The sequence below is a fragment of the Paenibacillus vietnamensis genome (assembly GCF_020169515.1).
Lineage (GTDB): Bacteria > Bacillota > Bacilli > Paenibacillales > Paenibacillaceae > Pristimantibacillus > Pristimantibacillus vietnamensis.
Genome location: NZ_JAHMHW010000006.1, coordinates 230239 through 287909 on the forward strand (window position 1 = coordinate 230239; position 57671 = coordinate 287909).

At 50.9% G+C, this 57671-nt stretch carries 60 protein-coding genes and 1 tRNA gene (2 of these 61 only partly in view); 15 read left to right on the plus strand and 46 right to left on the minus strand.

The annotated features are described in order from the left end of the window. Positions 1-276 carry the 5' end (the start) of a S1C family serine protease gene (locus KP806_RS14960; RefSeq protein WP_224724502.1) on the minus strand. 1107 nt of this gene lie to the left of the window's left edge, so 276 of the gene's 1383 nt are visible here — the first part of the coding sequence; its start codon is at positions 274-276; its stop codon lies beyond the left edge, outside the window. 170 nt (positions 277-446) lie between these two features. Here KP806_RS14960 and KP806_RS14965 point away from each other — a divergent pair, with 170 nt between their 5' ends. Then, positions 447-668, plus strand: coding sequence for a hypothetical protein (locus tag KP806_RS14965; protein ID WP_224724503.1), 222 nt, complete (start codon positions 447-449; stop codon positions 666-668). On the opposite strand, the gene KP806_RS14970 is transcribed toward KP806_RS14965, so the two are convergent. The 14 genes from KP806_RS14970 to KP806_RS15035 form a co-directional block, all read right to left on the minus strand. Further along, positions 637-1443, minus strand: coding sequence for an MBL fold metallo-hydrolase (locus tag KP806_RS14970; RefSeq protein WP_224724504.1), 807 nt, complete (start codon positions 1441-1443; stop codon positions 637-639). The genes KP806_RS14965 and KP806_RS14970 overlap by 32 nt on opposite strands. Before the next feature lie 32 nt (positions 1444-1475). Continuing rightward, on the minus strand, positions 1476-2222 hold the full coding sequence (yycI, locus tag KP806_RS14975) for a two-component system regulatory protein YycI (protein ID WP_224724505.1): 747 nt from the start codon (positions 2220-2222) through the stop codon (positions 1476-1478). 47 nt (positions 2223-2269) lie between these two features. Continuing rightward, the gene (locus KP806_RS14980; RefSeq protein WP_224724506.1) at positions 2270-3634 is read right to left on the minus strand and encodes a YycH family regulatory protein; all 1365 of its coding nucleotides are present in this window, start codon (positions 3632-3634) and stop codon (positions 2270-2272) included. Beyond that, the gene (gene walK / locus KP806_RS14985) at positions 3631-5475 is read right to left on the minus strand and encodes a cell wall metabolism sensor histidine kinase WalK (protein ID WP_224724507.1); all 1845 of its coding nucleotides are present in this window, start codon (positions 5473-5475) and stop codon (positions 3631-3633) included. The genes KP806_RS14980 and walK overlap by 4 nt, the downstream gene beginning before the upstream one ends. After that, positions 5472-6254 carry a winged helix-turn-helix domain-containing protein gene (locus KP806_RS14990; protein WP_224724508.1) on the minus strand — a complete coding sequence of 261 codons (783 nt, stop codon included), beginning with the start codon at positions 6252-6254 and terminating at the stop codon, positions 5472-5474. Before KP806_RS14990 ends, walK begins: the two co-directional genes overlap by 4 nt. Positions 6255-6473: 219 nt before the next feature. Further along, positions 6474-8045: a M23 family metallopeptidase gene (locus tag KP806_RS14995; RefSeq protein ID WP_224724509.1), complete on the minus strand. Its 1572-nt coding sequence runs from the start codon at positions 8043-8045 to the stop codon at positions 6474-6476. A 141-nt stretch (positions 8046-8186) separates the two neighbouring features. Then, positions 8187-8939, minus strand: a complete 753-nt coding sequence (locus tag KP806_RS15000; RefSeq protein WP_224724510.1) for a hypothetical protein — start codon at positions 8937-8939, stop codon at positions 8187-8189. A 201-nt stretch (positions 8940-9140) separates the two neighbouring features. Continuing rightward, the gene (locus tag KP806_RS15005; RefSeq protein ID WP_224724511.1) at positions 9141-10427 is read right to left on the minus strand and encodes an adenylosuccinate synthase; all 1287 of its coding nucleotides are present in this window, start codon (positions 10425-10427) and stop codon (positions 9141-9143) included. A 186-nt stretch (positions 10428-10613) separates the two neighbouring features. Continuing rightward, complete coding sequence (dnaB, locus tag KP806_RS15010) at positions 10614-11972, minus strand: replicative DNA helicase (protein WP_224724512.1); 1359 nt, start codon at positions 11970-11972, stop codon at positions 10614-10616. Between the two features lie 26 nt (positions 11973-11998). Then, a complete protein-coding gene (rplI, locus tag KP806_RS15015) occupies positions 11999-12442 on the minus strand; it encodes a 50S ribosomal protein L9 (protein WP_224724513.1) in 444 nt (147 codons plus the stop codon). Beyond that, a complete protein-coding gene (locus tag KP806_RS15020) occupies positions 12439-14400 on the minus strand; it encodes a DHH family phosphoesterase (protein WP_224724514.1) in 1962 nt (653 codons plus the stop codon). Before KP806_RS15020 ends, rplI begins: the two co-directional genes overlap by 4 nt. A gap of 18 nt (positions 14401-14418) precedes the next feature. Then, entirely contained in the window at positions 14419-15324 is a 906-nt protein-coding gene (locus KP806_RS15025; RefSeq protein WP_263575713.1) for a YybS family protein, read from the minus strand. Between the two features lie 142 nt (positions 15325-15466). Then, positions 15467-15883, minus strand: a complete 417-nt coding sequence (locus KP806_RS15030; RefSeq protein WP_224724516.1) for a CBS domain-containing protein — start codon at positions 15881-15883, stop codon at positions 15467-15469. A 79-nt stretch (positions 15884-15962) separates the two neighbouring features. After that, on the minus strand, positions 15963-17015 hold the full coding sequence (locus tag KP806_RS15035; RefSeq protein WP_224724517.1) for an LCP family protein: 1053 nt from the start codon (positions 17013-17015) through the stop codon (positions 15963-15965). Between the two features lie 191 nt (positions 17016-17206). Between KP806_RS15035 and KP806_RS15040 the strand changes: the two genes are divergently transcribed. From KP806_RS15040 to KP806_RS15050, 3 genes are all read left to right on the plus strand, one after another. Then, positions 17207-17566: a DUF4870 domain-containing protein gene (locus KP806_RS15040; RefSeq protein WP_224724518.1), complete on the plus strand. Its 360-nt coding sequence runs from the start codon at positions 17207-17209 to the stop codon at positions 17564-17566. Positions 17567-17817: 251 nt separating this feature from the next. Continuing rightward, complete coding sequence (locus KP806_RS15045) at positions 17818-19137, plus strand: hemolysin family protein (protein WP_224724519.1); 1320 nt, start codon at positions 17818-17820, stop codon at positions 19135-19137. Positions 19138-19453: 316 nt separating this feature from the next. Beyond that, positions 19454-19927, plus strand: coding sequence for a CBO0543 family protein (locus tag KP806_RS15050; RefSeq protein WP_224724520.1), 474 nt, complete (start codon positions 19454-19456; stop codon positions 19925-19927). Positions 19928-19941: 14 nt separating this feature from the next. Here KP806_RS15050 and KP806_RS15055 read toward each other — a convergent pair whose 3' ends face one another. The 7 genes from KP806_RS15055 to KP806_RS15085 all read right to left on the minus strand — a co-directional run bounded on the left by KP806_RS15055 (position 19942) and on the right by KP806_RS15085 (position 27238). Beyond that, positions 19942-21096 carry an AI-2E family transporter gene (locus KP806_RS15055; RefSeq protein ID WP_224724521.1) on the minus strand — a complete coding sequence of 385 codons (1155 nt, stop codon included), beginning with the start codon at positions 21094-21096 and terminating at the stop codon, positions 19942-19944. Between the two features lie 316 nt (positions 21097-21412). After that, entirely contained in the window at positions 21413-21775 is a 363-nt protein-coding gene (gene mnhG / locus KP806_RS15060) for a monovalent cation/H(+) antiporter subunit G (RefSeq protein WP_224724570.1), read from the minus strand. After that, positions 21756-22046 carry a Na(+)/H(+) antiporter subunit F1 gene (locus KP806_RS15065; protein WP_397376404.1) on the minus strand — a complete coding sequence of 97 codons (291 nt, stop codon included), beginning with the start codon at positions 22044-22046 and terminating at the stop codon, positions 21756-21758. Before KP806_RS15065 ends, mnhG begins: the two co-directional genes overlap by 20 nt. Continuing rightward, complete coding sequence (locus tag KP806_RS15070) at positions 22046-22525, minus strand: Na+/H+ antiporter subunit E (RefSeq protein ID WP_224724523.1); 480 nt, start codon at positions 22523-22525, stop codon at positions 22046-22048. The genes KP806_RS15065 and KP806_RS15070 overlap by 1 nt, the downstream gene beginning before the upstream one ends. Positions 22526-22530: 5 nt before the next feature. Continuing rightward, entirely contained in the window at positions 22531-24027 is a 1497-nt protein-coding gene (locus KP806_RS15075) for a Na+/H+ antiporter subunit D (protein ID WP_224724524.1), read from the minus strand. After that, the gene (locus KP806_RS15080) at positions 24020-24358 is read right to left on the minus strand and encodes a Na(+)/H(+) antiporter subunit C (RefSeq protein WP_224724525.1); all 339 of its coding nucleotides are present in this window, start codon (positions 24356-24358) and stop codon (positions 24020-24022) included. The genes KP806_RS15075 and KP806_RS15080 overlap by 8 nt, the downstream gene beginning before the upstream one ends. After that, positions 24359-27238 carry a Na+/H+ antiporter subunit A gene (locus KP806_RS15085; protein ID WP_224724526.1) on the minus strand — a complete coding sequence of 960 codons (2880 nt, stop codon included), beginning with the start codon at positions 27236-27238 and terminating at the stop codon, positions 24359-24361. Between the two features lie 300 nt (positions 27239-27538). Here KP806_RS15085 and KP806_RS15090 point away from each other — a divergent pair, with 300 nt between their 5' ends. Continuing rightward, the gene (locus KP806_RS15090) at positions 27539-27793 is read left to right on the plus strand and encodes a hypothetical protein (RefSeq protein WP_224724527.1); all 255 of its coding nucleotides are present in this window, start codon (positions 27539-27541) and stop codon (positions 27791-27793) included. An 11-nt stretch (positions 27794-27804) separates the two neighbouring features. Here KP806_RS15090 and KP806_RS15095 read toward each other — a convergent pair whose 3' ends face one another. Both KP806_RS15095 and KP806_RS15100 read right to left on the minus strand, forming a co-directional pair. After that, on the minus strand, positions 27805-28599 hold the full coding sequence (locus KP806_RS15095; protein WP_224724528.1) for an ABC transporter permease subunit: 795 nt from the start codon (positions 28597-28599) through the stop codon (positions 27805-27807). After that, on the minus strand, positions 28596-29483 hold the full coding sequence (locus tag KP806_RS15100) for an ABC transporter ATP-binding protein (RefSeq protein ID WP_224724529.1): 888 nt from the start codon (positions 29481-29483) through the stop codon (positions 28596-28598). Before KP806_RS15100 ends, KP806_RS15095 begins: the two co-directional genes overlap by 4 nt. Positions 29484-29632: 149 nt before the next feature. Between KP806_RS15100 and KP806_RS15105 the strand changes: the two genes are divergently transcribed. Continuing rightward, complete coding sequence (locus KP806_RS15105; protein WP_224724530.1) at positions 29633-30229, plus strand: TetR/AcrR family transcriptional regulator; 597 nt, start codon at positions 29633-29635, stop codon at positions 30227-30229. 62 nt (positions 30230-30291) lie between these two features. Here KP806_RS15105 and KP806_RS15110 read toward each other — a convergent pair whose 3' ends face one another. The 4 genes from KP806_RS15110 to rpsF form a co-directional block, all read right to left on the minus strand. Beyond that, positions 30292-31533, minus strand: coding sequence for a cation:proton antiporter (locus KP806_RS15110; RefSeq protein WP_224724531.1), 1242 nt, complete (start codon positions 31531-31533; stop codon positions 30292-30294). A gap of 322 nt (positions 31534-31855) precedes the next feature. After that, positions 31856-32140, minus strand: a complete 285-nt coding sequence (rpsR, locus tag KP806_RS15115; RefSeq protein ID WP_224724532.1) for a 30S ribosomal protein S18 — start codon at positions 32138-32140, stop codon at positions 31856-31858. Positions 32141-32170: 30 nt separating this feature from the next. Then, a complete protein-coding gene (gene ssb / locus KP806_RS15120; RefSeq protein WP_224724533.1) occupies positions 32171-32695 on the minus strand; it encodes a single-stranded DNA-binding protein in 525 nt (174 codons plus the stop codon). A 35-nt stretch (positions 32696-32730) separates the two neighbouring features. Then, entirely contained in the window at positions 32731-33015 is a 285-nt protein-coding gene (rpsF, locus tag KP806_RS15125) for a 30S ribosomal protein S6 (protein WP_224724534.1), read from the minus strand. A gap of 231 nt (positions 33016-33246) precedes the next feature. On the opposite strand from rpsF, the gene KP806_RS15130 reads away from it, so the two are divergent. Further along, positions 33247-33432, plus strand: coding sequence for a YjzC family protein (locus KP806_RS15130; RefSeq protein ID WP_224724535.1), 186 nt, complete (start codon positions 33247-33249; stop codon positions 33430-33432). An 87-nt stretch (positions 33433-33519) separates the two neighbouring features. Here the strand turns inward: KP806_RS15130 and KP806_RS15135 are convergent, their stop codons facing one another. From KP806_RS15135 to KP806_RS15155, 5 genes are all read right to left on the minus strand, one after another. Then, positions 33520-33984 carry a helix-hairpin-helix domain-containing protein gene (locus KP806_RS15135; protein ID WP_224724536.1) on the minus strand — a complete coding sequence of 155 codons (465 nt, stop codon included), beginning with the start codon at positions 33982-33984 and terminating at the stop codon, positions 33520-33522. A gap of 81 nt (positions 33985-34065) precedes the next feature. Beyond that, positions 34066-34156: transfer RNA gene (locus KP806_RS15140), tRNA-Ser, on the minus strand. A 71-nt stretch (positions 34157-34227) separates the two neighbouring features. Next, positions 34228-34446, minus strand: a complete 219-nt coding sequence (locus KP806_RS15145; protein ID WP_224724537.1) for a DUF951 domain-containing protein — start codon at positions 34444-34446, stop codon at positions 34228-34230. Between the two features lies 1 nt (position 34447). Continuing rightward, a complete protein-coding gene (locus KP806_RS15150) occupies positions 34448-35326 on the minus strand; it encodes a mechanosensitive ion channel family protein (RefSeq protein WP_224724538.1) in 879 nt (292 codons plus the stop codon). Between the two features lie 41 nt (positions 35327-35367). Beyond that, complete coding sequence (locus KP806_RS15155) at positions 35368-35607, minus strand: DUF3343 domain-containing protein (protein ID WP_224724539.1); 240 nt, start codon at positions 35605-35607, stop codon at positions 35368-35370. A 132-nt stretch (positions 35608-35739) separates the two neighbouring features. On the opposite strand from KP806_RS15155, the gene yyaC reads away from it, so the two are divergent. Next, the gene (gene yyaC, locus KP806_RS15160) at positions 35740-36345 is read left to right on the plus strand and encodes a spore protease YyaC (RefSeq protein ID WP_224724540.1); all 606 of its coding nucleotides are present in this window, start codon (positions 35740-35742) and stop codon (positions 36343-36345) included. 26 nt (positions 36346-36371) lie between these two features. Here yyaC and KP806_RS15165 read toward each other — a convergent pair whose 3' ends face one another. The 12 genes from KP806_RS15165 to rpmH form a co-directional block, all read right to left on the minus strand. Continuing rightward, positions 36372-36854: a DUF4446 family protein gene (locus tag KP806_RS15165; protein ID WP_224724541.1), complete on the minus strand. Its 483-nt coding sequence runs from the start codon at positions 36852-36854 to the stop codon at positions 36372-36374. A 32-nt stretch (positions 36855-36886) separates the two neighbouring features. Beyond that, positions 36887-38056: an aminotransferase class V-fold PLP-dependent enzyme gene (locus KP806_RS15170; protein ID WP_224724571.1), complete on the minus strand. Its 1170-nt coding sequence runs from the start codon at positions 38054-38056 to the stop codon at positions 36887-36889. 117 nt (positions 38057-38173) lie between these two features. Continuing rightward, entirely contained in the window at positions 38174-39028 is an 855-nt protein-coding gene (locus KP806_RS15175; protein ID WP_224724542.1) for a ParB/RepB/Spo0J family partition protein, read from the minus strand. Continuing rightward, positions 39009-39782, minus strand: coding sequence for a ParA family protein (locus tag KP806_RS15180; protein ID WP_224724543.1), 774 nt, complete (start codon positions 39780-39782; stop codon positions 39009-39011). Before KP806_RS15180 ends, KP806_RS15175 begins: the two co-directional genes overlap by 20 nt. 390 nt (positions 39783-40172) lie before the next feature. Then, on the minus strand, positions 40173-40991 hold the full coding sequence (gene noc, locus KP806_RS15185) for a nucleoid occlusion protein (protein WP_224724544.1): 819 nt from the start codon (positions 40989-40991) through the stop codon (positions 40173-40175). Between the two features lie 622 nt (positions 40992-41613). Then, positions 41614-42336 carry a 16S rRNA (guanine(527)-N(7))-methyltransferase RsmG gene (rsmG, locus tag KP806_RS15190; RefSeq protein ID WP_224724545.1) on the minus strand — a complete coding sequence of 241 codons (723 nt, stop codon included), beginning with the start codon at positions 42334-42336 and terminating at the stop codon, positions 41614-41616. Position 42337: 1 nt separating this feature from the next. Then, positions 42338-44227, minus strand: coding sequence for a tRNA uridine-5-carboxymethylaminomethyl(34) synthesis enzyme MnmG (gene mnmG, locus KP806_RS15195; RefSeq protein WP_224724546.1), 1890 nt, complete (start codon positions 44225-44227; stop codon positions 42338-42340). Between the two features lie 21 nt (positions 44228-44248). Continuing rightward, positions 44249-45628 (minus strand): tRNA uridine-5-carboxymethylaminomethyl(34) synthesis GTPase MnmE, encoded by a 1380-nt coding sequence (gene mnmE, locus KP806_RS15200; protein WP_224724547.1) that lies wholly within the window; start codon positions 45626-45628, stop codon positions 44249-44251. Positions 45629-45711: 83 nt separating this feature from the next. Next, entirely contained in the window at positions 45712-46350 is a 639-nt protein-coding gene (gene jag, locus KP806_RS15205; protein WP_224724548.1) for an RNA-binding cell elongation regulator Jag/EloR, read from the minus strand. After that, positions 46347-47126, minus strand: a complete 780-nt coding sequence (locus tag KP806_RS15210) for a YidC/Oxa1 family membrane protein insertase (RefSeq protein ID WP_224724549.1) — start codon at positions 47124-47126, stop codon at positions 46347-46349. The genes jag and KP806_RS15210 overlap by 4 nt, the downstream gene beginning before the upstream one ends. A gap of 247 nt (positions 47127-47373) precedes the next feature. Then, the gene (rnpA, locus tag KP806_RS15215) at positions 47374-47772 is read right to left on the minus strand and encodes a ribonuclease P protein component (RefSeq protein ID WP_224724550.1); all 399 of its coding nucleotides are present in this window, start codon (positions 47770-47772) and stop codon (positions 47374-47376) included. A gap of 101 nt (positions 47773-47873) precedes the next feature. Then, complete coding sequence (gene rpmH, locus KP806_RS15220) at positions 47874-48008, minus strand: 50S ribosomal protein L34 (RefSeq protein WP_087572533.1); 135 nt, start codon at positions 48006-48008, stop codon at positions 47874-47876. Between the two features lie 551 nt (positions 48009-48559). Here rpmH and dnaA point away from each other — a divergent pair. The 6 genes from dnaA (at position 48560) to gyrB (ending at position 54855) form a co-directional block, all read left to right on the plus strand. Next, positions 48560-49912 (plus strand): chromosomal replication initiator protein DnaA, encoded by a 1353-nt coding sequence (gene dnaA, locus KP806_RS15225; protein WP_224724551.1) that lies wholly within the window; start codon positions 48560-48562, stop codon positions 49910-49912. A gap of 172 nt (positions 49913-50084) precedes the next feature. Next, positions 50085-51227 carry a DNA polymerase III subunit beta gene (dnaN, locus tag KP806_RS15230; protein WP_224724552.1) on the plus strand — a complete coding sequence of 381 codons (1143 nt, stop codon included), beginning with the start codon at positions 50085-50087 and terminating at the stop codon, positions 51225-51227. Between the two features lie 39 nt (positions 51228-51266). Beyond that, the gene (yaaA, locus tag KP806_RS15235) at positions 51267-51482 is read left to right on the plus strand and encodes a S4 domain-containing protein YaaA (protein ID WP_224724553.1); all 216 of its coding nucleotides are present in this window, start codon (positions 51267-51269) and stop codon (positions 51480-51482) included. 27 nt (positions 51483-51509) lie between these two features. Next, entirely contained in the window at positions 51510-52619 is a 1110-nt protein-coding gene (gene recF, locus KP806_RS15240) for a DNA replication/repair protein RecF (RefSeq protein WP_224724554.1), read from the plus strand. A 26-nt stretch (positions 52620-52645) separates the two neighbouring features. Further along, positions 52646-52897, plus strand: a complete 252-nt coding sequence (remB, locus tag KP806_RS15245; RefSeq protein WP_012772007.1) for an extracellular matrix regulator RemB — start codon at positions 52646-52648, stop codon at positions 52895-52897. Between the two features lie 47 nt (positions 52898-52944). Then, positions 52945-54855: a DNA topoisomerase (ATP-hydrolyzing) subunit B gene (gene gyrB / locus KP806_RS15250; RefSeq protein ID WP_224724555.1), complete on the plus strand. Its 1911-nt coding sequence runs from the start codon at positions 52945-52947 to the stop codon at positions 54853-54855. A gap of 33 nt (positions 54856-54888) precedes the next feature. Here gyrB and KP806_RS15255 read toward each other — a convergent pair whose 3' ends face one another. Continuing rightward, positions 54889-55671 (minus strand): YheC/YheD family protein, encoded by a 783-nt coding sequence (locus tag KP806_RS15255; RefSeq protein ID WP_224724556.1) that lies wholly within the window; start codon positions 55669-55671, stop codon positions 54889-54891. A 286-nt stretch (positions 55672-55957) separates the two neighbouring features. Between KP806_RS15255 and gyrA the strand changes: the two genes are divergently transcribed. Beyond that, positions 55958-57671 carry the 5' portion of a DNA gyrase subunit A gene (gene gyrA, locus KP806_RS15260; protein WP_224724557.1) on the plus strand. The gene runs 770 nt beyond the window's last position, so the window shows 1714 of its 2484 coding nt (coding positions 1-1714); its start codon is at positions 55958-55960; the stop codon falls past the right edge of the window.

The window sequence follows — 57671 nt, forward strand, 5'->3', positions numbered from 1 at the left end:
CTGAATCGGACGCTCGAGCGGATCCACGGTCTGAATGACCCCAGAAGCCGGCGCCGAACCGTTCCACCCTGCTGCGCCGCTGCCGCCGCCAATAAACGCACTGAACAGAAGCGTAGCGGCAATCGCACTCGTGAACGAGGATACAATCGCGATGCGGACGGTCGTCCACTTGAGCCCCTTGCTTCTATATGGAAATGTAAAATCTTCTCTTCGACTTTCTCTCGCTGCACGCCGTGAAACCTTTGTCGAGTAAAAATCATCGTCGAATAGGCCCATAACCATCGCTCCTCTCGATGCCCGCGACATCAAGACTATTTTTTTCAATCTAGGAATGTTTTCGGATGAAATGACTAAAATAATAATAGATTCGGACGACACGGCAGCCCTGTTTTTAAATAAATACCCAAGAGCCGCTTGTTCGTACCACCAAAGGAGAGATGTCGATTATGAAAGCCAAAACGCCGGCCGCCTGGGAGCATGTACAGCTCGCCGCCAAGCTTGCCGATTTGAAGGATGATCATTACCGGACCGTTCTCACTTTAAGCGCCATGCTAGAGTTGCTGATAGAAAAAGGCATCCTGTCGAGAGAAGAGCTAAGCGCCAAAGCCGACGCGCTCGATGCGCAGCTGGAAACGCTTATTTCCGCTTCACTTCATCCCATGGCGTAGGCCTGTCGTGATAGGTTGCGCGAAGCGGATGCTCGTCTTTTTTAAAGAAAATTCCGTTATCCTCTAATATGTTATTCACGGTCAGCATCGCTAAATCCATGACATTATGATCCAGGCTGAGATGAGCCAGATAGACGCGCTTCGTGCGGTCCGTCATGAGCTCAAGCAGTGCTTCACCCGCCGCGACATTCGACAAATGGCCGACATCGCTCAAAATTCTGCGCTTCGTATTCCACGGGTACCTGCCCATGCGCAGCATTTCCGTATCGTGGTTGGATTCCAGCACCAGTACGTCCGAGTCTATAATTTGCCGCTTCACCTTCTCGCTTACATAACCAAGATCGGTCGCGAGACTCAGCTTCTCGCCATCCTCGCAAAAGCAGTAGCCTACAGGCTCGGCCGCGTCATGCGAGATCGGATAAGACTGTACGACCATCGATCCGAACGAAATCTCTTCGCCCGTCTCCATATACACCCGCTTCTCCGGGGCGATCGTGCCCACATGACGCTCCATTGCGCCCCAAGTCGACTCATTCGCATAAATCGGAAGCTCGTACTTCCGGGCAAATGCGCCCAGCCCTTTAATATGATCGGAGTGCTCATGCGTGACGAACAGCGCATCCAGCTGATGACCGGATATCCCCCGCTCACGCATAAGCTCGTCCAGCTTCTTCGCGCTCATTCCGGCATCGACGATGACCGTCTTCTCGTTCCCCTGTACGATCGTCGCATTCCCCGTCGAGCCGCTCCCCAACACCGTAAACCGCAGTCCCATAGCTTTGAATCCTGTCCCTTCTCCCGCTCCCGTTAACCGTTCGCCTCATCCTCATTCATTTCATCCGTTGCAACTTCCCCGCTGATCGCATGCACGTAGTAAGGAGGCCCGCTTTCCAAAAGCACGCGCCATGACGGCGCCGACACCTGCTTCTCCGAGTCGAAAATTTGCCCGTGATAGCCCAGCTGTATATCGGTAATAACCGCCCCGTCCGGTAAATACGATTCGATCAGGCTCGCCACCACCTTGGATGCGGGCAGCACCTGCTTCGCTTCGCCGGTTCCCAGCAGCTCTACGCGATCCTGCTGAAAAGCCGTGATCTTCTGATTGCTGATATACAGCTTCAGCTTGGCGTCGAACATCGGATGACCCTCGACCATCCGGTGCAGCACGAACACATCTACGCTGCTGCTCAAGGAATCGTAAACGTACTGGTCAATGTCGGGTATATCCTTGCCCAGAGCCTTCACCAGCTCCGAATTCGTAAAAATAATCTTGCTGTCTACCGGCGTATCCAGCTGCACCGGATCCTTATTGCTGCGGCTCTCCGAATGCAATAAATACTGTAAGTCCCCGAGCTTAGGAGCCTCAAGCGGCAGTTTGGCTTCCAGCGAAATCCGCTTCTGCTGCATGAGCTGCACCTTATCCTGCGGCAGCTCTGCCGTATTCACGTTCACGTTCAGCTGCTCCCGGATATCCATCCACAGCTGATACCCGAGCAAAATATTAAGCAGCAAAAACGACATGATCAGCACACTTTTCGCCCGTCCCCAATCCAACCGCTGTCACCTCCCGTTAGAGTTATCGTCAGCCTGTCCGGCTGAGGTTATCCCGTTGATTCCGCTCCGTTCATCGCGCCGGATGCGCTTCGGTCGTCCTGCTCCGGCGGCTCATAGCCGCTCGGATAGGCGTCCATCAGCACCTCCTCCGTTCCGTCCAGCAGGCGCACCGCCCATACCGGGCTGAACTTCAGCCGCTTGTCATCGAGCGGCGATGCCTGCAGAGCCGGGAACAGCGCCGTTACCTCGCCGCGCCTATCATATTTCAGCAGCGACTGCTCAAGCTCCTCGCCTCCGGGCAAATAACGGACACCGCGCGATTCCGCCTTTGGTCCGAGTGTAATCGTGGATCTGGCGTACTCGGTCACTAAACTCTGCTGAACCCTCAGCCTCATAAATCCGTAATGGAACGGCGGCGTATCGATAACCGGATACTGATCCACATATTGCTTGAACCTCAGATCCGTATCTGCGCCCTCAGGCGCCGGACTGACAAACCGGTGAACGCCGTCCCAGCCGCCGTGATCGTTAATAAAATCAACAGAAGCATAGACGTTATCGCTTAGCAGGTTCTCCACGCTTTGCGGCGCGGCGGGATTCGTATACGTAATCCACATGCCGTTCTGCTCGACCTGCAGTCCCCGCTTGCCGTCGGTGAAAATCTGCGACCCGCTCCGGTCCTCAAGCGACCTCGTCGTGCTCGGGTCAAAAAACATTCGCACCATCAAATCAGGCGAATACGCCTCGTAAGGAAACACCATGTCGGTCGTCTGTACCGGAGTTCGCGGCAAATAGAGGCCGTCCGGCGTCATCTCGTATTCCGTCTGGAATTGCCCGAAGCCGACATAATCCTGCACGTCGCGCACCGTCAGATCCGCCCGCACCGATTCATACACCATCTGGCCGTCGGCGCTGAAGAAGAACGTGCGCACCTCTTCCGTGCCCGTCGTCTTGAAAATCCAGATGCGGTCGATCGTTTCGTTCAAAAATAAAAGGTCGCCTTCCAGCTTCAGAAGCTTCTGCAGCAGCTCCACCGGAATGCCGTTCTCGAACCGCAGCTCGATGCCGATGTCTTCCTTGCGCACGTCCTCCCAATTCAGAACGTCGGCCGAGCTGCGCTGAAATCCTTTGAACTCGCGCCCTTGAATGCGCTGATTCAGAATCATTTCGTAAAACTGCGTCCCCGGATAGATGACCGTGTGCTTGTTATTTCCCAGATGAACAATCAGTTCCTCCGGAAAAATAACGCTCTCCACACTAGTTGGCGGTCCCATCGGCTCGACATTTACATAATCCTGTTCGCTTCTGACCATCGCGCCGAACCCGGGCATGCTGTAGGCCAGCAGATAGCTTTGCAGCAGGCTTAACGCGACCAGGATGATGAGTGCGGTCGTCTTTGCCTTCTCCATCATGCCGACACTCCCCCTTCCTGCAGCAGCGGGAGAGTAAACGTTACCGTCGTGCCCTCATTAAGCTCGGAGCTCAGCGATATCGTCCCGCCGTGAGCCTTCACGATTTCCCGGGCAATCGACAGGCCAAGCCCCGTCCCGCCCATATTCCTCGAGCGGGCCTTGTCTACCCGGTAGAACCGGTCGAATATCCGGTTCAAATCCTTCTTCGGAATGCCGATGCCCGTATCCTTGACGCTGATCGCCATCAGCTCGGAATCAACCGGTTTCTTTGCCGTCAGCTCGATCGTACCGCCGTCAAGCGTATACTTGATCGCGTTGGAGAACAAATTGTCCAATACCTGATCGATCTGGTCCCGGTCCAGCCACGCGGACTCCAGCCCGCGGTCCACGCGGACGGTCGCCTTGATCGACTTCTGCCTCAGCTGGAACGAGAAGCGGTCGGCCACTTCGTCCAGCATCTCATGAACGTTCGTCTGCCGCCGCCTGAGCGGCGCCTGGTTCGAATCGAGCCGCGAGAGATGCAGCAAATCCGTCACGAGCCGGATCATCCGCTCGGTCTCGTTGCGGATGACGCCCACGAACCGCTCGGACAGATCCCGTTCCTCAAGTGCGCCGTCATCGAGCGCTTCGGCATAGCTCTTGATCGTCGTAAGCGGCGTGCGCAGCTCATGGGACACGTTCGCCACGAACTGGCGCCGCGACTGCTCCAGCTTCTCCTGCTCCGTGACGTCCTGCAGCACTGCGATCGTGCCGGTTATGCCTTTGTCCCGGCGGTGAATCGGCGTGAAGGTCGCCCGCATATAGCCAGTGCCGCTGTCGCCGTGCTCTTCTTCGCCACGACGAATGTGCAGCGTCTGACCGCGCCCCTTCCGCAGCTCCTCCAGCTGCTGCTCCGACAGCTCGAACAACTCGGACAGCTCGCAGCCCTCGCAGGTTCTGACGTCCAGCAGCTCCAGCGCACGCCGGTTCCAGACGATAATTTTGCCGTTCTCGTCCGCAGCGACGACGCCGTCGCTCATATTCGACAAAATCGACGCCAGCTTCTCGTTCTCTTCTTCATTTACCGACAACGCTTCCTTCAGCCGCTTGGTCATGTCGTTAAACGCCATGCTCAGCCTGCCGATCTCATCCTCGCCGAGTACGGGCACCTGAAGGTCAAACTTCCCTTCCGCTACCGCCTCTGCCTGCCGCGTCAGCCCTTGAATCGGGCTCGTAATCGTATGCGCCAGCAAAATGCCGAGCACGCCGGTCAAGCCAAGCGCAATCAGCGTCCCGGAGAAAAAGATCTGATTCACCCGGTTCACGGTATTGTAAAGCTCGCTCATCGACGCCACGACATAGACCGCCCCGATTACTTTGTTGCTTTTGTCCGTGACGGGCTGGGCGATTACCTTCTTGCGGACATTATCCTCGTCGATAATTTCCTCTTCGTTGTCCGGTATATTCTGAAGCGCCCTGCTGACCGCCAGCGACTTATTCTTCTTGTTGCCGATGTACGACTGGTGGCCCTGAAGCGAAGTAGCGATAACCCGGCCCGTAGAGTCGAGCACCTGCACCTCCGCTCCGCTTATGCTGAACAAATTGCGGACAACCAGGCTCAAATCCTCCGTCGTACTTTCGGCCGGGTCCCCCTCTTGATCCGGCTTTATGAGACTCTGTGCCGCCATCTGAGAGAGGAGGTCGGCCTGCCCCTTCAGGTTGACCGTGAAGCTGTCAATCAGCGAGTTCTTGACCGTGCTGATGAAATATACCCCGATCAGCTGCATCGCCACGAGAATCAACAGCAAATAGATAATGACAAGCTTTACCTGAATCGTTCGGAAAAAGCTTTTTCCCTTCATCCCGGACCAAAGCTCCCCGTCTTCGAATTACGCATCATATACCCGAGGCCGCGGCGCGTCATAATGTATTCAGGTCGGCTTGGATCGTCCTCGATTTTCTCTCGCAGCCGGCGGATCGTCACGTCGACCGTCCGCACGTCTCCGAAATATTCAAACCCCCATACCGCTTGCAGCAAATGCTCCCTGGTCATTACCTTCCCGCTGTTGCGGGCCATATAATAAACCAGCTCGTACTCCCGGTGGGTCAGGTCCAGAGGCTCGCCGTCCTTATAGACGACATACATGTCCGTGTCGATGAACAAATTGAAAAGCCGAAGCCCTTGCGGCTCCTGCTCTGCAGCTTCATCCGCCGATCCGGCGCCCGCCTGAGCGCCCGCCGGGCTGCCGCTCAGCGAAGCTACTGCAGCATCCGGCTTCTGCTGCCGGCGCAAATGGGCTTTCACGCGCGCCAGAAGCTCGCGCGTGCTGAACGGCTTCGTCACGTAATCATCCGCTCCGAGCTCCAGGCCAAGCACCTTGTCGATCTCGGTGTCCTTGGCCGTCAGCATAATGATCGGCATCTGCAAGCTCGCTCTCACTTCGCGGCACACATCCATGCCGTCCTTCACCGGCAGCATCAAGTCAAGCAAAATCAGATCTGGCTTCTCCTCAAAAGCAAGCCGGACCGCTTCGCCGCCGTCAAAGGCGCATATGACCTGATGCCCTTCCTTCTCCAAATTAAACTTAAGTATATCGGCTATCGGCTGCTCGTCGTCGACCACTAATATTTTTCCGTGCATCGCTACACCGCCTGTCGCTTGTCCATTTTTTACAATAAAAGTATGGAACGATTTTAAGCATGTACTTTCTATTTTAACATATCTAAAGGGGTAGTTCACAATGAAACTTCCCTCATGTTAGCAATGTTTTTCCATGGCTTTGTCTTATCGTGCATAAAAAAAAGAAACACCTCCGCGGTCAGCGAAAATGTTTCTTGTTCACTTTATATGGTTATAAATTTATAAGTACTTTAACGGATTTTGGAGCACGCCGTTCTTATGCACTTCGAAATGCAAATGTACGCCGGTGGAATTGCCTGTGCTGCCCATAATGCCGATTTTGTCGCCTTTTTCTACGATATCGCCCTTGCTGACTCCAAAAGAGCTCAAGTGGCCGTATACGGTTTTGTATCCATTCTTGTGATTAATAATAATCGCGTTGCCGAGGCCCGTCTTCGTTCCGACAAACTCGACAACCCCCGTGTCCGCCGCAAGAATGCTACGGTTGCCTACAAAATCTACGCCGTTATGATTCCGGCCCCAACGCGGTCCGAACTTGCTGGTCAGTCTAGCATTCGCTACCGGCATAGCGAATCTGCCCGAGCCTTCGCCAAGTACAACCTTCGTACCCCGTTCTACGATCTTCGGAGTCGGCTTCTTGATCACTTCCTGCTTAAGCAGCTCCTCCGTTACCACATATCCGTTCTTCTTGACGATGCGGTACGTCATGCGGGTGGTGCCTTCCGTGCCTTCGGAAATCGTCTTCGATTCGCCGACGCGCATATTCGCGTTTTTCTTTACTTCGACCGGCGGCTCGACCGTTTCGATCTCTACGAGATTCTCAACCGTTTTCACCGTAAGCTCCGGCTGACGCACCGTCAAATCCAGAACATCGCCGATCGTAATTTTATCGTCTTTAATCCATTTGTTATTCTCGTAAATCACCTGGGGCGAAATATCGAACTTCTCGGCGATACAGCCTATGCAGTCGCCTTCCTGAACCGTATATTTCGTCGGCTTCATGCTGCCTTGAGTAAGCATTTTGTAAATATCTTCGGCCTTCATGATGTCCGCCGGTTCGGCGTCGATCGTTTCGGTCTTGACCGTCTCTACGAAGTTGACCTCCGTTACCGTCAGCCCCGGCTCCTTGGACGTGTCCTCCGGCTTGTCCTGCTCAGCCGCTGCAGCGCTTGCATTAAAAGAAAGCGCCTGAACCTCGTTCTTCTTCTTGCTGGACGCCGCCAGCTCCGGCGCGAATTTGCTCTGCACCCGCAGCAAAACGTCGTTCGCCGTCTGCTCGTCCTTCACGATACCGATTACTTTGTCGCCTACCTTCACTTCAACGCCGACCGCATGGGAGGTAAACATCCCCTCAAGCTTGTCCAGTGTCGCTTCCGTATCAGGCTCGGCCTTGAAGCCGCTGTCCGCTTCATATGTAAGCTTGCCGGTATCAAGAATCATGTTAATATCCGGATTCGCCTTCTGAGCCTCTTCCGTCTCTAGCAGCACGAGCTGCTCGACATCATTCGGGTCGCTGACGCTTCCTACCGCAGTGCCGTTCATATATACATTATAAAATTGTACGGTATTCGCTTGCACGTATTCGATGCCGCCAAATCCGGCAACCGCTAGTAATACGAGAGCCCCTCCGGCGAGCTGAATCTGCTTTTTGCGCCAAAACGGCATTGCCTTATCGCTTACGGACGGTTCCATCTTCTTGCCATTCAAGTTTTGCGACCGGTCTCTGCGAAAATATTGAATCGATTGATTCCATATCTTCCGGAGCCGACCTTTTTCCCTGAAGTCGGTCATGATAATCTCCTTTTCGCGCTTTTGCAACTTATTTTTCAAACATCCGACATAAAAAAAAGACGAATGTTCCAGTCAGGATCACTCGCCTTACTTTAACATACCCCTAACAAATGGGGCAACCTTAACGCCAGCTTCTTACAATTAATATTTTTTCAGAATGGCCATCATTTGTTCGTATTCTTCCTTGTCGAGATGCTGTGCCATAATTTGCTGGATGGACGTCAACTCCTGCTCTGTCAGGCCATTTTCTACATATTGAGAGATCGTTTGCCAGGAATCCTGAGGCAGCTTAGTCATCAAAAGGGCGAACAATTGCTCCTTATCCTCGTCGCTCATTTGATTCTTCACTTCGGTCAGCTCCTCGGTCGTCATCGCCGTTTCGCTGCCGTCGATGCCGGCCTCTCCTTCCTCTGTGCCATCCACCGTCGCGCCGTTATCCGGCTCCGTTCCGTTATCCGCCGTCCCTGGCTGATCCGTCTCCGTCCCGGACTCTACAGATTCCGTTTCTCCGCTTTCCGTCCCGCCGGCTTCCGGAGCCGTCCCGCCGTCCGCCTGCGTACCTCCGCCAATCCCGATATCCGTAATCGGCGGATCCCCGATCTCCCCGAATGCATCCACCGCTTCCGGCGGATTGCCTTGATCGTCGCCCGCAGCCTTATCTTCCGTCTCTTTTCCTTTGTCTGCTATATCCGTCTTCAGCAGCGGATCCGCTCCCCACAGCTTCCCCCAGACGCCGGTCATTGCCATCGGCGGGGCCTCAAGCGGCAAATTGAACTGCTTCAGCAGCGTGTCGACGTAACTAGTTACAATAAACCCGGTCGTCCATATCGAAAGAAAGCTTAATATAAGCCCCGCCGCGACGAGCTTGCCGAGCCACCCGATTTTTTTCAGCATGCCTTACCCTTCCTTTCTATCAGCAGCCGCCCTGACAGGGAGCCGCATCGACGCTTCTAGTCTTGTTATCTACCATTATGGTCAACAAACTAGCGCGGCATTCCCAATACTCATGACATTATTGGAATTGTTGTCTTACATTTTGTCTTTCAAAAACACAAAAAAAGGATGGCCCGAGGCCATCCTTTAACCTTCATTCTTCTATTCGTAAATCGGACGAACCGGGTTCGTCTGCTCGCGGTTGCGGCCTACCGAGAAGATCGCAATCGGAATGCCTGTCAGCTCGGACACGCGTTTCACGTAGTTGCGGGTGTTCTCCGGAAGATCCTCAAGCGTCTTCGCTCCCGAAATATCCTCCGACCAGCCCGGCAGCTCCTCGTATACCGCTTCGCACTCGGATACCAGCTTCAGGCTTGCCGGATACGTGTCGATGATTTCGCCGCGCAGCTTGTAAGCCGTGCAAATCTTCACCGTTTCGAGGCCTGTCAATACGTCAAGCGAGTTAAGGGACAAGCCCGTAATTCCGCTTACGCGGCGGGCGTGGCGTACGACAACCGTGTCGAACCAGCCAACGCGGCGAGGACGGCCTGTAACGGTGCCGTATTCATGGCCCTTGTCGCGAATCAGCTGGCCGATCTCGTTATCCTGCTCGGTCGGGAACGGGCCGTCGCCGACACGCGTCGTGTAAGCTTTCGCAACGCCGATAACCTGCTGGATTTTGGACGGGCCTACGCCCGACCCGATACATACGCCGCCCGCCGAAGGGTTCGAGGACGTTACGTACGGATACGTTCCTTGGTCGATGTCCAGCATGACGCCTTGAGCGCCTTCGAACAGCACTTTTTTGCCTTCGTCGATCGCATCGTTCAGTACGACCGAAGTATCGGTTACGTACTGGCGAAGCACCTCGGCATACCCCAGGTAATCGCTGATGATTTTGTCCACGTCAAGCGGCTCGCTGCCGTAAACCTGCTCGATCAGCTGGTTTTTCTCCGCGGCGATGGCGCGCACTCTTGCATCAAACTCCTCGGCGTCCATCAAATCCGCGATCCGGATTCCGTTGCGGGCAGCCTTGTCCATGTAGCAAGGGCCGATCCCTTTGCGCGTCGTGCCGATTTTGTTATCGCCCTTGCGGTCTTCTTCAAGGCCGTCCAGGACGAGATGATACGGCATAATGACATGCGCACGGTCGCTGATTTTCAGGTTCTCCGTAGAAAATCCATTTTCATGAATATAGTTAATTTCGTCGATCAGCGCTGCAGGATTAATAACCATTCCGTTGCCGATGACGCAAGTTTTATTGTGGTTAAAAATACCGGATGGAATCATCGTCAGCTTGTACTTTTTATTATCGATGAGGATGGTGTGCCCGGCATTGTTTCCTCCTTGGTAACGAGCGACGACGTCGGCTCCTTCTGCCAAGTAATCGGTGATTTTGCCTTTGCCTTCGTCTCCCCACTGTGTACCAACAACAACAACCGTAGACATAATCATACCCCCGTCCGGTGTTTATGAACACCGAAATTTACCGTCTCCCGCCTTGCCTCATCCCTGCTCGATAGCATGGAAATCGGCAATGTCCAAAAAGACAGCACTAACATTGTAGCAGTCTCCACACAAGAAGTCAAACGAAAAACGAACAATTGCATATACTGCCATGCAATTGTTCGGAATTCAAGATGCTGACGGTTCCTCATGAGTCCGATCCAAACTTACGAATTTATTGAATTGCTTCAAAAACGCCAGCTCGACCGTCCCGACCGGGCCGTTACGCTGCTTGGCGATAATAATCTCAATAATGTTCTTCTTCTCCGACTCTTTGTCGTAGTAATCGTCCCTGTACAGGAACGCTACGATATCGGCATCCTGCTCGATCGATCCCGATTCCCTGAGGTCGGACATCATCGGGCGTTTGTCCTGCCGCTGCTCGACGCCCCGGCTCAGCTGCGACAGCGCGATAACCGGAACCTCGAGCTCACGTGCGATATGCTTCAGCGTACGCGAAATCTCGGAAACCTCCTGCTGCCGGTTTTCGCCCGCTTTGCCGCGGCCGGAAATCAGCTGAAGGTAGTCGATCAGAATCATGCCGAGCCCGCGCTCTTTCTTCAGGCGGCGGCATTTGGAACGAATCTCGGCTACCGTAATACCGGGCGTGTCGTCGATATAGACCTCCGACTCCGACAAGGCGCCGATCGCCATCGTCAGCTTCTCCCAGTCATCGCCCTCAAGATGGCCGGTCCGCATGCGCTGCGCATCGACGTTGCCCTCGGCGCACACCATACGCTGAACAAGCTGCGCGGCCGACATCTCCAGCGAGAAGATGGCCACGGTCTCGCGGGCACGGACGCCGACGTTCTGGGCGATATTGAGGGCGAAGGCCGTTTTCCCTACGGACGGACGCGCCGCCACAATAATCAGGTCGCTTCGCTGAAAGCCGGCCGTCATCCGGTCCAGATCGGTAAAGCCCGACGGAATGCCCGTCGTTCCGCCCCGGTCGGCATACAACTGCTCGACCTTCTCGAATACCTCCATCAGGACATCCCTGATGGAGATGAACCCCCCGCCTGACCGGCGGTTCGAAATTTCAAGAATTTTTTTCTCCGCATCGCCAAGAAGGACGCCGACGTCCTCGGAATTGGCATAGCCGTCGGACACGATATTTGTCGCCGTCCGGATCAAACGCCGCAGCATCGACTTCTCTTCGACAATCTGCGCGTAATAATCAATATTCGCCGCTGTCGGAACGGCATTGGCGAGCTTAGCCAAATAGCTGACCCCGCCAATTTCCTCCAGCAGCTGCCGGTCCTGCAGATGCGCGGTCAGAGTAACGAGGTCAACCGGCTGGTTGTCCTCCGCAAGCTCCACCATCGCTTCAAATATATTTCTGTGAGGACCGCTGTAGAAGTCATCGCTACGTATCCGCTCCATCGCCGCGATGAGCGCCTCGGCCTGCAGCAGCACCGCCCCGAGGACGGCCTGCTCGGCTTCCAGGTTTTGCGGCGGGACCCGGTCAAACATCAGCTCTGTACTCATGGTCACTCCTCTTCCCCAATCTTCACTTACTCTTCCGCCGCTTGTACGCTCAATTTCGCCTTCACTTCAGGATGAAGCTTGACGGCAACCTGCGTTACGCCCAGTGTGCGAATCGGCTCTTCGAGCTCGATTTTACGTTTGTCGATCTTGATGCCCTGCGCAGCCAGCCCTTCTGCGATTTGCTTGCTCGTAATCGCGCCGAACAGCCTTCCGCCCTCGCCGGCTTTCGTCTTAATGACGACCGTCATCTCTTCGAGCTGCTTGCCAAGCGTAATGGCGTCTTCCTTCTCCTGCGCTTTGCGCTTCAGCTCGGAAGCGGTCTGTACCTCCAGCGTTTTCAGGTTTCCGTCGGACGCCGCCTTCACGAGGCCCTTCGGAAGCAAGAAGTTGCGCACATAACCCTCGGAAAGCTCCTTGACTTCGCCTTTTTTCCCCTGTCCCTTAACATCCTTCAAAAAGATTACTTTCATTCGAATAACCCCTCTTCCGTTTCGATTTCATTTAACACTTTCTTCAGCTTCGCCGCAACTTCCTTCACGGTACCCTCAAGCTGCGCGGCGGCATTCGTCAAATGCCCGCCGCCGCCCATCCGCTCCATGACCACCTGTACGTTCATGTGGCCGAGCGAGCGGGCGCTTACGCCGATGAGTCCGTCCTGCCGTTCCCCAATGACGAATGAAGCCAGAATATCCGTCATATTCAGCAGCGTGTCGGCCGATTGTGCGATCAGCAGCTGCGAGTATTTGCGGCCGCTTTCCGTAACGGCGATCGCAACATGCTCGTAGAGCACCTCGGCGTGCTTAATAATTTCGGCCTTGCGCACGTATTCCTCCAGATCCTCCTTCAGCATCCGCTGAATCATCATCGAATCCGCGCCGCTGCGGCGCAGGAAGGAAGCGGCCTCGAACGTTCTCGCACCCGTGCGGAGCGAGAAGCTCTTTGTGTCGACCGTAATCCCTGCAAGGAGTGCCGTCGCTTCCCTTACATCCAGCGCAACCCGGTCATGAATATATTGAAGCAGCTCGGTAACGAGCTCGCAGGTGGAGGAAGCATACGGCTCCATGTATACCAAAATCGCATTTGAAATAAATTCCTCGCTGCGCCGGTGATGGTCGACAACCACAATTCTCTCCGTATGCTGAAGCAGCTTCGGCTCCTTCACCATCGAAGCCTTGTGCGTATCTACGACAACCGCAAGCGACTGCGGCGTAATGAGCGAGAAAGCCTGCTCCGGCGAAACGAAGCGCTTCGACAGCTTCTCGTCCTCGCGGATCAGCTCCATCATCTTCTCGATGGCCGGATTGACGCCCTCGAGCACGATGTAAGCCTCCTTGCCGAACAGCTGAGCGGCCTTCAGAACGCCGATCGCCGCGCCTACGGCATCCATGTCGGGCATTTTGTGGCCCATGATGACCACATTGTGGCTTTCGCGGATCAGATCGCGCAGCGCGTGCGCGACGACTCTCGCCCTGACGCGCGTCCGCTTCTCGACCGCATTTGACTTGCCGCCGTAGAAGGACTGGCGCCCGCCCACCTTGACGGCCGCCTGGTCGCCCCCGCGCCCGAGCGCAATGTCTAGGCTCGTGTGCGCCCATTGCCCCAGCTCGATAATATGGTCGGCGCCCGCCGCGAAGCCGATGCTGAGCGTAACCGGAATTTTGTGGTCGCCGGTAATTTCCCTGACCTCGTCAAGCACGACGAACCGCGATTGCTCCAACACCCTCAGCGTCTTCTGGTCGGTGACGAGCAGGAAGCGGTCGCTGGTCAGCCTCTTCAGATAGATCTGATATTTCTGCGCCCATTCCGTAATTTCCGCCGTCACCTTGGACAGCATCGAGCTGCGCTGGTGATCGTCGAGGCCCTGCGACACTTCTTCCAGATTATCGATCATCACAACACCGAGAACGAGCTTCTCATCCTCGTATTTGCGACCCAATTGCCACAGGTCGGTAATATTCTTAACGTACAGGATGCGCTCCTTCTGCTTAAAAATCAGCTGGTAGACATGCGAGCCCACAGTCGCCTCGATCGTGCCCTCGCGCTCCTTCACCTGCTGCAGCGTCGGGAACAGCTCGGTAAGCGGCAAGCCGACGACCGTCTCACGCTCCATCATGCTTGCTATATAGGGATTATGCCATTCCACCGTACGGTCTTCGTTATATAAAATAATTCCAAAAGGCAGCTCGCCGATCACATCGTTGCCGGCCTTCTTCACCCGGTAAGAGAGCGTGCCAAGATAGGACTTCAGATCCTTCCGGAAAGCCCGCTCCGCCATAACGGTATAAACGCCCAAAGCGCCCGTCAATAATAGTGCGATCAGACCCAGCAGCCAATTAAACCAGGCCAGCGCCACCGTCATGAGCGCCAAGAGAATAAAGCCCCAAATTTGATGCATTCCGTGCCACCGCGTGACCAAAAACTTCGGCATTTCCGATTCGCTCCTGTGCTATGGTTTCGTAAACGACTTCCGGATTGGAAAAGCGGTGTCCAGCACGCCGATCAAGCTCAGCGGCGGGAACATCAGCACCGGAATCGCAATAAGTACCGGCACCGCCTTGTTCCATCCCCGCTCATGGGCGAGGAAGAAGAAAAATCCGACAGCCTGAAACGCAAATACAAAACTAAGCAAAGGCACCAGATTCATAACCGCAACGGAGAAGAACGATTCGCCCGCAGGGGACGATAACAGCTCAACCGCATATGCGATCAAATAAATCATAACCAGTATACGCGGCAAACGCCATTCCCTGGCCGAAGTAAATCTTGGCACTTCGGGGCCTCCGCTCCACTTCACCGCCCGGCGCGCAATATACTGCGTGATAACCGTGTACCCGAAGGCAATCATAATGAACGTCATCGGAATGGAATTGACGATCATGCTGATGACCGTTTCCGTGAAATCGGAGTTCCACTCGCTCGGGAGCATATTCTGGCTCTGCAAATTGTTAACCGTATCCCTGCCGATTTGACCCATCTCGCGGATAAGCGAAATATCCAGAAAAACCTCAAATACGAGCAGCTCCAGCATCAATTGGGCCAGAAATACGACCCCTACCGTCCGTATTACTCTGGAAGCAGGCGCCTGCTTCATGTACAAATGGCCCATCACGACGGACGGAATCAGGAAGAACAGTCCGATAATCAGCGTTGCCGGACCGCTAACGAAAAAAGCGATCGCCCACACGGGAATCAGGTGAAGCACGAACGATTTCGGCGGCAGCGTCGTATACAGTACGACGTACGGCACCATCAGCAGCAGCAAGGTAAACATGTTCAGCAGCGGCAGTACTAATGACAATAATAAAAGGAGTGCCGCAAAGCTCCACAGCACTGGTTTCAAGCCGGTTTTCAAACCGTTCACCTCTTGCGTATATAATCTGGTTTCTTGCGAAACTTTTACAATCCATTATAACACAAAAGAAAGACGGAACCACTTTCTCATTCCGTCCCCATGTCTGTGTTTTCCCCGGTTTTAATACGGTTTGCAAGCCCGGCTACACCTTTTGCTGCTCCATTATAATCTTCTCGCAGTAATCGATAATTTCGCTCCTTCGGACGATGCCGATAAACCGGTTCATATCGTCGACGACCGGCACGAAGTTCTGCACCTTCGCCAGCGAGATCAGATCGTCCATATTAGCGTCGATTCTTACGGTCTTATTGTTCAGCCGAAGAGGCACATCCGCCAGCTTTACCTTGCTTGCGTTCTCCAGCTTCAGGTCCGCATGCTTCTTCAGGTACCAGAGCAGGTCGCCCTCCGTAACCGTTCCGGCGTACCCGCCGTTCGCGTCGATAATCGGCACGGCCGTATACCGGTTATATTCCATTCGTTCCAGCGTCTGCCTCAGCGTCATATCCTGGGTGAAGCATATGACATCCTGCTTCGGCAATAAGAAAAACGCTATATTCATCCTTCCAACCACTCCGTTCCGTTTGCTCAAACCCTTTCCACTCTCCCTGAAGGCAGCTGTCGGCTTCGAGCAAACCTCCTTACGGCTGTTCGGAGCCCGTTCCGCCGCCCGCGAGCGGCTGTACTTCGTTAACCTGATCCGCTGTATATTTCTCGGGCAATAATAGCTCCGATACGGGCGTATCCGCGTCCAGCCAGCTTTTGATCATCGTACGCACTTCCGCCAAATCCTCTTCGTCCGCAAAGTAATACCAGGCCCCACCGCTCTCGAGACGGTGTCCGCTGCCAGCGAGCGAATGGCTGTAAATTTGGCGGTTCTCAGCTTTAAGCATCGTCTGTCCGAGCTCGATGAGCTGCCGCGGAGGCAGATCGGTGCTGAAATTTCCGCCCATAATGTTCATGAGCTCAGGGATTTTGGACCATTGGTTCATTTGCTTGGCTTTATCCATTAATAAGTTCAAAAAAATCTGATGCCGCTCCGTGCGGCTCATATCCCCGCCGGCATCCTCCCGGTAGCGGACATAATTGAGGGCGTCTATACCATTATAGCTCGGCTGCCCTGCTTTGATCACGAATTTCTCATGATCCGGATCGTCGTTAACCATATCTTCTTCAATAGGCAGGGAGATTCCTCCCAACGTGTCGATCACTTTGCGGAACCCTTCGAAATTTATAGACGCATAATGACGAACCGGCGCGTCAAACAGCTTGGATACGGTATCCATCGCCATTCCCGCTCCGCCGAACGCATAAGCGTGGGTAATCTTGTCTTCCCTTCCCCTGCCGACAATTTCGACACGGGTATCGCGCGGAATCGACACCATCAGCAAATCTCCGTCGCTCGGGCGGACGACCGTATAAATCATCGTGTCCGACCGGCCGATCTCATTGCCGCGCTGGTCGACGCCAAGCAGCAGCATCGCGAACGGCTCCTTCTTTTCCTTGACCGTGCTGACCGGAACCGGCTCGCGTCCCTCGATCGGCTTGTAGGTTTGCACCAGTTCCTTCTCGAGACGGTCCTCCAGGAACCAATCGAACCCTAGCATGGCCAGCGCCCCGCGGTTCAAAAATACGGCCGTGAAAATAACAGCCAGCGAAATAATCGTAACCATCCACCATCTGCGTCTCTTCATCGTATGATAAATTCTCCTATCTGCTCGATTGTAAATGCACATTCCCCTTCAGTTTAGACCAACGCCCCCGGAAACAGGTTACAAATTTTTTACAACGCGCCGGTCCCCTTTTGAAAACAGGTCTATGAAGAGCTTGTGCCGAATACAATCATGGCATATAAGATGAGAGCTCACAGAAAGGGTGACCGCTATTGCTTCAACCTCCATCGCTGAAGCCTGACGCATCCTCCACCGGCCTCGATCCGAAGGTAGCCGGCTTGCTTTGTTATTTGGGCGGCTTCATTACAGGCATCATATTTCTTGTGCTTGAAAAGCGAAGCCGGTTCGTAAGGCTGCACGCCGTCCAGTCCATCGTCGTCTCCGTCGCATTAATCGTGCTTAATATTATTTTGGGATTCATTCCCCTCTTGGGGTGGATTCTCGGCGCGCTTCTTATTCCCGTCGCCTTTATCTTATGGATCGGTCTCATGCTGCTGACCCTTCAGGGGAGATTGTATAAGCTTCCCGTCATCGGTGACTGGTCGGAGCAGCAGGCTAACCGTTTTTATTAAGCCGCTTTTGGCGGCCAAACAATGGACAGGTACCATTATACCGGATTCCGCTGCGCTTTCGCATATGTAATATTTTGAGATAGAACGGCCTGGGGCCGTTCTATTTTTTTGTCCCCCGGCAGCGCCTGCTTAGCCGCTCTTGTGTCCTCTACGGCGTTTAATCGTTCACTAAACGGTTTATTCGATTATAAGAGGCTGGATCAATCCTCCGATTGAGATGGTTATATTTTCAAAAAGGATGTGATCCTATTATGGGTGCAGGCTTCAATCTGTTTATGGTCGCTTTGCTCGTCGCGTTAACCGCTTTTTTCGTCGCTACCGAATTTGCCATTATTCGGCTCCGTTCCAGCCGCGTGGACCAGCTCGTCGTGGAAGGCCGGAAAAACGCCCTCGCCGTTCAGCGGGTTACAAGCAATCTCGACGGCTATCTGTCCGCCTGCCAGCTCGGCATTACCATAACGGCGCTGGGACTAGGCTGGCTCGGGGAGCCGACCGTCGAGAAGCTGCTGCTTCCCGTCTTCGAATTTTGGCATATGGACAGCGAGCTCAGTCATATATTGGCGTTTCTTATCGCCTTCTTTGCCGTGACGTACATTCACGTCGTGATCGGTGAGCTGGCGCCGAAGACCTTCGCCATTCAAAAAGCCGAGCTCATCAGCTTTGCCGTCGCGAAGCCGATCATTTTGTTTTACCGGGTCATGTATCCTTTCATCTGGGTGCTTAACGGCTCAGCCAACCTTCTCATCCGCCTGTTCGGTCTAAAGCCCGCCAAGGAGCATGAGGACGCTCATTCGGAGGAAGAGATTCAAATTATTTTGAACGACAGCCTGGTGAGCGGAAAAATTAACAATACGGAATACGGTTATGTGAACCGGATTTTTGCATTCGACGAAATGCTGGCGAGAGAAATTATGGTTCCCCGCATCGATATGGCCGTGCTGTATTTGAATCGGACGATGAACGAAAATCTCGACATCATTCGAAAAGAGAAGTATACCCGCTTCCCGGTTGCCGGCGACAGCAAGGACAACATCGTCGGCATGATCAATACGAAGCAGCTGTTCTTGGAATACCAGGATCATAACGGCTTTGACCTTCAATCGGTCATGCATCCCGTAATGTCTGTGTCCGAGGTGATCCCGGTCAAGACGCTTCTGAGGCGAATGCAGCAGGAGCGCGTCCATATCGCCATCGTCGTGGACGAATACGGCGGGACGTCCGGCATGGTCACGATCGAGGACATTTTGGAGGAAATTGTCGGCGATATCCGGGACGAGTTTGACGATGATGAGCGAAAGGATATCGAGAAGCTCGATGAGCGGACTTACCTTCTTGACGGTAAAGTCACTTTAAGCGAGCTCGGCAATCTGCTTGGCGCGGATCTGGAGCGCGAGGAAGTCGATACGGTCGGCGGCTGGCTGTACAGCGAAATCGAAGACGTGAGGCCTGGCAAGCAGTTTAACTATAACAACCTGCTCTTTACGATCCGCGAAATCGGCAAGCACCGTGTGAGCAAGGTCGAGCTGAAGCTGAGGGAGCGCGCGGCGAAGTGGAAGGCACGGGTGGAGTAGGGCTGGGCGGTCCAGCCTCATAGCTGTCTTGCGCAATGTCTTCTGGCGTTGCTTAGACTGGTACGTCTCTTCTGGCGGTAACGGAAAGGAGAGTCGGTTAGGTCGGATGGTTCGCGTAGAAACCTTCATTCCAACCTCCATCGCTCGGACTGTAACACGGGGGCTCCCCTATAATGCTCAGCAAAGCCATAAAAACAAGGCTGTTTTCCCGGTCCCTGCATGATCCGTAGAAAACAGCTCCCTCCTTTTTGCCTGTTTAAGCATAATTTGCAGTCCATTGCGGCAAAATGTACCCAAACGGGAAGGAGGGATTTTTTTGACTGAAACGATGGACATGTGGCTGAATATTATTTGCGGCTTCATTGTTCCCTGGTTATTCGGCGGTATTTATTTGGCGCGCAAAAGTCCTCTGGTGCTCCTGCTCATCTTCCCTGCAGGCTCAATCATCTCATCCCTCATTAATGCGTTAGGTTTTCATTTAAAATTTTGGGACTTTACCCCGTTGATTCCGAATGATGAATCCATCTCCGCTTTGCCGCTTGATATCGGCATGTACCCGCTTCTTGCCTGCTTCATGATCAGAACGATCATACAGAAGCGCAAGAAGACGGCTCTCGTATTTTTCCTGTTTGTGTTCTCCACTACGGTTCTCGAATATATCGGAACGATAATAGGCAAAGTCAGTTACGGACACGGCTGGAATGTCGGCTTTACTTTTTTATCCTATTGCGTCGGCTTCGGCACCGTCTTCCTCTACTTCAAGCTGCTTGAGCGTCACCAGGTGCTGTAACGAGGCGTGATGCTCTACCCTTCTTTGTTTTCTTCATCGGTCCGGTACAGGGATGAACGCGATTTGAACCCTTCAAACAGGTGGGTTGCGAATACTTTAAGCACGGCATACCCGGGTACGGCCAAAATAATGCCCACGATTCCGAACAGGTTGCCCGCCGTCAAAATGACGAAAATGATCGTAATCGGATGAATCTGCAGGCTTTTTCCCATAATTTGCGGTGAAATAAATTTTCCTTCGATGAGCTGCACGATCGTCCAGATGACAATCATCTTCAGCAGCATGACAGGTGAGGTGACCATCGCGACTACCAATGCAGGCGTAATGGCGATAGCCGGTCCCAGGTACGGAATAATGCTCGTGCATGCGGCTACGAGGGCCAGAACGAGCGAATACTCCAACCCGATAATCAAGTATCCGATATATAACAGCAGTCCGATGCAGAAGCTGACGATAATTTGTCCCCTGATATAGCTGCTGATTTGGCTGTTCATTTCCGCCATGATCCGTTTCGACTGGGGCTGCAGCTTATTCGGCAGGAAACCCGCAATCGTCTCCGGAAGCTGTTTGCCGTCCTTAAGCAGGTAGAACAGAATAAACGGCAAGGTGACGATCGCCAAGACAACCTCCTTCAGGGCCCCGACGAACGATCCCAAGCTGTTAAGCGCACCGTTCAGCACCGAGGTAGCCTGCTCCGTTACGTTGCCCGTCAGCTCCGTCGGGTTCAGGTTCAGCCATTCCTGGATTTGAATGAATCCCGCGCTCCCTACAAACTGCTCGAATTCTTGCTTCAGCTGCTCGACATAATGCGGCAGGTTCTCCAGCAAGGCCGTTACCTGACCGCTCAAGAACGGAATAACCGCGACGAGAAGGACGGTAATGAGGCCGGCGACAAGCAGGAACAGCGCGATGATCGAATGGACCCGCTTGACCCCTTTCCGTTCCATATAGTCCACAGCAGGATTCATCAAATAATAGACGATGCCCGCGAGGATAACCGGCAGCAGCAGCGTCTTGAGCAGGACAGTCAGCGGCGTGAAAATATACGATATTTTCGACAGCACCAGGACGTTCAGCCCCGCAAGCAGCAGGACTAGCAGAAACAGCACGAATTTATTGTTCAGAATAAATGCTTTGAACCGTTCGGTTCCCGTTTTCACTTGGTTCATACGGCCTTTCCCTCTTTCTCGCGGCGACTTTGATTATATCTTTTACGCAAAGAGGGGGCGAATGTAACACAAAACCTTCAACCGCGCTCGTTAAACGGCAAACGGCCCGCCGTCATAAATGGAAAGTATACCGTTAAATTCAGCACATGGATATATTCCCGCCGATTGACTGGATTTCATGTATCTAATTCCGGTCCATCGCACCAATTCAAGCAGATCGTCCGGTATATATATATCCAATCCAGCTATTTAGACAAAGAATGATCAAATATGGAAAATAATTACACTAAATACAGTTATTCGTCACCTCCCCTAGTCACCCTCGATCCTTCTCTTTCGCCAACTGCTCCGCCCAGTCGTCCTGCACGCTCCGCTCCCACAACGGTACGCCGGAGCGGTACGCCGCCCTCCCGTTCAAGTGGCCGGCTACCGGCGCGGTGACAAATACAAACACAATGCCGAGCAGCAGCTTCGCGCTGATATGATCCAAATAGATTGCGAAGTACAAAAAGGCTCCGGCTAAAATAAATAAGACGCCAAGCGTCGCGCTTTTGGTCGCGGCATGCGAACGCAAATACACATCCGGCAGTCTGACCAGCCCAAATGCACTCAAAGCGCTTATCATAGCGCCTGCCAGCACGAGCAAGCCGATAACGATTTCACCCGCCTCGCTTATCATCTCCGCTTTCAATTACAACACCTCTTTCAATATATCTTGCAAAGGCCGTCGTTCCAATAAATGTTAAAATTCCGATTACCAGAATGATGTCGAAATACACATTCGTTTGGAGCACCATACAAATAATCGCGACCATGGACAGCAGAAGCACACCGATCGTATCGAGTGCCGCAATGCGATCCGCAATAGACGGACCCTTCAGCAGTCTATACATGCAACCGATAATGGCAATCGACATAATCGTCAGCGACAAAAACAGCAAATTGGACATCAAGGCCGCGTCACCTCCATAATCGCTTTCTCAAACGAGTCTTTGATCTGCCTGGACAGCTCATCTGCATTTCCGATATCCATAGCATGAATATAGAGCGTTCCGCCGTCCTTCGACACATCCAAGGTGAGTGTACCGGGAGTCAGGCAGATCAGACAAGATAATAAGGTGACCTCCCAATCGGATTCCAGCTCCGTTTCCAGCGCAAGGATACCCGGACGGACCGTCAGCTTCGGCCTAATTATGTGCAGCAGAACGGCGAAGCTGGAAACGAATAGCTCCTTAATAAACAGCGCGAGCAGCTTGACGACCGCCCAAAGCCGCTTCAAATAAAAGTCCTGCGGCCAGAACCGGCTCAACAGCCCGATGCAAAAGATGCCGAGCAAGTATCCTACCGTAAAGCGCGGCGCCGACCAGTCGTTATACAGAAACATCCAGACGAAGGCAATGACCAGATTCAATACGATTTGTAAGCCCATCTCCTCTACTCCTTCAGCACGGCGTCAATATAAATGGCCGGATTCATGAGCGTATGCCCGGCTTCCGCGGCGAGCCGGTATACCCATTCCGAGCCCAGCCCTATTGCGAGGACGATGATGAACAGACCTGCCGCTGGCAGCATAAGCGTTGCCGGAAGAGAAGCCTTCGCACTTCCGCTTGTGCTGTTGCTTCGCAGCGGCTTTTCTTCGCCCCAGAATGCGCCCATAAACATCCGGATTAGCGAATACAGCACGATAAAGCTTGAAGCCAGCGCCGTGCCCGTCAGCCAGAACGACTCTTCCTCAATACCTCCAAGCAGGATCAGCAGCTTGCCTGCAAAGCCGCTCAGCGGCGGTATGCCGGCAATTGCAAGCGACGTCACGAACAGCATCCAGCCAAGCAGCGGGTATCGCTTGATCAGTCCGCCCATCTCCGTCAGGCTGTTTGTGCCCGTCAGACGCACGACCATCCCCCCGAGGAAGAACAGCAGCGCTTTGGCAGCCATGTCGTGCAGCAGGTAGAAGACGACCCCGTCCATCGAAGCTTCGTTGGCCACCGCGAGACCGAAGGCGATGAAGCCGACCGTAATAATGACGTTATAATTGAGTATTTTCTGCACATCCGTATAAGCAATGGCCCCCAAGGCGCCCAGAATCATGGTTGCCGCAGCCATCCAGGCGATCCACGTATGCGTCGAATCCGGATTATGATAGAAAATAAGCATAAACGTACGAATGAGCGCATACAGGCCCACCTTCGTTAACAGAGCGCCGAACAACGCCGCAACAGCGGCGGGCGGCACGCTGTAGGACCCCGGCAGCCAGAAGAACAGGAACAGGCCCGCTTTTAACGAGAACACAATCATGAACAATACTGCAATCACATTCAATATGCCGCCCTGCCCCGCCTCCGCGACGCGTTGCGACAAATCCGCCATATTCAGCGTTCCGGTCACACCATATAAATAGGCAACCGACGCCACGAACAGTGTGGACGACAAAATATTGACAAGAATATACTTCAGCGTCTCACGCAGCTGCCTTTTCGTGCCGCCCAGAACGATGAGCGCATAAGAGGAGATCAGCATAACTTCGAAGCAGACGAACAGGTTGAACAGGTCGCCCGTCAAGAACGAGCCGTTGACGCCGACCAGAAGAAACTGAAAGAACGGATAATAATAATATCGCTCCCTCTGCTCGCCTACGCTGCCGAACGAATACAGCAGGCAAAAGAAAGCAACGGCCGAAGCCGCCAGTACCAGCAGCGCGGCGAAAAGATCGGCGGTGAACACGATGCCATACGGAGGAAGCCAGCCCCCCATGTGCAGCGTTTGAATACCCTCTGCCCTCACCTGATACACAATAGCCGCAGCCACAGCCGTAGTACCTATCATACTGATCGCACTGAGCCACCTTTGAGCCGGAATGTTATTTTTGACAAAAACAAGAAGCGCCGCTGTGCACAAAGGGATCAGAAGCGGAATTACCAGTAAGTTATTCATCGTCATCCCCCTTTAGCTGCTCCATATTGTCAGTCCCAAGATTTTGGTAAGCCTTGTAGGCCAACACGAAGAAAAAGGACGTCACTCCGAAGCTGATTACAATCGATGTAAGAATAAGCGCTTGAGGCAACGGATCGACATAGGCGTCCGCCTTCTGTCCGAGAAGCGGGGCCGCCCCGGTCTTGAGGCGCGACATCGTCAGAAGCAGCAGATGGACGCCATGTGTCAATAACGAGGTGCCGAGAATAATGCGCAGCAGGCTCTTCGACAGTACCAGATAGACGCCTACCGTGAACAACACGCCAATCGCCAGCGACATATATAATTCCATCTACTTATCCCTCCCTATCGCCAAAATAATCGTCATCGTAATACCGACGATAGTCAGATAGACGCCTAGATCGAACAGCATCGCTGTAGCCAATTCGCTGTGACCGAGCAGCGGAAGATCGTGATAACCGAACGTATGGCTCAGAAACGGAGCATCGAACCAAAACGATCCGATCCCTGTCAACAGCGCAATGAGGATGCCGAAGGCACTCACCTTTCGGAAATCGACCGGAACGACCTCTCTAACCGTCCTGATGCCGAAAGCCATTGCCAGCAGCACGAATGCAGCCGCCATCATAAGCCCGCCGATGAAGCCCCCGCCCGGCTCATGATGGCCGGAGAAAAACAGATATAACGAGAATGTCAGAATAATAAAAATGACCGCTTTGGAAATCGTCCGTAAAATGACATCGTTGCTGCGGATGCCATTAATCGGCAGCTTGCTGCCGCTTTCCCAATAGCCGGGAGCCGTTGCCGATTTCTCGTCCCCGTCCAGGTTCAGCCGGATCAAGGCGTAGATGCCGTAAGAAGCAATGCCGAGCACGACAATTTCCAGCATCGTGTCGAACCCTCGGAAGTCGACGAGAATGACGTTGACGATGTTTTTCCCGCCGGCCAGGTTGTAGCTCTCCTTGACGAAGAAATCGGATATCGATTCGAACGACCGGCTGCTGTTTGCTGCAAGCGCAACAAGCGTCATGATCATACCTACCCCAAGCGCGATGATCAGGTTCGGCAGCCTGAAGCGCAGCGTTTCCGCTTCCTTCTTCAGTTTAGGTAGGTGGTAGAAGCAAAGCAGGAACAGTGTGACCGATACCGTCTCGACGATCATCTGCGTCAGAGCCAAATCCGGGGCCCGGAAGATCACGAAGAAGAGCGTGACCATATAGCCAGCCGTACCGGTTAGAATAACCGCCATCATTCGTGTACGGGCGAAAGGCACGGCAATGACGGATACGGTCAGCGCGAAGATAACAACAGCCTCATAAAGCGACATCGGCGCAAAGCCGGCGAAATCAAAGCGGATGCCGGATACCCTGCCCATCGTGACCGCAACCGATATGATCAGAAACATAAATATATAGATCAAGTAATGTCGAATCGACCCAGTCATGTAGCAATCCGTTATGCGCTTTGAGCCTAAATTCAGGAAGCTGATGCCGCCGTCATAGGTCCGGTTCAGCGAAACGGCGCTGAAGAGCGGCTGATGCAGCAGCTTGACGCGTCTATGTAGACGGTAAAGCACGGTACCCGCACAAATGACGCCGATCGTCATGAAAATCTCGGTCGTCCAGCCATGCCAGAAATGGATAGACGCATCGAATTGCTGCCCCGGCAGCAGCACCGACGGATGAATCGCCGCCAACGCCGGCTCGATTAGCGTGTACGCCACCAGGTTAGGGAACAAACCGAAGACGACAGCGAGCGAGCCGAGCACAAGCGGCGGAAGCAGCATCCCGATCGGAGCCTCATGCGGCTTTTTCTCCAGCTTGTCGAACGTCTTCGGACCAGTAAAGGTGCGGAACACGAGCACCATGCTGTAAATGAAGGTGAAGATGCTCGCAACCCAGGCGATCACCGGAAACAGGATGCCGAAGACGTCCATGCGAAGAACATCCATCTCCATAATGTTGAGCGCAGCGGTAAAAAACATCTCTTTACTCAAGAAGCCGTTAAACGGCGGAAGCCCGGCCATCGAGAACGCTCCGACGAGTGCAATCGAGAACGTAACGGGCATGACCGACATCAGCCCGCCGAGCCTGCGAATGTCCCTCGTTCCGGTCTCATGATCGACAATACCGACGACCATGAACAAGGCGCCTTTGAAGACGGCGTGGTTGATCATATGAAAGATGCCCGCCATCGTCGCTTTTACATAAAATAACGACTCTGTTGAACCTGCGTAAACGGAGGCTGCCGAGCCGAGTCCGAACAAGCTCATAATCAGGCCAAGCTGGCTGATCGTCGAGAACGCGAGCATCGCTTTGAGATCGGTCTGCTTCATCGCCCGGTAGGAGCCATAGATTAAGGTCAAGATCCCTACAGCGGATACGAGCCAGAACCAGCCCGCAGCACCAGCGAATACCGGACTAAGTCTTGCGACCAAATAAAGTCCGGCCTTAACCATCGTAGCCGAGTGCAAATAAGCACTGACCGGCGTCGGCGCTTCCATTGCGTCCGGCAGCCAGATATGAAACGGGAACTGCGCCGACTTTGTGAAAGCGCCCAGGAGGACAAGCAGCATGGCCGGCACGAACAGAGCATGTTCCGTTATCGCGCTGACATTGCCGATAATTTCCCGGATGCTGAACGTTCCCGTCATGACGTAGAGCAGAACGAAGCCGCCCAGCATCGCAAGCCCTCCAAATACGGTGATCAGCATTGATTTTAATGCGCCGTATTTCGACTTTTCCCTTTTGAACCAAAAGGCAATCAGGAGGAACGATGAAATACTCGTCAGCTCCCAGAAGCCGTATAGCACAATCATATTATCGGAGAGGACTACGCCGAGCATCGCTCCCATAAACAGCATTAAATAGGCGTAAAAGGTGCCGACCGCCTCTTTATTCCGATCCAGATAGTAAATAGAATACAGAACAACGAGGAAGCCGATTCCGGAGATCAGCAGGGCAAACAGCATACTCAAACCGTCAAGATAGACGGTAAAAGAGATGCCTAACGATGCAATCCACGGGATGGAAGCCTGAATTGGATCGCCCTCCTGAACCAGTTGCAGCTTCCCCATGACATAAGCAAAGATAAGCATCGGCACCGGAAGCATAAACCAGCCGGTATGAATTCGAATCGTCATTCGTTGCAAATACGGGCTGCATAAAGCTGATAATAAAGGGAAAATAATAACGGCATGCAGCAAAGACAAGTTTCTTCCTCCTTAAAACATATTTTCAAATAGTAATACTCCTTCAGTATTTCCAAATTCCTCCTGAAAGTATGTCCAAAATGATGGAAAACGCCAAAAAAACGCAAAAAGAGCCCGCTGTTGGCAGGCTCCTCCGATAAAAAATTTGATGTTTTGGTTGACTCACTGTTTTCTAGTATATCGTCACAGCTTCCTCTTGTCAAAATTAACGGGTATGAAGCCTGCCTAATTAGGGGATGACTCTTTAATGATAGCGGTCTGCAGCTCATACCCTCATACAAACAATCGGGAGTGAACTCTATGCTGAAAAGTAAAATCATCATTTCCTCCGCCGTATTCCTGCTGCTCCTTGCCGCGGGAGGAGGCTGGAGCATTCACCTGAGCAAGCAGCGAAGCTTAGCGTCTTACTCAACTCCTTATCCGAATACGTTCACCATCTACTCTACGCGTTATTTAATGAGCTCGGCTGATCGAACGTATCCCTTCTCTCCTAGAGAATATGTCCGGATTATTCACCGCGTCGAGGACCGCTCAGAGTCTGTTACGCCTCAATGAAGACGAATCGATTAGAGCGGCAAGTCTCTGCGACTAAACAAATAGACCGCCGATGCATACAGGGCAATTCCAGCTGCTCCAAGCGACACAGCATGGAGCGCAACGTTCACCTCTCCGGCCGCTATCGCCGCCGGCTCGAACAGAGAGAGCGGCGTCAAGTAATCCAACCATTCATGATTGTCCGTCATATTCCCGATCAAATGAATCATATAGAACAAGACAGACAAGCCGCCTGACGCAGCGAGAGAATGCTTCGCGTCATTGAATAAAGACGAGAACAGAAAGGAATAACCGCTGATTACAAAAAACAGCAAAAACCCGGTCACATTTAGTTGTACAAACGCATGCCGATCAAACTCCGCCTGTTCCGCAAGCAGCGGCGCGGCAAGCAAGCCGGCGCCAAGCGCAATGCCCGTCAAGGCAAACAAACCGGTTATGAGAACCGCTGCTTGAGTCGTTGCAATTTTCCTTCTTGATACAGGTGTTGAAAGCAAATAGGCCATAGAGCCGCGATCGACAAGATGAGCCATCAGCTGATTCGCCGCCATGATACACAAAATCATCATGAAAATAACGAAGCTTACGCCATAGAAGCTTGAAGCTACAAATCCGGTCAGCCCGTTCATGCCGGCTCCCAGCCCGAATGCATCCTTCATGCCCTCCGGGAGCATTTCAAACGGGTCGGCTTCGACGCTTGACGTATACATGCCTATGATAACGATTAGGTAGAACAGGATGAGTGCAGTGAAAATGCCATACAGCTTGGCGGTCCTTTGGAATGAAGATACAAATAACGCCTTGTTCATCCTTTTACCACCTTCCTGTCATAATAGTGCATGAATACTTCCTCCAGCGTTTGAGTATGCACATTAAGGTCCTGGACGCCGCACTCTGCCAGACATTGAATAAAGCGGTCGCAGCTCCCTTGCAGGGCGATTCGGATCCTAAGCCCTTCCGAGCTTACGACGGTTAATCCCGAATTTCTGATCTGCTCTATGTCCTCCATGGTCTTTACCGTAACCTCAAAAATTTTGCGTTGCATCAGCTGCAGCTTTTTTACGTCTTCAACGGCGATGAGCCGGCCATCCTTGATGATTCCCGCCCTGTCGCAGGTCCGGTTGATTTCATCAAAGCTGTGGGATGACATGATCGTCGTGGCTCCGCGCTCCTTGGCCTCCAGTACCAGCTCAATAAAGATGTTTTGCATGAGAGGATCAAGCCCGGAAGTCGGTTCGTCGAGTATAAGCACGGACGGATCATGCATGAACGCCGCCACGATGCCGACTTTTTGCTTCATCCCCTTCGACATTTTCCGAATCGGCGTATTCACATCAAACTGAAGCCTTTCGATCAATTGCCGTTGGCGGCTGCTATCCTTCATCCCTCGCATGCCATTCAGCAAATGGAGAAACTGCCGGCCGTTCATGCCATCCGGAAATGCAATTTCTCCCGGCAAGTAACCAACCTCCCTCTGAATCTCTGCACTGTTCATCCAGCAGTCCATGCCATTGATGGCAGCCTTGCCATACTCCGGCCGGATGAACCCCATTAAATGACGGATTGTTGTCGACTTTCCCGCTCCGTTTGGCCCGAGGAAACCAAATATCTCCCCTTGCTGAACGTCGAAGCTAACATCAAAAATCCCTTTACCGCTTTTAAAAGTCTTTGTTAGACGATTGAGTTGAATCATAGATGATTCTCCTCCTTTAATTGAAATGAATAATTATTATTCATAATATTCATAATAGAAGGTTTTGATAACAAGTGCAACGCCTTTTTTGAATAAACACAATTGAATCCATTCAAAACTATGTGTATGCTTAAGGAGAGGTGAATAAGATGGACGGTTATCAGCAGCGTACAGAACTAAAGAAATCCGCTATTAGAGAAGCGGCCTTGTCCCTGTTTTCCGAATTTGGCTTTGACAAGGTCAGCCTTGCGGAAATCGCCAGAAAAGCACGGGTCTCCCCCGTTACGTTATATAATTATTTTGGAACGAAGGATGAGCTTATTAAGAAGGTCATGTCTTCATTTTTAGAGGAAGAATGGATGAGATACAGGGAGCTGTTTCATAGTAATCTGCCGTTTCCCGATAAAGTGAAGAAAATGATATTTGATGCAACTCATTGGAATGAGCGAGTGAACAGACATTTGCTGCAGCAGCTGCTTAGCGACGATCCGGAATGGAGAAGCTTGGTCGAACGAATTTATAAGGATGCGCTGCCCGAGTTAATCCGGTTTATCGAGCATGGCAAAGAGGAAGGGTATATCGACACCGGGATTTCGACAAATACGATCCTTCTCTATTTTAATCTCATGAAGGAAATGAAAATGACGAGTCTTTTCAAGCAACACATCCATGACACTAAAACCATTGACGAACTGACCCATCTATTTTTTTATGGCCTGTTGAATCAGAAGATGATTGAGGAATAAAAACAGAACTGCCTCAAGCAGCTTTAGCTGCCGCCCGAGCAGTTCCGTTGAAAAATGATTGCCTAAACATCACTTACCTTTTCCTTCGCCTTATTGCCGAGCCCCAGCTTCATCACTAAAGGCTTAATGGTTAGCCCTTGAACAAGTAGGGAGAACAGTACGACGCTGAAGGTCAAAACCAGCACATCTTCCCTTCCTTCAAAGGATGCCGGCAAGCTTAGAGCTAATGCGATGGATAAGCTTCCCTTGAGTCCCCCCCAATTCAGGATCGCCTTCCAGGAACGCGGGAATCCTTTAATCCATTGAGTGCTTGCGTACAAGGCAATCGTTCTTCCGGCTAATACAATTACGACCGCTGCCGCTATCGTAACCCATTTATCCGAGAAGTCAATATTTTTAATTTCAATTCCGATCATTGGAAAAATCAGTGAATTAGCAATTAATGTGACGACATCCCAGAAAGAATTGATATTGACCTTAGTCGTTTCGGACATTCCGATTTTCGCCCCGTAATTTCCGAAGATCAGTCCGGCCGTAACGACTGCAATGACCCCTGATACGTGAAATTGCTCGGCTATAAAAAAGCTTCCAAAGAATAACAGCATGGAAAACGCAATTTCCAACGGATAATCATCGTAAATTCGGATCAATTGCGAAAAGAGGTAGCCCAGAACCGCCCCTATCGCTATACCGCCTGCTGCGAACTTGATGAAAAGCAGCAATCCGCTGCTAAATCCCATCCAGCCAAGCTCCATGTAGGAGAGTAAATAAACGGACGATATTTGAAAGAGCACGACTGCAATTCCATCATTAAATAATGATTCGCCCTCAATAATGGTTACAATCGATTTGGGCACGCCTAACGACTTAAAAATCGATATGACGCTGATCGGGTCCGTCGCACTCATTAAAGCTCCGAATGTGAAGGCTACAATTAACGGAAGATCCAGCAAATAATAAGCCGAAAAAGCGATAATGAGGAATGACAAAAGCGTCCCGCCGAAAGCTAGGGCCAACACAGGCTTACTCTGTTCCTTCAAATGTGAGAACGGAAGCTTTAAGGTGGCATCTCCCAGCAAGATCGGTAAAAACAATGAAATGATAATCGCTTGAAATACATGCGATTGGGTTACAAATGATTCTGCTTCCTCTAAGAAAGGAATATTTGTTACACCGAGCAGAAGTCCTACAATCACTAATGCAATCGAATAAGGCTGATTCAGTTTTTTTGAGATCCCAATTACAAATACGGAAACTGCAAGCAGAACGAGCAACTGAATAAAGGTCTCATTAAAATGATGCATTTGAATCCCCTTTTCTACTGTTCATTTTTTTATAGCATAGTTGCTTGAAGAATCGGACTCTTTTTGAGAAAAAAACAAAAAAGAGCCCTTGTTGACAGGCTCCTCCGGTAAAGATGAAATTATTCAATTCGCTTTCACGACCATTAATAATTATATATAAACTATCCTGAAATTGTCAATTGCAAGCTACACACATTTCAATCGATTTATCAACGGATATCCATCTTATCCGGTTCGAAATAATAAGCCATTCATTCCCATACTATGACAAAGGAGCCCGTTATCACGGACTCCTTCGGTATAGACATAGTCCCTTGGCGACCTATTCAGTCGTGTAAGGAAGCAGTGCGATTTGACGGGAACGTTTAATTGCGATTGTCAGCAAGCGTTGGTATTTCGCGCTTGTGCCAGTCACACGGCGTGGCAAAATTTTGCCGCGCTCGCTGATAAACTTCTTCAGCAAATCAGTGTCTTTATAGTCAATGTTAGTAATTTTGTTTACAGTGAAGAAACAAACTTTACGGCGTTTGTTGCGTCCGCCTTTACGTCCGCTGAACTTACGCTCTGGACGCTCGTCGCCGCCGTTATCTCTTTGCTTGAAAGCCATGATTCGTATCCTCCGTTTCTCTCGAAAATGTTAAAATGGTAAATCATCTTCCGATATATCAATTGGGCGGCCATCATCCTGGAACGGATCACGGCTGTCATTGCGCGAGTTGTTGTTAGATCGGCCTCCGCCTCCATAAGAAGCGCCGCCTCCGGAATTGCCTCCGCCACTGCTTGTACCGCCGCCGGAACCGCTGTAGCTGCTTCCGCCTTCTTCACGCGCCGCACCGCCTTCGCGGTTAGATTCCAAGAAACGAACGTTATCGGCAATAACCTCGGTCACGTAGACGCGCTTGCCTTCGTTGTTCTCGTAGTTACGCACCTGAATGCGTCCTTCTACCGCCGTTAAACGGCCTTTGCGCAAATAGTTGGCGCAGGTTTCAGCCAGCTGCCGCCAGGTTACAACCGGAATAAAATCCGCTTCACGCTCGCCTTGACCCGAAGTAAACGGACGGTCCACTGCGATCGTAAATTGCGTAACGGCGACTCCTGCAGGCGTATAGCGCAGCTCGGGGTCTCTGGTTAATCTACCAATCAATATAACACGATTCAACATCGTCTCCGACCTCCCAATCGAACATCCTGCGTTGACTAAGCTACGTCTCTAACGATCAACGAACGGATAACTTCATCCGAAATCTTCATGATACGGTCAAGTTCATTAATAACTTCAGTCGTTGCGTTGAAGTGTACCAGAACGAAGTAACCGTCACGAAGCTTGTTGATCTCATACGCAAGACGGCGTTTGCCGATCACATCTGTCTTAGTGACCTCTCCACCGTTGGAGATGATGCCATTGAATTTATCAACGAGAGCTTGAACGTTTTCTTGTTCAACATCCGGACGAATGATGTACATCACTTCATATTTGCGCATATTGTTTCACCTCCTTTTGGACTAACGGCCCCATAAATGGAGCAAGGAACGAGCATTGTGCTCGCATCTCTATACTATACCAAAACCGCTTGCCCATTTCAAGTAAAGGTTTTATCTGCTACTTATGCTTATCGGGCGCTCCGCAAATACTAATGACCGGACTGCTGCAATCCGGCTGAAATCCGGCAGCCGGCAGCCAATACATTTCTGACTTGGATGGAGGCATCAATAATGGGCGAATGGACTTTGTTCTCACCCGGCGACAGGGCGCCGAATGACGGCGTATATATCGAGACAGGCGTAAACTCATTTCATATGGGTATCCAGAACCCGAAGAAGGTTAGTCTAAACAGAGGCCAGCGTTTTCCCGAGACATCCAATCATGAGCGCAAATGGAAGCGCATGGGGCACAACTGACTAACGCTGTCATTCTGTTGGTGCGGCCGTTACGGTCAAGCTGGATCTGTCAGAACGGAGGCTCGTTCGAGTCTCCGTCTTGCGGCGTTAAGATTTATCGTACCAAGCTTTTGCCGGTCGGTCAGAAGGATAGCCGTGCTTCTCCCGGTACGATTTGCGTTCGACGGTAAAATCCCACCACTGCTTGCCGCTGCCAGGATGGGCTGCATGATGTACGGCCAGCCTCATAACGTCTTCTACGCACGGATCCATCCAGACGCCATGCAGACGCTCCAGACGCTCGACAAGCTCCGCTCCGCTCTCCCCGCCCGCTTTAATATCCTCCAGCGAATAGAAGCCTAATTCGACCAAATGATGCGCCAGCTTCGGGCCGATGGACGGAATACGTTGAAATCGGGCCATGGCTAGCAGATACGCCGCCCGTTCCTCCGTAACTTCCAGACTCACGCATAACTGCTCTGCCGTCATATTGGCAAGCTCGTTCAGCTTAAGCTTTGCCTGTCGCAAATGTTTGCGCTCCGATTCCGTTAACGGCAGCTTAGGTGTACTCATGCGTTATTGTCCCCTTTCCGATTTAGATCTATAAAATAAAAAAACGATCCGTTATACGAATCGTCTGAATTGTTATTGTTATGGCGGAGAAGGTGGGATTCGAACCCACGCACGCTGTGACACGCCTAGCTGATTTCGAGTCAGCCCCCTTGGGCCTCTTGGGTACCTCTCCGCATGTAAAACTTATATTAGCATACAGCTTGTCCTTTTGCAAGTGGTTTAAATTATTTTTTAAAAAAATTTTTAAGATTCCGTTTGGCTCTCCTCGCTCGTTTTGGAGCGAAGCACCTTCTTCATGTTTTTCTCGAACTTGGCCCTTGGGATAAGCACGCTGTGTTTGCAGCCGACGCATTTAATCCGGATATCCATCCCCATCCGGATAATTTCCATTTCATTCGAGCCGCACGGATGCTGCTTTTTCATTTGAACGACATCGCCCAATTCGAATTGCTTACGCTCCATCCTATACGCCTCCCTTTTCGTTTCGGTGATAGGTCACCATTTTCGGGTAAGGAATTTCGATGCCGCTTGCATCCAGCGCTTTCTTGATCTCCATATTGATTTTGCGGACGACCATCGGATGCGTGTTCGGCCGGCACTCCGCAATGACGCGCAGCGTAACGCTGGTCGGCGCTATAGCTTGTATGCCCAGCACCTCAGGGGCGTTGACCAGATTCTCATCCTTCAAGCCGATCATCGTTTCGCGGATGACCTCGAGCGCACGGTCGACCTCTTCCTCGAATGCGATCTGTATATCGACTACGGCCAACGAGTTGTTAATTGAAAAATTCGTAACTTCATTAATCATGCCGTTCGGAACGATATGCACCTCTCCCGTCCAGCTCTGAATTCGGGTCGTACGCAGGCCGATCATCTCCACCGTACCTTTATAGGTGCTCGTTTGAATGACGTCGCCTACCGCGAACTGATCTTCAAGCACGATGAAGAAACCCGTAATAATATCCTTCACCAGACTTTGCGCCCCGAAGCCGATCGCCAAGCCGAGCACGCCTGCCCCTGCCAGCAGCGGCCCCAAATTGATACCGAACTCCGACATGACGAGCATCGCAGCAATAAAATAAACAACATAAGAGCTCACGTTTTTGAGAAGCTTGCCGAGCGTTCTCATTCGTCTGACATGATTGGGCAGCCTTTTGCTTTCACGGTTCAATACGCCGCGGTCAATGGTTTTATGTATGGCCCACACGATCAGCCTGCTTACGACCAAAATAAACACTACGCGCAAAGCAGCATTCCCGAAGCTTAGCCAAAGATCCTGATTAGTCAACCCATTGACCGTATCTGTATAAACTTCACTAATATCCGTTAAATTTTTATCCATCAAATATCCTCCTTCGCCTTGCTTTCCCTTCCGCCCTCCATTTACATCTCTATTGGTTCATACCCTGAAGCCACCTGCTTAAAAATCCCTCTGATTTCAACGTTTTCCTGAACGATGACTTCCTTTACCATCTTGACATCCTCTTCCGGAAAATGGATCGACAACGCACAGCCAGCCGTAATTTCCTTTGGGGTCGGACATATATCGATTTCAATTTCCGCATACTCCAGCAGCATCTCCGCTCTAAGTGCCTGCTGCGTGGAATCGAATGCAATTAACATAAGGCGCCCTCCACTCAAAAATGCTTTTCACATTTCTTCACAACAATAATGCTCATCCTATAACTATCGCACGTATAAAATGGTTGTCCCAACCATATACTAGTAACATATTTGTTCTATCGGAGGGATCCTATGAAGCTTCCATTTATGAAAGAGACGCCTCTTAAAGTGCCTTACACGACGGCTAATGTGATTGGAATGCTCGTCAATCGAATGACTAACATGCTCGAAGAGTTGGCGGCTCACCGCCCTATTGTCGTCGTTTGCGTCGGTACCGACCGTTCCACCGGAGATGCTCTAGGTCCCCTGATCGGAACGAGCTTATCCAAATACCGGAGCTCTCATTTCAATTTATACGGAACCCTGGAAGAACCCGTTCATGCCATGAATCTCGATGATACTCTTATGGAAATTAACCGCCGCTTTCACAAGCCCTTTGTTATCGGTATCGATGCATGCCTCGGTCAGGTTTCGAGCGTCGGAAGCATCCAGGTAGGCATGGGTCCCGTCCGCCCCGGAGCAGGCGTGAACAAAGAGCTCCCTCCTGTCGGCGATATTCATGTTACGGGCATCGTCAACGTCGGAGGCTTCATGGAATACTTTGTTTTGCAGAACACTCGTCTGCATCTCGTTATGAAGATGGCCGACATCATTTCACTTAGTCTTTTCACTGCTATTGCAAACCATGCATCCTCAATCAGCGCCATCGAACAAACGGCTGCCGGCGATAACAGCTAACTTTTATATTCCTTCGAATGTATGAATTATTTAGCGTTTGCAACAGCCTTCAATTCCTCCGGAGTAAGCGGATATGCCGACTCGCCCTTTGAGAGCGGCTTCGCATAAACATACGAATTATCCCGGTTATGAATAGCGGAGAAAACCGCTCCATCCTTATCCTCATTTACGATCGCAATGGAAAAGCTTAGATCACTGCCCTGCTCGGCGAAGGCATTGTAGCGAACGATGCCTACTTTCCCTTTTTGCTGAGGCAAAATGCTTTGCATTGCTGACAATTGCTGCTGGAACTGCTTGACATCCTGTTGATGGACGGCGATATCTTCCTTCAATCGGATAATAACATCCTCCAAATTCGTTACGCCTGTATTCCCCATTACAGCCGTATACTGTTTCCTTAGCTTTTTCAACCGCCTGCCGATTACGGCTATCCAGATAAACATGATCACAACGACTACCGCTAATCCAACGGTTACTGCATTCATCGGATTTGTTGTCCAGTCTTCCATGCTATTCTTCCGCCCCCATTTAATTGCTAAACCTAACCCCTGTACTGCTCAACAATTTCCTTAACCGCTAAAGTCAAGGCATCTATATCCGACTCCGTCGAATAGATGCCTACGCTTGCGCGTACGGCACCTGTATCCGTAGTCCCTGCACAGGCATGAGCGAGCGGCGAACAATGAAAGCCTGCCCTTACCGCAATATGATAATGCTGATCCAATATAAAAGACAGCTCCGACGGATCGATTCCTTCCACGTTAAAGGCGACAATTCCTGTCCGCGGTTGTTCGGCTTTCGGTCCCAGCAGCTTGACGCCCTCGATCGGCTGAAGGCCTTCTATCAGGCGCTGCGCCAGTGACCATTCTTTCTGATGGATGTGCTGCACGGTCTCATTCAACACATGCTGAACACCTATTTTAAGACCGGCAAGCCCCGGGGTATTTTGGGTTCCTGCTTCGTACCGGTCGGGCCTCACCTTAGGCTGTTCTTTCGCCTCGGACTGGCTTCCGGTGCCGCCATGCAGCAGCGGTTCGAGATCAAGCTCGGGATCTATGTACAGTCCGCCCGTCCCTTGAGGGCCAAGCAGCCCTTTATGTCCCGGAAAAGCCAACATATGAATACCCATTGCCCGTACGTCAACCGGTATGATGCCCGCACTTTGCGCCGCGTCAACGAGCAGCTTAATTCCATGCTTTCTTGTTATTTCCGCGATTTCCGCAACCGGCATGATCGTTCCTAACAAGTTCGAGCTGTGGTTGACGACGGCCAATGTCGTATTCGGCTGTATCGCTTTCGCGACATCATCTAAGTTAATGTTTCCACTCTCATCGCCTTCTATATAAGTGACCTGAATACCAATCTTTTGCTCCAAATAAAACAGAGGCCGCCTAACCGAATTATGTTCGACGGTTGTTGCAATGACATGATCCCCCGGCTTCAGCCAGCCTTTTATCGCCATATTCAATGCCATCGTTGTATTGGAAGCAAAAGCGATGTCATTCGGATTTTTTATATTGAACAGCTTGCTCAGTTGTTTTCTAGTATCAAATAGAACCCGGCTTGCCCGCACCGCCATGGCATGGCTTCCCCTGCCAGGATTTGCCGCATCATGAAGCATGGCTTGTACGACAGCATCGGTTACGGCCGGAGGCTTAGGCCAAGATGTTGCTGCATGATCCAAATAAATAATCGATTGTTCATTGTTTATCAATGTTATTCACACCTTCCGCAGCTCGGGTTTCGCAACAATGGCATACCTTAGTTTAATCTTTCAAAAGCAAGATTACAACCAAGGTATGCCATTGTATATGAATCGATTATGGGATTATGCCATCTGTTGAAGCAGCTCCAGCAGCCTCTCTAAATCTTGCTTGCTGTAGTATTGAAGCTCGATTTTTCCTTTATCCTTTTGCTGCTTAATTTTTACGGTCGTTTTAAAACGTTCCCGAAGCGACTCTTCCAGGTGATCAATGTAAGGATCCCTTTTTTTCTGTTTAACGGCAGTCTTTTGTTCCGGCTGTTTTTTGGTATCCAGTTTCTGAATCGCCTCTTCCAGATCCCGAACGCTCCATTCCTGCGCTACAGTCTGCTCCGCTAATTCCTTTTGAACCTTTTCATCTTTAATTCCGACAAGTGCCCGGGCATGTCCCATCGATATTGTTCCACGTGAAACATTGTCCTTAATATCGGAGGGCAAACTAAGCAGTCTCACAAAATTCGCAATATGAGAACGTGATTTCCCAACCTTCATCGATAGTTCTTCTTGGGTAAGCTTGAACTTATCGATCAAAGCCTGATAGGCAACCGCAACCTCAATTGCATTTAAATCCTCGCGTTGAAGATTTTCAATCAGTGCAATTTCCATTACCTGCTGATCGGTAAATGTCCGAACGACTGCAGGAATTGTTTTATTCCCGCAATATTGAGAAGCACGGAAGCGTCTTTCGCCGGCAATGATTTCATAGCCTTTAAGAACAGTACGAACGATGATCGGTTGAATAACTCCATGCTGCTTTATAGACTCAGCTAATTCCTTGATCGACTCCTCATCAAACGTCTTGCGAGGCTGATACGGATTCGGTCTTAGCTGCGACAATGTAATTTCAATCACCTTATCATCATCGTTTACCGAAAGCGATGGAATAAGCGCATCCAGCCCTCTACCTAGCCGCTTGCTCATACATGATCACTTCCTTCGCGAGTTCAGTATAAACTTCTGCACCTTTAGATCTTGGGTCGTATGTGATGATAGCTTGTCCATGTGAAGGCGCTTCGCTCAAACGTACGTTGCGCGGAATAATCGTCTGGTACACCTTTTGTTGGAAATATTTTTTGACCTCTTCGATGACCTGGATCCCGAGGTTTGTTCTTGCGTCCAGCATCGTTAACAGGACGCCTTCGATTTGCAGAGATGTATTTAAATGCTTCTGAACAAGCCGAACCGTATTCAACAATTGGCTCAACCCTTCAAGAGCATAATATTCGCATTGAATTGGGATTAAAACCGAATCAGCGGCCGTGAGGGAGTTAATCGTCAAAATGCCTAGCGACGGAGGACAGTCGATTAAGATATAATCAAAATCGCCTTTTACTAATTGCAGCGATTTCTTCAACCGCAGCTCCCGCGAAATCGTAGGAACTAACTCGATTTCCGCTCCTGCCAATTGAATAGTGGCCGGTACAATTTTCAAACCTTGAACGCTTGTCTCAAACATGGCATCCTTCGGATGGACATCATTAATAAGAACATCGTAGATGCAATTTGTTACATCGCCCTTATTAATACCTAGTCCGCTAGTGGAATTGCCTTGCGGATCTATATCGACAAGCAATACTCTTTTGCCTAACGAAGCTAGGCATGCTGCTAAATTGACAGACGTTGTCGTCTTTCCGACACCGCCCTTCTGATTTGCGATTGCAATAATCTTCGACAAAACCGGCTCACCTCTATGTGTGCAACATTAATTGAAAGCATAACATGATGAATCGGATAGCGGGCAGCTTCGTGGCTGATGCTATCCTTCTGGCAACAAACAGCTCGATTCCAGGCAAAATAAAAAGCCAAGCTCGAGTAGAGGATCAATCGATACGATCTATTCGCAAACGACAGATGCTGCGCACAAACCGTCAGCCGCATCTTTGCGCAGCTCGGTTCTGTGCCGCCTTCTTGAGGATCAGCATGCGTCCCGCCATAATAGTTATCGCATAAACAAAGCTATAAACGGCATCGCCGTCCTCAGTTGAGGACGGCACTAATTTCTTATTCAAAACCATTATTCAAGCCATTCCGTTTGCATTCACTTGCAATCTATGTAATGGCTATTCTATCGTTTCGGAATTTGAATGACGATCTCATAATGATCATCATAATCCTTTTCATTCGTTTTAATAGGAAGTCCGGATCCGCTAACCATATCAATGGATTGCCTGATCGTATTCAGCGCTAGACGCACATCCTTCGTGAAGGATACACGCTTCGCTTTTTTAATTTTGTTCGATTCCTTCAAAAAAGCGATTCTTGCTTCCGTCTGCTTCACGTTCAAATCCTTGGTCACAATCTCATCAAGCACCTTGAGCTGAAGCTCCTCATTATCTAAAGAAAGCAGCGCTCTGGCATGACGTTCGGTAATTTTCCGGTCCGCAAGCGCCAACTTAATAGTATCATTTAACATTAATAATCGCAATTTATTAGCAATGGTAGACTGGCTTTTACCCAGTCGTTGAGCCAGGCTTTCCTGCGTCAGCTGATGCAGCTCTATTAATTTCTGATAGGCCAACGCTTCTTCTATAGCGGACAGATTTTCTCTCTGAAGGTTTTCTATTAAAGCGATGGACGCGGTCTGGGAATCGTTGAATTCACGAACAATACCCGGAATCGTATCGTAACCGAGCTTCGTGACGGCACGCCAACGTCGCTCGCCTGCGATGATTTCATATCTTCCGTTACGCATCCGAACGACTATAGGTTGTATCACACCGTGGGTTTTAATGGTTTGACAAAGCTCATCGATCCGTTCATCATCGAAAATGGTGCGCGGCTGAAAAGGGCTAGCATCGATTTCATGTATCGGAATTTGTTTAACTTCATCTTGTGGAGTACGCTGGTCGGACAATCCGAATAAACGAGAAATTTGTTCTTTCATATCGATCATTACCACCCGATCATGAGATAAACCTTGAATACGTACCTCAACTGATAATCGAACAGATTATATCGAATATTCATTCGATTATGCTGCAAAATCAACTCTATTTCCTATTAGAAGATAATAGTGCCGATTCATTCAGTTAGTAGTAGCTGCAAGGTTTTTGAAAATACAAGCGCAAACGGCTGAGGCCTTCCCTTGGAGGGCCCAGTTTCCGTTTCGTTTCGTCATTTTTGTGACCAATCCGGGTACATGAGGTTCGTCGCAAAGCTTTAGCATTTGCCGCCGGAAGACATCTATTACCGTTTACGCTAGAAGTTCAATCATCGTAAATGACATGCTGTGCAGCTCATCCGCAACATAGCTTGTACCGGCTGGAGAAACGGACTGTCAAGCGTAAACGGCTGACGCAGCTCGGTTCTGTACCGTCTATATATGGAAATAAGCTCGTTTCGCGGTGAAATATAATCATTTCACATCCGTTCACAGAAAACAGAGCATGTACAGACATATCAATAGCAACATTAGATTTCTCTAATAGATTTCGACTTCTACAAATCGATCTCCTGCTTGACACCCCTAATTGTTTCACGTGGAACATTATCATGTGTCATATGTGTTACATCAAAGGCTGCTTAAGCGGTGTTCCTGCTTTTCTAGGGTATTTGCGTGGAGTCACATCTGTCTTCTCTATCATTACAATATGACGCTCCGATTGTTCATTCGGCAGCTTGAGCTCATGCTGAGCCTTCAATCTTCCTTTCAGCTCTCGTAAGCTAACTGCAGCTTCCCGGATTTCTTCCTCCGACTGTGCGCCTTTCATGGCGACAAACATTCCGCCTTTCTTAACGAAAGGCAAGCAAAACTCATTTAAGACATTAAGGCGGGCGACAGCTCTCGCCGTTACCAGATCATAACCGTCGCGATGCTCGGGCTGCTGGGCGAGATCCTCAGCTCGTCCATGCAGGCAGATGACGTTTTGCAATCGAAGCTCCTCGGCTAAATGGGTTAAAAATTGAATTCTCTTGTTCAAGGAATCTACGATCATAACCTGCAGGTGAGGAAAACATATTTTCAGCGGGATACTTGGAAAGCCTGCCCCCGAACCGATGTCGGCAAGCTTCTTCACCTCATTCAAATCCGTATAGAAAGAGAGAGAAGCCGAATCGTAAAAATGCTTTTCATAAACCGCATCTCTCTCCGTAATTCCGGTTAAATTCATCTTCTCATTCCACTCAACCAGCAGGCGGTAATAGGTTTCAAACTGTCCAAGCTGAACGGCGGAGAGCGTAATGCCGCCCTCCTCCATCCGTTTTGTAAACCATTGAAGTGTCGTATCCATCTTATGAGCTCCTTGCCGCAGTCACTCGATTGTAATGTTCCAAATAAACGAGTAGGATCGAAATGTCCGCCGGCGTAACTCCCGCGATGCGGGAAGCTTGCCCGATGGAGAGCGGCCTGATCGCAGCAAGCTTTTGCTTCGCCTCGGATGCCAGGCTGTTTACGTCGTTGTAGTCAATGTCGTCAGGGATAAGCTTTTTCTCCATTTTGTTCAAACGCTCCACCTGAATCAGCTGCTTCTCAATATAACCAGCATACTTGATCTGGATTTCGACCTGCTCCTTCATCTCTTCCGTCATTTCCGGCGTAGAAGGAACAACGGTTTCCAGCATCGCGTAAGTGACTTCAGGACGGCGCAGCAAGGACAAGGCGTCGGTTCCGTTCACCATCGGAGCCGTACCGGCTGCCTCCAGCATTCCGTTCACTTGATCCGGCTTTACCTTGATGCCGCGAAGCCGTTCGATATCCTGCTCAACCAGCTCTTTTTTGCGTAAAAAAGCCTGGTATCTCTCTTCGGTAATAAGTCCGATTTCATGGCCGATCGGCGTGAGCCGCAAATCCGCATTATCATGGCGGAGCAGCAGCCGGTATTCCGCACGGGAAGTAAGCAGGCGATAAGGATCGTTTGTCCCCTTCGTCACCAGATCATCGATCATGACGCCGATATAACCTTCGGAGCGTCCAATAATGACCGGCTCTTTCCCCTGCACCTTGCGAGCAGCGTTAATGCCTGCCATAATGCCTTGACCCGCCGCTTCCTCATAACCGGATGTGCCGTTAATTTGGCCGGCTGTGAACAAACCTTCTACAACCTTCGTCTCCAGGGAAGGCCAAAGCTGCGTCGGAACGACGGCATCGTACTCGATGGCATAGCCGTTGCGCATCATTTCGACTTTTTCCAAGCCGGGAATCGAACGCAAAATGCCCAGCTGCACATCCTCCGGCATGCTGGTCGAAAGACCTTGCACATAATACTCCGAAGTGTTCTTGCCTTCCGGCTCGAGAAAAATTTGATGCTTCGGTTTATCGGCGAACCGTACGATTTTATCTTCTATAGAAGGGCAATACCGCGGACCCGTTCCTTCGATCGCTCCCGAGAACATCGGCGCCCGATGCAAATTGTCGTTAATAATTTTGTGCGTCGTTTCCGAGGTATACGTTAACCAGCACGGAAGCTGCTCATTATCCGAGGACTTCGTCTCATAGGAAAAAAATTTCGGATTGTCGTCACCCGGCTGGATTTCCGTCTTCGAAAAATCGATCGTATCCTTGTGCACGCGCGGAGGCGTGCCGGTCTTGAAGCGCACGAGCTGGAGACCGTGCTCCTTCAGGCTGGCCGACAATTTAAGCGACGGCTGCTGATTGTTCGGCCCGCTCTCGTACATCAGCTCGCCCATAATGATTTTGCCGCGTAAATAGGTTCCCGTCGTGACGACCGTCACGCGCGAACGATATTCCGCTCCTGTCTTGGTTACGATACCGAGACATTTGCCGTCCTCCACGATCAATTCCTCCGCCATTCCTTGACGAAGCGTCAAATTCGGCGTTTCCTCAATCGTCTTCTTCATCATATGCTGATAATCGAATTTATCGGCTTGCGCCCGAAGCGCATGCACCGCCGGACCTTTGCCCGTGTTGAGCATTCTCATCTGAATAAACGTCTTATCGATGTTCCGTCCCATTTCGCCGCCAAGCGCATCAATTTCCCGCACCACGTGGCCTTTGGCCGGACCTCCGATCGACGGGTTGCACGGCATGAATGCGACCATATCCAAATTGATCGTCAGCAGCAGCGTCTCGCAGCCCATACGCGCCGCGGCAAGTGCGGCTTCGCAGCCCGCGTGCCCCGCTCCGATGACAATCACATCATATTCACCAGCTATATAACGCATTTCGTTTCACCTTCTCTTCCTCTATTTACCTAAGCAAAATTGCGAAAAAATCTGATCGATCAGCGAATCTCCCGCTTCGTCGCCAAGTATTTCACCAAGCGATTCCCATGCGGATCGCGCATCGATCTGTATCACATCAATCGGAATCCCCATATGGGAAGCTTCGACAGCATCCGCTAACGACTGCTTCGCACGTTTCAACAAAGAAATATGCCTAACGTTGCTGACATATGTCAAATCTCCCGATTCCAGCTGTCCCTCAAAAAACATGTCGGTGATCGCCCGTTCGAGCCTCTCCAGACCCTCTTCCTTCAGAACCGATAATTTCACGATCGATTCGCTAGGAAACGACTTCTCCACCACCTCAAATTCTAATTGATGCGGCAAGTCAGTCTTATTTATGACAATTATTACCGGACGGTCCTTTAATAGCTCTAAAAGCGCATAGTCCTCGTCCTGGAGCTTCTCATTGTAATTCAATACGAACAAGATCAGGTCCGCATCTTCAAGAGCATTTCTGGAACGCTCTACCCCTATACGTTCAACGACGTCGTTCGTTTCCCGGATTCCGGCCGTATCAAGCAGCCTTAGCGGAATTCCGTTCAAAGATACGTACTGCTCGATGACATCCCGCGTCGTACCCGGAATATCCGTCACAATCGCTTTGTTCTCCTGCGTCAGCATATTCATCAGCGAAGACTTTCCGACGTTCGGCCGCCCGACAATTGCCGTCATAATGCCTTCACGTAATATTTTGCCTTCGTTCGCCGTTTTTAACAGACGATCTATTTCATCAATAGCAATGGCGCATTGGTCGCGAATATAGGCACTCGTCATTTCCTCTACGTCATGCTCCGGATAGTCAATATTCACTTCGATATGGGCAAGCAGCTCGATAACGGTCTGTCTGAGCGCTTTGATCCGTTTCGACAAAATTCCCTCCGCTTGCTTTCGCGCCACGGAAAACGCACGGTCCGATTTAGAGCGGATCAAGTCGATTACCGCTTCGGCCTGCATCAAATCGATGCGCCCGTTCAGAAACGCCCTCTTCGTAAACTCACCCGGCTCCGCTGTCCGGATGCCGTCTAACTGCAGAACAATATCAAGCACTTTTTTGACGGCAATAACGCCGCCATGCGCGTTGATCTCAACGACATCCTCCGCCGTGAACGAGCGGGGACCGCGCATCAAAGTAATGAGAACCTCTTCAACGGGCTCCTTAGTAGTCGGATCTATAATATGGCCATAATGCACCGTATGCGTTTCTGCGTCCTTCAGACTTATTTTCGAACGGAACACCCGGGAAATCCCTTCGACAGCATCCGGCCCGCTCACGCGGATTATGGCTATGCCGCCTTCCCCGACTGCTGTCGAAATAGCTGCAATCGTATCGTATATCATCGGCTGTCAGCACCTCTCAAATGGAAAAACAGCAATGACCGTAAAGAGCCATTGCTGCGAATAACGTACCGTAAACTATAGAATTACCGCTGCGCAGGCTCCTGCCTGAGCGCAATAACGACTCGCCGGTTAGGCTCGTCGCCCTTACTGAACGTCTTGACTTTAGGGTGATTTTGAAGCTGTGAATGAATAACCTTGCGCTCATGCGGCGCCATCGGCTCCAGGACGACTTCCTTCCTGGTCCGGATGACCCGCCCTGCCAATCGGTCGGATAAATCCTCCAACGTCTTGCGCCGGCGCTCGCGAAAATCCTCTGCATCAAGCACGATTCGCAAATGACTGTCCGAATAGCGATTAGCCACAATATTAACCAAGTACTGTAAAGCATCCAACGTTTGTCCGCGGCGGCCGATCAGCATGCCAAGGTCGCCGCTGCCCGATACGGACAGCAAGGTGCCTTCCCTTGTCTGCTTACGGTCGATGTTCACTTGCAGCCCCATCGTGCCGGACACTTCTAGCAGAAATTGCTCCGCTTCCAGCATCGGATCAGGGATAAGCTCAAGCTCGACTTTCGCTTCCTTAGCGCCGAACAAACCGAAAAAACCTTTCGCCGGCTGCTCGATCACATTTGTTTTGACGCGGTCTTCAGTAACTTGCAATTGTACCAACCCGTTACGCACAGCATCGTCTATCGTCTTGCCCGATGCAACGATTTTCTTCATTTCACGGCAACCTCCTTGCCCTTTTCAGAGGAACGAACGTATAGGAAGTAGTTTTGAACGATTGTGTAAACGTTGCTGTATACCCAGTACAAAGGCAGTGCTGCCGGGAAGGAGATCGCCATGACAAAGATTAACACCGGAAAAATAGCCAGCATCATTCCCATGCCGGGCATTGTCTGCGTCTGCTGCTTCTGCATCATCTTCGATTGAATAAAGGTAGTCGCTGCTGCAAGAATCGGCAAAATGTAATACGGATCCTTCTCGCCGAGCTGCAGCCACAGGAACGTATGCTCACGAATATCCGGATTTTTATAAATCGCATTGTACAACGCGATAAAAATCGGCATCTGCACGATTAGCGGCAAACAGCCCGCCATCGGATTCACCTGATGCTTCTGGAACAGCTTCATCGTTTCCTCTTGCTGCTTTTGCGGATTATCCTTGTACTTCTTCTTGATCTCGGCCATTTCCGGCTGCAAAGCCTGCATCGCCTTCGAGCTGCGGTACTGTTTGAGAGTGAGCGGCAAAATGAGCGTTCTTACAATAATCGTCAGCAGCAATATGGCAAGCCCGTACGAGTCGCCGAACCATGAGGCAAACTTGTCGAGCGTCATTGCGAAGTAATAGACGACATTTTTCTCCCAGAAGTTACCCTTGAGCAAGTCGGCGGTTTCCGTCGTTTGGTTGACCGGCGCGCCGCAGCCTGCCAGCAGGGCCATCACCATAACCAGACCAGCCACTAACAGCCATTTTTTCTTCGTGATCCGAAACAACATTAAAACTCCTCTCTGAGAGCCATCGCGAAACGTATGCTGTGCCTTCCAAGGACGGATCAGAACCGGGCTGCGCAAAGATGCAGCTAACGGTTCGTGCACAGCAGCAGCCGTTCACGCTTGTCAATCTAGACTATACCATAATTTATGGGACAAAGAAACAATTTGCCTGTCCGTGCATCCGCTTACGCGAATCCGGTCAAGCCTTGCCCGCGGCCCCTGTCAAAACGCGCCTTAATTGCGTATGCGGCTACCGGCGGAAGCGAGCTTCAGCTTCTTGTTCGGCCTGCTTACCGCTGGACGAAGACCCCGTTTTCAACAAACCGGCTCTCTTTAACACATGAAGGACGCTCTTCTCCATCTCTTTCATCTTCATAAGCGTCGCCGGCTTTCTGACGATCAGGATCAGGTCGGTTTTCGGAACGATGCGATGCGCGTGATGCCTGACGATTTCCTTAAGCATCCGCCGCATCCGGTTGCGGACGACGGCGTTCCCGATTTTTTTGCTCGCCGACACCCCAAGCCGGAACGGATCCGCAGCAGGCTGCTTCGACCAATATACGACAAACTGACCGTTGGCAAACGATTTGCCGCCCCTATAAATACGGCTGAACTCTTCCCGGTTGCGAAGACGCAATTTTCTTTGCACGACTGCAGGCCACCATTCCCTCTTAGAGCTTTTATCGGCACGGAACATTATCAGTATTAACACGAAGCAAAAAAAAAAGACCACCGGACGTGGTCTTCTGCTTATGCGCTCAGTACTTTTCTTCCTTTTTGACGACGCGCTGCCAAAACTTTACGTCCGTTCTTTGTGCTCATCCGTTTGCGGAATCCATGCACTTTCGCGCGTTTGCTTACATTCGGTTTAAATGTAGGTCTCATTCGTACTGCACCTCCTATACTGCGTGTTTCCATTCAAAAAACGCTTTTACTATTAAACCACGACAGCCGTCAAAAGTCAATGACCGTCCCTCCGTCATCTCCATTCCAAATCTGTCTCCAAAAATTTTCGTTACACCCTTGTGGATAAATGCATGAAACGAGGTACGGAATCAAAAACTAATAACATGTGAATAATCCACAAGAGGGCAAAACGAACTTTGTCGAATTCTTAACAAGATATAAACAATATGTAGTGGTGTAGATAACTTTTATGCACAAGTGGTTGAGAGTGTGGATAAAATGCGCCAATCCGTTGAAATATAAGGCATCTTTTGCTATGATAGTTATGTTTTCGTTGTGGATTAGAGCCATATCGCCTCAATTTTATCAACAACCTGTGGATAACATTGTGAACAAACTCATCCCCTATTTATAACTCATTCGCTTATATCTCTTCATAATGTGGATGCATTCGTTATAATACCCACGTTTTCGACATTTTTTTGTGTAACTGCGCCGGCTGCGGCGATTTGGATAAGGAGTGACAGTCTGTGGACAGCCATACTTACGATTTATGGCAGCAAGTGTTGTCGATCATCCAGACTAAATTAAGCAAACCGAGCTTTGACACCTGGTTCAAAGCGACGAAAGCTTCTTTTGTCGATGAATCCGTTATAGAAGTGACAGCGCCGACAACATTTGCGGCCGAATGGCTGGAAGGCCGTTATACGAAGCTGATCAGAACGACGCTGTATGAGTTTTTAGGCAGACAGGTCGACGTTCGCTTCTCAATTGAAGAACCAAAAAGCTCGGAACCGGCAATGCCGTTTCCGCCGAAGGCGGCACCGGCTCCCGTTGCGAACGAAGAAACCCATACCCATATGCTTAACCCGAAATATACATTTGATACATTCGTCATCGGGGCCAACAACCGCTTCGCGCACGCTGCGTCGCTGGCTGTGGCGGAAGCGCCTGCGAAAGCCTACAACCCCTTGTTCCTGTACGGGGGCGTCGGGCTCGGCAAAACTCACTTGATGCATGCCATCGGCCATTACATCATGGACCATAACCCCAACACGAAGGTTCTATATATTTCATCGGAGAAATTTACGAACGAATTCATTAATGCGATCCGCGACAACCGCGGGGAGAGCTTCAGGACCAAATACCGGAATATCGACGTTCTTCTTATAGACGATATTCAGTTTTTGGCGGGGAAAGAACAGACTCAGGAGGAATTTTTCCATACCTTCAACGCCTTGCATGAAGAGCGGAAGCAAATTGTGATCTCATCCGACAGGCCGCCGAAGGAAATTCCGACGCTGGAGGACCGTTTGCGTTCCAGGTTCGAATGGGGACTCATTACGGATATACAGCCGCCGGATCTGGAAACAAGGATCGCCATTTTGCGCAAGAAAGCAAGAGCGGAGAACCTCGATATTCCTAACGAAGCTATGATCTATATTGCCAACCAGATCGACACGAATATCCGCGAGCTTGAAGGTGCGCTGATTCGGGTCGTCGCCTATTCGTCGCTGATCAACGCCGATATTACGTCCCATCTGGCAGCCGAAGCGTTAAAGGATATCATTCCGTCAAGCCGGCCGCGCATGATCACGATCCAGGATATCCAGATGAAGGTCGGCGAATTTTACGGCTTAAGGCTCGAGGAGTTTAAAGCGAGAAAACGGACGAAAGCTGTCGCTTACCCGCGCCAGATCGCCATGTATTTATCGCGGGAGCTGACCGATTTCTCCTTGCCTAAGATCGGAGAGGCATTCGGCGGACGCGACCATACGACCGTCATCCATGCCCATGAGAAAATATCGCAGCAGCTGAAGATCGATCAAGACCTGTTCAAAATCATCCAGAATCTGACCGAGAAAATTAAAAATCATATGTGAACAACCAAGCAAGCCTATACACACGCTATGCACATGTGGATAGGCTTGCTTTATCGATATTCTACAGGGTTATCCACATATTCAGGGCCCCTACTGCTACTGCTATTAAAAATCTTTTAAAAAACATCATCATAAAACAGTCTGAACCTATACGGACGCTAGGAGTGAAACGATGAAATTATCGATCTCAAAAAACGAACTAAACGACGCCATTCAACAAGTATCGAAAGCCGCCTCATCCCGGCCTGCGATTCCTATTCTCGGCGGTATCAAAATCGAAGTCACCCATCTTGGCGTTACGTTAACCGCCAGCGATACAGATATATCCATTCAAAGCTTTATCCCTGTGGAAAAGGATCAATACGTTATTGCACATGTGGATAAGCCCGGAAGCGTCGTTTTGCCCGCGAAATTTTTTGTCGAAATCGTAAAAAAGCTGCCGTCGGACCAGGTCGTCATCGATGTGAGCAGCAATTATCAGACCGTCATCCGTTCCGGCTCCACCGAAATTCAGATGGTTGGGCTCGACCCTGAGGAATTCCCTGTCCTTCCATCCATCGAGCAGGACGAGCTGCTTCAAATGCCGGGAGATTTGCTGAAGGCGATGATCCGCCAAACGGTGCTGGCCGCTTCGACCAGCGAGCAAACGCCTATTTTGACCGGTGTACTTTGGAATTTGGCCGAAGGCGAATTAAAATTCGTCGCAACGGACCGCCACAGGCTCGCGAGCCGTTCTGCACAAGTGGATACAGCTTCCGACTTAAAATTCCACAATGTCGTTATTTCTGCAAAAACGCTAAACGAGCTGTCGAAGCTTGTTCCTGAGCATAATGCCCTAGTCGATATTGTCGTTGCGGATAACCAAGTATTGTTCAAGCTCGGCAATGTATTGTTTTATACCCGGATTTTGGACGGGGTTTATCCCGATACTTCCAAGATTATTCCGCAAACCTTCAAAACAGAACTCGTTCTCGATACAAAAAATGTAATGGACGCGATCGACCGCGCTTATTTGATGTCCCGCGAGGAGAAAACCAATATCGTCCGCCTGGTAACGCTGGAGGACGGATCGATCGAAATTTCGTCCAGCTCGACGGAGCTAGGCCGGGTAACCGAGCAGCTTGAAGCGCAGGAATTCAAAGGAGATCCGCTCCGGATCGCCTTCAACTCCAAATATATGCTCGACGTATTGAAGGTTATCGACAGCGAGCAGCTGTTTATCGGTTTTACGGGCGCTATGAGCCCGATCATCATCCGGCCGGTCGATCACGCGTACAGTATGTACGTCATTTTGCCGTACCGTACAACGGGCTAACGGAATCATCCATCCACACAGAAAGGAAAGTGACGCAGGATGAAAGAAATCTTCATTCAAACGGAATATATAACGCTGGGCCAGTTTTTGAAGCTGGCCGATTGCATCGCGACAGGCGGGCACGCCAAGTTTTTCCTGCAGGAGAACGAAGTGCTGATTAACGGAGAGCCTGACAACCGCCGCGGCAGAAAATTGTATGGCGGGGACAAAGTAGAGGTTGAGGGCTGCGGCAGCTTTACGGTCGCCAGAGCTTAGCGCCCAAACGGACCGGGAGGTCAAAACGTGTTTTTAACCAGCATACAGCTTCAAAATTATCGGAATTACAACGAACTGGACCTGACGACTCCGAATAAAGTGAATGTGTTTCTCGGCCCGAATGCGCAAGGAAAAACCAATTTGCTGGAGGCTATATTCGTACTCGCGCTAACCAAGTCGCACCGTACCTCGAAGGATAAGGAGCTGATCGGGTGGCAGGGCGACTCCGCCCGGATCGGCGGCGAAGTGGAGAAGCGGTACGGTTCGCTTAAACTGGATTTATTGTTTTCGTCGCAAGGGAAGAAAGCGAAGATCAACGGGCTGGAGCAGCGTAAGCTCAGCGATTTCATCGGATCGGTGAATGTCGTGATGTTCGCACCGGAGGATCTCGAAATTGTGAAAGGCACGCCGGGTGTGCGCAGGCGGTTTCTCGATATGGAAATCGCCCAGGTACAGCCCGGCTATTTGCATACCCTGCAGCAATACGGCAAAGTGCTTCAGCAGCGCAATAACTTTTTGAAGGCATCCTTTCCTGGGGGACCTAACTCCACGATGCTTGAGGTGTGGAATATGCAGCTGGCGGAGCACGGTGTTAAAATCATGAAAAAAAGGCAACACTTTATACATAAATTACAAATGTATGCCGAACAAATCCATTCCGGCATCACAAACGGCTCGGAGCAGCTGACAATTGATTACCGCCCTTCCTTTGACGCCGGCGCTCAGGAAGATGAATCTGTTTTATTTGACCGATTTATGATAAAGTTAACACATGTGAAAGATCAGGAGATTCGCAGAGGCGTTACGCTCGTGGGCCCGCACCGCGACGATTTGGCGTTTTTTATTAACGGCAAGGAAGCGCAAATATTCGGTTCCCAGGGGCAGCAGCGAACGACGGCCCTATCTTTAAAATTGGCGGAAATCGAGCTCATTAACGAGGAAATCGGAGAGTATCCGCTATTGCTGCTGGATGACGTATTATCGGAGCTGGACCAAAATCGCCAGACCCAGCTCATAGAGACGTTCCAGAGCAAAGTCCAAACCTTTATAACGACAACCGGCCTTGAAAGCGTGAATGTCAGCAAGCTTCAGGATGCCGGTATCTATCATGTGCAGGGCGGCCGAGTGACGCGTTAGAGTGCAAATAGGAGAGGTGAGCTAGCATGTACATCCATTTAGGCGGCGAGAAAATTATTCGGGCTGCGGAGCTGGTGGCCATTTTTGATATTTCTATCGAGCAATCCTCTAAACTATCCAAGCAATTTGTTGCGGGTGCACGTAAACGCAAGGACGTCGAAACGATCGGTGAAGAAGAACCCAAATCCATCGTGGTGACGAAGCAGAAAATATATTATTCGCCGATATCATCCTCTACGCTTAAGAAAAGGGCCCATCATTTCGCAGCGAACGGGTAGAGCGAAGGCGATCAGGAAGAGCAGTTTGAGAGGAGCAGTGAGCTTGCATGTCTTTGGAGCAGCATACGTATGACGAGAGTCAGATACAGGTTCTGGAAGGATTAGAGGCGGTACGCAAACGTCCGGGGATGTATATTGGCTCCACTAGTGGCAAAGGTCTTCACCATCTCGTATGGGAGGTTGTCGATAACAGTATTGACGAGGCTCTGGCCGGATACTGCAACAAGATTGAGGTTATCGTCCATGAGAATAACAGCATCACCGTTATCGATAACGGACGGGGCATCCCGGTCGGCGAGAACGCGAAGCTGAAGAAATCGACGCTGGAAGTCGTTATGACGGTACTGCACGCAGGCGGTAAATTTGGCGGCGAAGGTTATAAAGTGTCGGGCGGCCTGCACGGTGTAGGCGTATCCGTCGTAAACGCGCTGTCAGAGCAGGTCATTGTTCAGGTCAAGCGGGAAGGTCATATTTTCCAGCAGGAATACCGCAAAGGGGTTCCTCAATACGATATCAAGATTATCGGGGATTCCGAAGAAACCGGAACGCAGGTTACTTTCCTTCCGGACCCGGAAATTTTTACCGAAACGACCGTGTACGATTATGACACGCTGCAATCGCGGATCCGCGAGCTGGCGTTTTTGAATAAAGGGATCGAAATTATCCTTACCGACGAACGTTCGGGAGAATCAAATTCGTTCAAGTACGATGGCGGTATTATCGAGTTTGTCCGGTATTTGAACCGCAACCGCGAAGTTCTCCATGAAACGCCGATTTTCGTGGAAGGCTCGAAGGATCATATACACGTCGAGGTTTCTCTGCAATACAACGACAGCTACAGCGAGAACATTTACTCGTTTGCCAATAACATCAATACTCATGAGGGCGGCACGCACGAGTCCGGCTTCAAGAGCGCCCTGACCCGTATTATTAACGATTATGCCCGGAAAACAAACTTGATCAAGGATAACGATTCGAACTTCTCGGGCGACGACGTGCGCGAAGGACTGACGGCGATTATTTCCGTCAAAATTCCCGAGCCTCAATTCGAGGGCCAGACGAAGACGAAGCTCGGCAACAGCGAAGTGCGCGGCATCGTCGAATCGTTTTTCGCGGAGAAGCTTCAGGAGTTTTTGGAGGAAAATCCGGCCGTATCGCGCAAAATCGTCGAGAAAGGCCTTCAGGCTGCGCGCGCCCGTGAAGCGGCCCGCAAAGCGCGGGAGCTGACGCGCAGAAAGAGCGCTCTGGAGGTCGGATCGCTGCCTGGCAAGCTTGCCGATTGCTCCTCGAAGGACGCGTCGATCAGCGAGCTCTATATCGTCGAAGGCGACTCCGCCGGCGGATCTGCCAAGCAGGGACGGGACCGCCACTTCCAGGCGATTCTGCCGCTGCGCGGCAAAATTTTGAATGTCGAGAAAGCTCGTCTGGACCGCATTCTTGGTAATGCGGAGATCCGGGCGATCATTACGGCTTTAGGCACGGGCATCAGCGACGATTTCGATTTGTCTAAAGCCCGTTATCACAAAATCATCATCATGACGGATGCTGACGTCGACGGTGCGCATATTCGGACGCTGATGCTGACGTTCTTCTATCGCTATATGCGACAAATCATTGAAGCGGGCTATATTTATATTGCCCAGCCGCCGCTCTTCAAGATCGAACGCAACAAGGTGATCCGCTACGCGCAAACGGAGAAGGAGCGCGACAGAATTATCGCAGAATTCGGCGAAGGCGCAAAAGTTAACGTGCAGCGATACAAAGGACTAGGCGAGATGAACGCTTCCCAGCTGTGGGAAACGACGATGGATCCGGAAAGCCGGACCATGCTCCAGGTTACGATCGAGGATGCGATCGAAGCCGATGTCGTATTCGATACGCTGATGGGCGATAATGTCGAACCGCGCCGCGATTTTATTCAAAAGTACGCGAAATATGTAACGAATCTTGATTTTTAGGATGAAATAGGATGAAAGAAGAAGCAGCCGACGCTATTTGCGACGGCTGCTTTTTCTTCTTCTTCTGTATTTACCGTAAGCGACGGCATAGCGGTAAACCTTACGAAACACCGATTTGTCAGGCAGCTTGCGGAAAATAAACGGATCGGGATTCGTATTCACCTCTAGGATCCAAGGGTGATGCTTGCCGTCGATCGCGATGTCGACGCCGATCTCTTTGATGTTCGGGTATTTGGCCTGCAGCACCTGCGCGATCGATATGCCAAGCTTTTTCAGTTTGTTTTCGAAAACTGCCAATTCGGAAGGGGTGGCATGGTCCGTCATCAGCCGGTCAAGCGCCATCGGTGTACCGCCGCTGTGGTAGTTCGTTACGATTTTGGCCGGATGGGCCAGCCTGCCGATGATGCCCGTAGCTTCCCATACCTTGCTCGGATTTTTTTGAATCATGACGCGGATGTCAAAACGTCTGTTTCTATGTCGAAGCAGGTGGATTCCTTTCTGAACGATATACGGCCGTTTTCTTTTTAACCTGGAGAGCTGTCTATAGAGCTGCTCGAATGTCGGATAGGTACGGACCGTGGTTTCGATCTGATAACGGTAGCCCGGATCGGGGGAAGTCGTTTTTTCGACGCGGATTACGCCCCTCCCGAACGTCCCGTTGACCGGTTTAACGTATACCATTCCGTGCTCCTCCAGCATAGCTTTAAGATTGGCCGGGTTAAACAGCTTGGTGGACGGCATATGCTGTCGCAAATAATCGGATTTGAGCATAATATTCGTTTTTGCCCACTTGCTCTTGACGCGTTGAATGCTCAACGATTTATCTCCTCTCGTATGCGTGCTTGCTTCGGTTTGGAACTCAAATGAACAGAGACAGACTTTGGATTGAGTGGTATAATGAAAGTTGGGTCTGTTTATTTTATGGCACTATTTCGCGAGTGGAGAGCGGTGATTCACCTATTTTTCATCGTTTTTTTTCCACGAATTCGGATGAATTCCAAAAGCTACGGCTAAGCATGTTTATATGCCCTCTTTTTGAGAAAGAAATATAAGATTAGGGTTCATGAAACAGCAGAGATAGTTGGCGTCAGGGAGGTAAAACATGGCGGAAGAACAACGAATGTCAATAAGAGACCGGGATATTGGTACGGAGATGCGCGATTCCTTTATGGATTACGCAATGAGTATCATCGTGAGCCGTGCTCTTCCCGATGTTCGGGACGGGCTGAAGCCGGTGCATCGCCGTATTTTGTACGCGATGTCGGAGCTTGGCATGTCTCCGGACAAGCCGTACAAGAAATCGGCGAGAATCGTAGGGGAAGTCATCGGCAAGTACCATCCGCACGGCGATTCGGCCGTTTATGAATCGATGGTCCGGATGGCTCAGGATTTTTCCATGCGGTATATGCTCGTAGACGGTCACGGCAACTTCGGTTCGAACGACGGCGATTTTGCGGCAGCTATGCGGTACACGGAAGCGCGTCTTTCCAAAATCGCGATGGAGCTCCTGCGGGACATCAACAAGGAAACGATCGATTTTGTGCCGAACTACGACGGAGAAGAATCGGAGCCGGTCGTGCTTCCTGCGCGATACCCGAATCTTCTGGTGAACGGCGTTACCGGCATCGCGGTCGGCATGGCCACGAATATTCCGCCGCATAATCTGAACGAAGTAATCGACGGCGTTCAGGCTTTAATTGAAAATCCGGATATCACGCCAGTTGAGCTGATGGATTATATACAAGGGCCCGATTTCCCGACAGCTGCTTTCGTTATGGGCCGTTCGGGCATTCGTCAGGCTTATTTGACCGGCCGCGGCTCCGTCACGATGCGCGCCCGCGCAACGATTGAGGAGAACGCGGGCAAAGCGCGCATTATTGTGCACGAGCTGCCGTACCAAGTCATTAAGGCTCGTCTTGTCGAGAAAATTGCCGAGCTGGTGCGCGAGAAAAAAATCGAAGGCATTACCGATTTGCGGGACGAGTCGGACCGTAACGGCATGAGGGTCGTTATTGAGCTTCGCCGCGATGTCAATCCAAGCGTAGTTCTCAATAACCTTTACAAGCATACGCAGCTGCAGTCCAACTTCGGCATCAATATGCTGGCGCTTGTAAACGGCGAGCCGAAGACGCTGAACATTCGGGATATGCTGTATCATTATTTGCAGCATCAAATCGAGGTTATTCGCAGACGTACGGAATACGACCTGAAGAAGGCCGAAGCGCGCGCTCACATTTTGGAAGGCTTGCGGATCGCTCTCGACCATCTGGACGAAGTCATCGCACTTATTCGTGCGTCGCAGACGGCGGACGAAGCACGCGAGGGATTAATTAACCGCTTCGCCTTGTCCCATGAGCAAGCGCAGGCAATCTTGGATATGCGTTTGCAGCGCCTGACAGGACTGGAACGCGACAAAATCGAAGCGGAATATGCGGAGCTGATGCGCAAAATCGCTGAATATAAAGCTATTCTCGCCGACGAGAAGCTGGTATTGGAAATTATCAGCACGGAGCTGGCCGAAATTAGAGAGCGTTTTGGAGATGAACGGCGCACGGAAATTATGGCTAGCGACGAGGAAATTTTGGATGAAGACCTGATTCCGCGTGAAGACGTCATTATTTCCATTACGCACTCGGGCTACATCAAGCGTTTGCCTGTTACGACCTACCGGAGCCAAAAGCGCGGCGGCAAAGGGGTAGTAGGCATGGATACGAAAGATGATGATTTTGTCGAGCATCTATTCGTGTCGAATACGCACCATTACCTGCTGTTCTTCACGAACAAAGGCAAGGTGTACAAGCTCAAAGCCTATGAAA

Bases quoted from the DNA above. Each gene is read 5' to 3' on its own strand.
- KP806_RS14965 (WP_224724503.1), top strand. From the start codon at position 447: ATGAAAGCCAAAACGCCGGCCGCCTGGGAGCATGTACAGCTCGCCGCC.
- KP806_RS14970 (WP_224724504.1), bottom strand. From the start codon at position 1,443: ATGGGACTGCGGTTTACGGTGTTGGGGAGCGGCTCGACGGGGAATGCG.
- KP806_RS14980 (WP_224724506.1), bottom strand. From the start codon at position 3,634: ATGATGGAGAAGGCAAAGACGACCGCACTCATCATCCTGGTCGCGTTA.
- walK (WP_224724507.1), bottom strand. From the start codon at position 5,475: ATGAAGGGAAAAAGCTTTTTCCGAACGATTCAGGTAAAGCTTGTCATT.
- KP806_RS14990 (WP_224724508.1), bottom strand. From the start codon at position 6,254: ATGCACGGAAAAATATTAGTGGTCGACGACGAGCAGCCGATAGCCGAT.
- KP806_RS14995 (WP_224724509.1), bottom strand. From the start codon at position 8,045: ATGACCGACTTCAGGGAAAAAGGTCGGCTCCGGAAGATATGGAATCAA.
- KP806_RS15000 (WP_224724510.1), bottom strand. From the start codon at position 8,939: ATGCTGAAAAAAATCGGGTGGCTCGGCAAGCTCGTCGCGGCGGGGCTT.
- KP806_RS15005 (WP_224724511.1), bottom strand. From the start codon at position 10,427: ATGTCTACGGTTGTTGTTGTTGGTACACAGTGGGGAGACGAAGGCAAA.
- dnaB (WP_224724512.1), bottom strand. From the start codon at position 11,972: ATGAGTACAGAGCTGATGTTTGACCGGGTCCCGCCGCAAAACCTGGAA.
- rplI (WP_224724513.1), bottom strand. From the start codon at position 12,442: ATGAAAGTAATCTTTTTGAAGGATGTTAAGGGACAGGGGAAAAAAGGC.
- KP806_RS15020 (WP_224724514.1), bottom strand. From the start codon at position 14,400: ATGCCGAAGTTTTTGGTCACGCGGTGGCACGGAATGCATCAAATTTGG.
- KP806_RS15030 (WP_224724516.1), bottom strand. From the start codon at position 15,883: ATGAATATAGCGTTTTTCTTATTGCCGAAGCAGGATGTCATATGCTTC.
- KP806_RS15035 (WP_224724517.1), bottom strand. From the start codon at position 17,015: ATGAAGAGACGCAGATGGTGGATGGTTACGATTATTTCGCTGGCTGTT.
- KP806_RS15045 (WP_224724519.1), top strand. From the start codon at position 17,818: ATGGGTGCAGGCTTCAATCTGTTTATGGTCGCTTTGCTCGTCGCGTTA.
- KP806_RS15055 (WP_224724521.1), bottom strand. From the start codon at position 21,096: ATGAACCAAGTGAAAACGGGAACCGAACGGTTCAAAGCATTTATTCTG.
- mnhG (WP_224724570.1), bottom strand. From the start codon at position 21,775: ATGATAAGCGAGGCGGGTGAAATCGTTATCGGCTTGCTCGTGCTGGCA.
- KP806_RS15065 (WP_397376404.1), bottom strand. From the start codon at position 22,046: ATGTCCAATTTGCTGTTTTTGTCGCTGACGATTATGTCGATTGCCATT.
- KP806_RS15070 (WP_224724523.1), bottom strand. From the start codon at position 22,525: ATGGGCTTACAAATCGTATTGAATCTGGTCATTGCCTTCGTCTGGATG.
- KP806_RS15075 (WP_224724524.1), bottom strand. From the start codon at position 24,027: ATGAATAACTTACTGGTAATTCCGCTTCTGATCCCTTTGTGCACAGCG.
- KP806_RS15080 (WP_224724525.1), bottom strand. From the start codon at position 24,358: ATGGAATTATATATGTCGCTGGCGATTGGCGTGTTGTTCACGGTAGGC.
- KP806_RS15090 (WP_224724527.1), top strand. From the start codon at position 27,539: ATGCTGAAAAGTAAAATCATCATTTCCTCCGCCGTATTCCTGCTGCTC.
- KP806_RS15095 (WP_224724528.1), bottom strand. From the start codon at position 28,599: ATGAACAAGGCGTTATTTGTATCTTCATTCCAAAGGACCGCCAAGCTG.
- KP806_RS15100 (WP_224724529.1), bottom strand. From the start codon at position 29,483: ATGATTCAACTCAATCGTCTAACAAAGACTTTTAAAAGCGGTAAAGGG.
- KP806_RS15105 (WP_224724530.1), top strand. From the start codon at position 29,633: ATGGACGGTTATCAGCAGCGTACAGAACTAAAGAAATCCGCTATTAGA.
- KP806_RS15110 (WP_224724531.1), bottom strand. From the start codon at position 31,533: ATGCATCATTTTAATGAGACCTTTATTCAGTTGCTCGTTCTGCTTGCA.
- rpsR (WP_224724532.1), bottom strand. From the start codon at position 32,140: ATGGCTTTCAAGCAAAGAGATAACGGCGGCGACGAGCGTCCAGAGCGT.
- ssb (WP_224724533.1), bottom strand. From the start codon at position 32,695: ATGTTGAATCGTGTTATATTGATTGGTAGATTAACCAGAGACCCCGAG.
- rpsF (WP_224724534.1), bottom strand. From the start codon at position 33,015: ATGCGCAAATATGAAGTGATGTACATCATTCGTCCGGATGTTGAACAA.
- KP806_RS15130 (WP_224724535.1), top strand. From the start codon at position 33,247: ATGGGCGAATGGACTTTGTTCTCACCCGGCGACAGGGCGCCGAATGAC.
- KP806_RS15135 (WP_224724536.1), bottom strand. From the start codon at position 33,984: ATGAGTACACCTAAGCTGCCGTTAACGGAATCGGAGCGCAAACATTTG.
- KP806_RS15145 (WP_224724537.1), bottom strand. From the start codon at position 34,446: ATGGAGCGTAAGCAATTCGAATTGGGCGATGTCGTTCAAATGAAAAAG.
- KP806_RS15150 (WP_224724538.1), bottom strand. From the start codon at position 35,326: ATGGATAAAAATTTAACGGATATTAGTGAAGTTTATACAGATACGGTC.
- KP806_RS15155 (WP_224724539.1), bottom strand. From the start codon at position 35,607: ATGTTAATTGCATTCGATTCCACGCAGCAGGCACTTAGAGCGGAGATG.
- yyaC (WP_224724540.1), top strand. From the start codon at position 35,740: ATGAAGCTTCCATTTATGAAAGAGACGCCTCTTAAAGTGCCTTACACG.
- KP806_RS15165 (WP_224724541.1), bottom strand. From the start codon at position 36,854: ATGGAAGACTGGACAACAAATCCGATGAATGCAGTAACCGTTGGATTA.
- KP806_RS15175 (WP_224724542.1), bottom strand. From the start codon at position 39,028: ATGAGCAAGCGGCTAGGTAGAGGGCTGGATGCGCTTATTCCATCGCTT.
- noc (WP_224724544.1), bottom strand. From the start codon at position 40,991: ATGAAAGAACAAATTTCTCGTTTATTCGGATTGTCCGACCAGCGTACT.
- rsmG (WP_224724545.1), bottom strand. From the start codon at position 42,336: ATGGATACGACACTTCAATGGTTTACAAAACGGATGGAGGAGGGCGGC.
- mnmG (WP_224724546.1), bottom strand. From the start codon at position 44,227: ATGCGTTATATAGCTGGTGAATATGATGTGATTGTCATCGGAGCGGGG.
- mnmE (WP_224724547.1), bottom strand. From the start codon at position 45,628: ATGATATACGATACGATTGCAGCTATTTCGACAGCAGTCGGGGAAGGC.
- jag (WP_224724548.1), bottom strand. From the start codon at position 46,350: ATGAAGAAAATCGTTGCATCGGGCAAGACGATAGACGATGCTGTGCGT.
- KP806_RS15210 (WP_224724549.1), bottom strand. From the start codon at position 47,126: ATGTTGTTTCGGATCACGAAGAAAAAATGGCTGTTAGTGGCTGGTCTG.
- rpmH (WP_087572533.1), bottom strand. From the start codon at position 48,008: ATGAGACCTACATTTAAACCGAATGTAAGCAAACGCGCGAAAGTGCAT.
- dnaN (WP_224724552.1), top strand. From the start codon at position 50,085: ATGAAATTATCGATCTCAAAAAACGAACTAAACGACGCCATTCAACAA.
- yaaA (WP_224724553.1), top strand. From the start codon at position 51,267: ATGAAAGAAATCTTCATTCAAACGGAATATATAACGCTGGGCCAGTTT.
- remB (WP_012772007.1), top strand. From the start codon at position 52,646: ATGTACATCCATTTAGGCGGCGAGAAAATTATTCGGGCTGCGGAGCTG.
- gyrB (WP_224724555.1), top strand. From the start codon at position 52,945: ATGTCTTTGGAGCAGCATACGTATGACGAGAGTCAGATACAGGTTCTG.